General features: G+C 67.2%; 54 protein-coding genes (2 of these 54 running past the window's edge). 3 read left to right on the top strand and 51 right to left on the bottom strand.

The annotated features are described in order from the left end of the window. From K7W41_RS14510 to K7W41_RS14325, 39 genes are all read right to left on the bottom strand, one after another. On the bottom strand, nt 1-5 hold the beginning of the coding sequence (locus K7W41_RS14510; protein ID WP_224609918.1) for a hypothetical protein. Its footprint begins 274 nt before the window's first position; only the first 5 of its 279 coding nucleotides appear in the window; it begins with the start codon at nt 3-5; its stop codon lies off the left edge, out of view. After that, the gene (locus K7W41_RS14505; RefSeq protein ID WP_224609916.1) at nt 2-859 is read right to left on the bottom strand and encodes a PRTRC system ThiF family protein; all 858 of its coding nucleotides are present in this window, start codon (nt 857-859) and stop codon (nt 2-4) included. The genes K7W41_RS14510 and K7W41_RS14505 overlap by 4 nt, the downstream gene beginning before the upstream one ends. Further along, the gene (locus K7W41_RS14500; RefSeq protein WP_224609914.1) at nt 856-1,536 is read right to left on the bottom strand and encodes a hypothetical protein; all 681 of its coding nucleotides are present in this window, start codon (nt 1,534-1,536) and stop codon (nt 856-858) included. Before K7W41_RS14500 ends, K7W41_RS14505 begins: the two co-directional genes overlap by 4 nt. Before the next feature lie 105 nt (nt 1,537-1,641). Further along, nucleotides 1,642-2,319, bottom strand: coding sequence for a hypothetical protein (locus K7W41_RS14495; protein ID WP_224609912.1), 678 nt, complete (start codon nt 2,317-2,319; stop codon nt 1,642-1,644). A 263-nt stretch (nt 2,320-2,582) separates the two neighbouring features. Next, entirely contained in the window at nt 2,583-3,395 is an 813-nt protein-coding gene (locus K7W41_RS14490) for a hypothetical protein (protein ID WP_224609909.1), read from the bottom strand. Continuing rightward, complete coding sequence (locus K7W41_RS14485; RefSeq protein ID WP_224609907.1) at nt 3,395-4,153, bottom strand: hypothetical protein; 759 nt, start codon at nt 4,151-4,153, stop codon at nt 3,395-3,397. The genes K7W41_RS14490 and K7W41_RS14485 overlap by 1 nt, the downstream gene beginning before the upstream one ends. A gap of 156 nt (nt 4,154-4,309) precedes the next feature. Beyond that, a complete protein-coding gene (locus K7W41_RS14480) occupies nt 4,310-5,065 on the bottom strand; it encodes a hypothetical protein (RefSeq protein WP_224609905.1) in 756 nt (251 codons plus the stop codon). Further along, nucleotides 5,059-5,790 carry a hypothetical protein gene (locus K7W41_RS14475; RefSeq protein ID WP_224609903.1) on the bottom strand — a complete coding sequence of 244 codons (732 nt, stop codon included), beginning with the start codon at nt 5,788-5,790 and terminating at the stop codon, nt 5,059-5,061. The genes K7W41_RS14480 and K7W41_RS14475 overlap by 7 nt, the downstream gene beginning before the upstream one ends. A gap of 133 nt (nt 5,791-5,923) precedes the next feature. After that, nucleotides 5,924-6,706, bottom strand: coding sequence for a hypothetical protein (locus tag K7W41_RS14470; protein WP_224609901.1), 783 nt, complete (start codon nt 6,704-6,706; stop codon nt 5,924-5,926). Continuing rightward, complete coding sequence (locus K7W41_RS14465; protein WP_224609899.1) at nt 6,703-7,140, bottom strand: hypothetical protein; 438 nt, start codon at nt 7,138-7,140, stop codon at nt 6,703-6,705. The genes K7W41_RS14470 and K7W41_RS14465 overlap by 4 nt, the downstream gene beginning before the upstream one ends. 45 nt (nt 7,141-7,185) lie before the next feature. Continuing rightward, on the bottom strand, nt 7,186-7,446 hold the full coding sequence (locus K7W41_RS14460) for a hypothetical protein (protein ID WP_224609897.1): 261 nt from the start codon (nt 7,444-7,446) through the stop codon (nt 7,186-7,188). A gap of 5 nt (nt 7,447-7,451) precedes the next feature. Further along, on the bottom strand, nt 7,452-7,649 hold the full coding sequence (locus K7W41_RS14455) for a PRTRC system protein C (protein ID WP_224609895.1): 198 nt from the start codon (nt 7,647-7,649) through the stop codon (nt 7,452-7,454). Between the two features lie 46 nt (nt 7,650-7,695). Then, complete coding sequence (locus tag K7W41_RS14450) at nt 7,696-8,799, bottom strand: PRTRC system protein E (protein ID WP_224609893.1); 1,104 nt, start codon at nt 8,797-8,799, stop codon at nt 7,696-7,698. Nucleotides 8,800-8,865: 66 nt separating this feature from the next. Continuing rightward, nucleotides 8,866-9,177: a hypothetical protein gene (locus tag K7W41_RS14445; protein WP_224609891.1), complete on the bottom strand. Its 312-nt coding sequence runs from the start codon at nt 9,175-9,177 to the stop codon at nt 8,866-8,868. Between the two features lie 58 nt (nt 9,178-9,235). After that, on the bottom strand, nt 9,236-14,263 hold the full coding sequence (locus tag K7W41_RS14440; protein ID WP_224609889.1) for an N-6 DNA methylase: 5,028 nt from the start codon (nt 14,261-14,263) through the stop codon (nt 9,236-9,238). 58 nt (nt 14,264-14,321) lie between these two features. After that, complete coding sequence (locus K7W41_RS14435; protein WP_224609887.1) at nt 14,322-15,752, bottom strand: hypothetical protein; 1,431 nt, start codon at nt 15,750-15,752, stop codon at nt 14,322-14,324. 48 nt (nt 15,753-15,800) lie between these two features. Further along, the gene (locus tag K7W41_RS14430; protein WP_224609885.1) at nt 15,801-16,880 is read right to left on the bottom strand and encodes a hypothetical protein; all 1,080 of its coding nucleotides are present in this window, start codon (nt 16,878-16,880) and stop codon (nt 15,801-15,803) included. Nucleotides 16,881-16,951: 71 nt separating this feature from the next. After that, nucleotides 16,952-18,814 (bottom strand): vWA domain-containing protein, encoded by a 1,863-nt coding sequence (locus tag K7W41_RS14425; protein WP_224609884.1) that lies wholly within the window; start codon nt 18,812-18,814, stop codon nt 16,952-16,954. Then, entirely contained in the window at nt 18,811-20,385 is a 1,575-nt protein-coding gene (locus tag K7W41_RS14420) for an AAA family ATPase (protein WP_224609882.1), read from the bottom strand. The genes K7W41_RS14425 and K7W41_RS14420 overlap by 4 nt, the downstream gene beginning before the upstream one ends. Before the next feature lie 64 nt (nt 20,386-20,449). After that, on the bottom strand, nt 20,450-20,572 hold the full coding sequence (locus tag K7W41_RS23540; protein ID WP_263489853.1) for a hypothetical protein: 123 nt from the start codon (nt 20,570-20,572) through the stop codon (nt 20,450-20,452). After that, nucleotides 20,535-23,456, bottom strand: coding sequence for a hypothetical protein (locus K7W41_RS14415; RefSeq protein ID WP_224609880.1), 2,922 nt, complete (start codon nt 23,454-23,456; stop codon nt 20,535-20,537). The genes K7W41_RS23540 and K7W41_RS14415 overlap by 38 nt, the downstream gene beginning before the upstream one ends. A 63-nt stretch (nt 23,457-23,519) precedes the next feature. Next, on the bottom strand, nt 23,520-23,705 hold the full coding sequence (locus K7W41_RS14410; protein ID WP_224609877.1) for a hypothetical protein: 186 nt from the start codon (nt 23,703-23,705) through the stop codon (nt 23,520-23,522). A 32-nt stretch (nt 23,706-23,737) separates the two neighbouring features. After that, on the bottom strand, nt 23,738-24,967 hold the full coding sequence (locus K7W41_RS14405) for a DUF7007 domain-containing protein (RefSeq protein WP_224609875.1): 1,230 nt from the start codon (nt 24,965-24,967) through the stop codon (nt 23,738-23,740). Between the two features lie 281 nt (nt 24,968-25,248). Further along, a complete protein-coding gene (locus tag K7W41_RS14400; protein WP_224609873.1) occupies nt 25,249-25,692 on the bottom strand; it encodes a hypothetical protein in 444 nt (147 codons plus the stop codon). Beyond that, nucleotides 25,689-27,110, bottom strand: coding sequence for a S1 family peptidase (locus K7W41_RS14395; RefSeq protein ID WP_224609871.1), 1,422 nt, complete (start codon nt 27,108-27,110; stop codon nt 25,689-25,691). Before K7W41_RS14395 ends, K7W41_RS14400 begins: the two co-directional genes overlap by 4 nt. Nucleotides 27,111-27,478: 368 nt before the next feature. Next, the gene (locus K7W41_RS14390) at nt 27,479-27,886 is read right to left on the bottom strand and encodes a hypothetical protein (RefSeq protein ID WP_224609869.1); all 408 of its coding nucleotides are present in this window, start codon (nt 27,884-27,886) and stop codon (nt 27,479-27,481) included. Further along, complete coding sequence (locus K7W41_RS14385; protein ID WP_224609867.1) at nt 27,883-28,509, bottom strand: hypothetical protein; 627 nt, start codon at nt 28,507-28,509, stop codon at nt 27,883-27,885. The genes K7W41_RS14390 and K7W41_RS14385 overlap by 4 nt, the downstream gene beginning before the upstream one ends. Nucleotides 28,510-28,512: 3 nt before the next feature. Next, nucleotides 28,513-28,968 carry a hypothetical protein gene (locus K7W41_RS14380; RefSeq protein ID WP_224609865.1) on the bottom strand — a complete coding sequence of 152 codons (456 nt, stop codon included), beginning with the start codon at nt 28,966-28,968 and terminating at the stop codon, nt 28,513-28,515. Between the two features lie 274 nt (nt 28,969-29,242). Beyond that, nucleotides 29,243-29,494, bottom strand: coding sequence for a hypothetical protein (locus K7W41_RS14375; protein WP_224609863.1), 252 nt, complete (start codon nt 29,492-29,494; stop codon nt 29,243-29,245). Further along, nucleotides 29,491-29,979: a hypothetical protein gene (locus K7W41_RS14370; RefSeq protein ID WP_224609860.1), complete on the bottom strand. Its 489-nt coding sequence runs from the start codon at nt 29,977-29,979 to the stop codon at nt 29,491-29,493. Before K7W41_RS14370 ends, K7W41_RS14375 begins: the two co-directional genes overlap by 4 nt. Before the next feature lie 155 nt (nt 29,980-30,134). After that, a complete protein-coding gene (locus K7W41_RS14365; protein WP_224609858.1) occupies nt 30,135-30,824 on the bottom strand; it encodes a hypothetical protein in 690 nt (229 codons plus the stop codon). A 33-nt stretch (nt 30,825-30,857) separates the two neighbouring features. After that, on the bottom strand, nt 30,858-32,078 hold the full coding sequence (locus tag K7W41_RS14360; protein WP_224609856.1) for a ParB/RepB/Spo0J family partition protein: 1,221 nt from the start codon (nt 32,076-32,078) through the stop codon (nt 30,858-30,860). 368 nt (nt 32,079-32,446) lie between these two features. Then, entirely contained in the window at nt 32,447-33,628 is a 1,182-nt protein-coding gene (locus K7W41_RS14355; protein ID WP_224609854.1) for a hypothetical protein, read from the bottom strand. Between the two features lie 66 nt (nt 33,629-33,694). Next, complete coding sequence (locus tag K7W41_RS14350; protein WP_224609852.1) at nt 33,695-33,910, bottom strand: hypothetical protein; 216 nt, start codon at nt 33,908-33,910, stop codon at nt 33,695-33,697. Nucleotides 33,911-34,158: 248 nt separating this feature from the next. Then, complete coding sequence (locus K7W41_RS14345) at nt 34,159-34,458, bottom strand: hypothetical protein (protein ID WP_224609850.1); 300 nt, start codon at nt 34,456-34,458, stop codon at nt 34,159-34,161. Between the two features lie 33 nt (nt 34,459-34,491). Next, nucleotides 34,492-34,803, bottom strand: a complete 312-nt coding sequence (locus K7W41_RS14340; RefSeq protein ID WP_224609848.1) for a hypothetical protein — start codon at nt 34,801-34,803, stop codon at nt 34,492-34,494. 52 nt (nt 34,804-34,855) lie between these two features. After that, nucleotides 34,856-35,605: a hypothetical protein gene (locus K7W41_RS14335; RefSeq protein ID WP_224609846.1), complete on the bottom strand. Its 750-nt coding sequence runs from the start codon at nt 35,603-35,605 to the stop codon at nt 34,856-34,858. 84 nt (nt 35,606-35,689) lie between these two features. Then, nucleotides 35,690-36,556, bottom strand: coding sequence for a single-stranded DNA-binding protein (locus tag K7W41_RS14330; RefSeq protein WP_224609844.1), 867 nt, complete (start codon nt 36,554-36,556; stop codon nt 35,690-35,692). A gap of 90 nt (nt 36,557-36,646) precedes the next feature. Further along, complete coding sequence (locus tag K7W41_RS14325; RefSeq protein ID WP_224609842.1) at nt 36,647-36,889, bottom strand: hypothetical protein; 243 nt, start codon at nt 36,887-36,889, stop codon at nt 36,647-36,649. A gap of 1,518 nt (nt 36,890-38,407) precedes the next feature. Here K7W41_RS14325 and K7W41_RS14320 point away from each other — a divergent pair. Next, entirely contained in the window at nt 38,408-38,809 is a 402-nt protein-coding gene (locus K7W41_RS14320; protein ID WP_224609840.1) for a hypothetical protein, read from the top strand. A gap of 67 nt (nt 38,810-38,876) precedes the next feature. On the opposite strand, the gene K7W41_RS14315 is transcribed toward K7W41_RS14320, so the two are convergent. The 9 genes from K7W41_RS14315 to K7W41_RS14275 all read right to left on the bottom strand — a co-directional run bounded on the left by K7W41_RS14315 (nt 38,877) and on the right by K7W41_RS14275 (nt 50,896). Then, nucleotides 38,877-39,887, bottom strand: coding sequence for an AAA family ATPase (locus K7W41_RS14315; protein ID WP_224609838.1), 1,011 nt, complete (start codon nt 39,885-39,887; stop codon nt 38,877-38,879). Beyond that, the gene (locus K7W41_RS14310) at nt 39,884-40,096 is read right to left on the bottom strand and encodes a hypothetical protein (RefSeq protein ID WP_224609836.1); all 213 of its coding nucleotides are present in this window, start codon (nt 40,094-40,096) and stop codon (nt 39,884-39,886) included. The genes K7W41_RS14315 and K7W41_RS14310 overlap by 4 nt, the downstream gene beginning before the upstream one ends. A gap of 674 nt (nt 40,097-40,770) precedes the next feature. Beyond that, nucleotides 40,771-41,220: a phospholipase D-like domain-containing protein gene (locus K7W41_RS14305; protein ID WP_224609834.1), complete on the bottom strand. Its 450-nt coding sequence runs from the start codon at nt 41,218-41,220 to the stop codon at nt 40,771-40,773. Then, the gene (locus K7W41_RS14300) at nt 41,217-43,784 is read right to left on the bottom strand and encodes a type IV secretory system conjugative DNA transfer family protein (protein WP_224609833.1); all 2,568 of its coding nucleotides are present in this window, start codon (nt 43,782-43,784) and stop codon (nt 41,217-41,219) included. Before K7W41_RS14300 ends, K7W41_RS14305 begins: the two co-directional genes overlap by 4 nt. Next, the gene (locus K7W41_RS14295) at nt 43,781-46,147 is read right to left on the bottom strand and encodes a hypothetical protein (protein WP_224609832.1); all 2,367 of its coding nucleotides are present in this window, start codon (nt 46,145-46,147) and stop codon (nt 43,781-43,783) included. The genes K7W41_RS14300 and K7W41_RS14295 overlap by 4 nt, the downstream gene beginning before the upstream one ends. Further along, nucleotides 46,144-47,220, bottom strand: coding sequence for a hypothetical protein (locus K7W41_RS14290; RefSeq protein ID WP_224609830.1), 1,077 nt, complete (start codon nt 47,218-47,220; stop codon nt 46,144-46,146). The genes K7W41_RS14295 and K7W41_RS14290 overlap by 4 nt, the downstream gene beginning before the upstream one ends. Before the next feature lies 1 nt (nt 47,221). Next, complete coding sequence (locus K7W41_RS14285; RefSeq protein WP_224609828.1) at nt 47,222-49,915, bottom strand: VirB4 family type IV secretion system protein; 2,694 nt, start codon at nt 49,913-49,915, stop codon at nt 47,222-47,224. A gap of 265 nt (nt 49,916-50,180) precedes the next feature. Beyond that, a complete protein-coding gene (locus tag K7W41_RS14280) occupies nt 50,181-50,522 on the bottom strand; it encodes a hypothetical protein (RefSeq protein WP_224609826.1) in 342 nt (113 codons plus the stop codon). Continuing rightward, complete coding sequence (locus K7W41_RS14275; protein ID WP_224609824.1) at nt 50,522-50,896, bottom strand: hypothetical protein; 375 nt, start codon at nt 50,894-50,896, stop codon at nt 50,522-50,524. The genes K7W41_RS14280 and K7W41_RS14275 overlap by 1 nt, the downstream gene beginning before the upstream one ends. Before the next feature lie 115 nt (nt 50,897-51,011). Here K7W41_RS14275 and K7W41_RS14270 point away from each other — a divergent pair, with 115 nt between their 5' ends. Together K7W41_RS14270 and K7W41_RS14265 are read left to right on the top strand one after the other, a co-directional pair. After that, nucleotides 51,012-52,913: a hypothetical protein gene (locus K7W41_RS14270; RefSeq protein ID WP_224609822.1), complete on the top strand. Its 1,902-nt coding sequence runs from the start codon at nt 51,012-51,014 to the stop codon at nt 52,911-52,913. Further along, nucleotides 52,910-53,596 (top strand): hypothetical protein, encoded by a 687-nt coding sequence (locus K7W41_RS14265; RefSeq protein WP_224609821.1) that lies wholly within the window; start codon nt 52,910-52,912, stop codon nt 53,594-53,596. The genes K7W41_RS14270 and K7W41_RS14265 overlap by 4 nt, the downstream gene beginning before the upstream one ends. On the opposite strand, the gene K7W41_RS14260 is transcribed toward K7W41_RS14265, so the two are convergent. The 3 genes in view from K7W41_RS14260 to K7W41_RS14250 are tightly spaced (at most 47 nt apart) and all read right to left on the bottom strand, a layout consistent with a single transcriptional unit that may run on beyond the window. Continuing rightward, complete coding sequence (locus K7W41_RS14260; protein ID WP_224609819.1) at nt 53,552-54,121, bottom strand: hypothetical protein; 570 nt, start codon at nt 54,119-54,121, stop codon at nt 53,552-53,554. The genes K7W41_RS14265 and K7W41_RS14260 overlap by 45 nt on opposite strands. After that, nucleotides 54,118-55,830, bottom strand: coding sequence for a hypothetical protein (locus K7W41_RS14255; protein ID WP_224609817.1), 1,713 nt, complete (start codon nt 55,828-55,830; stop codon nt 54,118-54,120). Before K7W41_RS14255 ends, K7W41_RS14260 begins: the two co-directional genes overlap by 4 nt. A gap of 47 nt (nt 55,831-55,877) precedes the next feature. After that, a protein-coding gene (locus tag K7W41_RS14250; RefSeq protein ID WP_224609815.1) for a hypothetical protein crosses the window boundary here: on the bottom strand, nt 55,878-56,442 show its 3' portion. The gene runs 107 nt beyond the window's last position; 565 of the gene's 672 nt are visible here — the last part of the coding sequence; its start codon lies off the right edge, out of view; the stop codon is at nt 55,878-55,880.

The following is a 56,442-nucleotide window of genomic DNA, read 5'->3' as shown; positions in this document are numbered from 1 at the left end:
GTCACGCGGCGGCCCCTGGGGGCGTGGCCCGGCGCCGACTGGCGCGCCGCTTCGGCGCCGGAACAGGGGCAGGGGGCGGCACTTCGACTGGAATCAGGCCTACCGGGGGCGCGGCGTACGCCGGCACCATGCCCGCTTCGATAGGTTTGGGCAGCGTGATGCCGTCTTGCACGTTGACGATCAGGCCCCGGTGATTGACTGCGCCGTTTCGCAGTAGCCGCCACAGCAGGCCTGCAGCCTTGACTGCCACTTCGCGGTTGACCATCAGATCCTGACGCGTCAGGGCTTCCAAGGCGCTGCAGCTGGGGGCGTCCTGATCGTCGTCAGCCAGCAGCTCGCCATATTCTTTCAGTGGACTGGGCAGGTGGGGCTCTTTGCTGGTCGGTTCACTGAGCAGCACTTGCCCGGTGGTGCGGGTGTTGCCGGTGTCGATCCAGTACCCTTTGCCTGAGCGCCCAAAGGCCGCGCCAATTTGACGACGCGCCGCGTTCTGGTCGGTGCAGGTGAACAGGATGTGCGGCGTGGCGGCACTGTACTGCCCACGGACCACCAGCTCGCTGCCGGTGTAGATGCTGGGCCGGGCCAACCAGCCGGTGCCGCAGGCCAGATTGATCCGCGAGACCAGTGTCACGGCCTTGTTGCGGCCAATGTCCTGCCGGTGGTAGTTCTGGCGCAGCACGTTGGTCTCGCTGACCTCGTCCGGGTCAAAGACGGTCACCATCAGCCCTTGCCCGCCCAGCGCCTGAATGCACTTATGCAGTTCCGTGAGCAGAACCACCAGGTGAGAGCCGGTGCCGCCCGCCCCCACGACCGTGACATGTAACAACGTGAACGGATCGAATTTCAGGTGGTGATTCACCGGCGGCCTCCTTTGGCCAGCGCGCTGGCCAGGGTCTGAATGGTGGGTTCCGGCACCAGTTGGTCGGGGGGGAAATGCCCCTGTTCTGCCGCCGACTGCCAGAGCTGAGCGTGGGTCCCCGTGCGCCAGGTCAGGGTGTTGGCGCCGTTGAAGTGGCTCTCGAAAAAGCGCTGGGTATGGGCGTGGGGATCGGCGGGGTTGAACGTCGCCGGCAACGTCACGCTGCCCATACACAGCTGCCCCTCTCCGAACATGTTGAGATAGGGTGCCCGGAACAGGGGGGTGTCCAGGGTCGGGCGCACGTTCTCCATAAGTGCGAAGACCCACAGGATGTGTCGGCGCGCGATCATCAGCAGCGGCGGCTGGGGAAAGGTGCGGCCGCTCAGGGCGTTGAGTTCGGCATTGGCCTGACTGCGGAAAAAGAGCAGTTGGGGGCCAGCCGGGACCCACCAGACGCTCTGGGTGGCGGTGTGCTGAAGAACATGTTCATGCAGCAGGGCGTCGCTGTGCACGTCCAGGAGGCCGCGCAGCGTGTTCAGATCCTCAGCTGTGCCGGGGCGGGCGGCGCCGACTTCAAATTGACCCTGGCGGGTGGGCACGCAGTCGTGTTTGTACACGTGCGCCTGGCCCTGAGGATCGGTGTAGAAGCCCAGGAGTAGCCGGGGGGTAAGCGTCATCGTGAACTGTGCGAGGGCGTCCTGAGATGTGAGGGCTGAGCGGGTGGAAGCGGTCATGCCCCGACGTGGGCCGGGGGGCGCCCCGCGTCCCCCCGGCCACTCTGGTCAGGACGAAGACAGGAGAGGGACCAGTTCTGCAATCAGACTCTGGTGGTGCCGCCACACCCGCTGGTAGGCGCGGGCTTGGCCGTTGTGACGGGTCTCCAGAACAGCGAACGATCCGTCGTGGTAGCGCCAGGTTTGCGTCAGGTGTTCGGTGAGTTCATGGGCCAGGGTGGGGGTGTCCTCACCGTCGCCCGGCCAATAATGCAGGTACAACGCGGGATAAGGCGCCTGAACCGCGCTCACGCCTGTGGGCGGCCGGTCCGCGTGCGCTTCGTGAAGCAGGGCGGCGAGCTCGGGCCACTGATGGGCCAGGACGGCGCAGGGCGCCGTGTCCTGAACCGGCCAAGGCGAGGCGGTCAGCCAGCGCCCCCAACTGAGTCGGGGCGAGGCTGAGGTCACGTACCCTTCGCGGTGTATCGCCACCTCGGTGAAGCGCACGCGGGCGCGGCGGTGTTCCGGATGCCTGAGGCGGTAGAGATCCCGGCGGGCCCGTGGGCTTTGCCGGTAAAGCTCCGGAATCAGCGCGTCGGCCCACTGCGGCGTGGCGAGCAGACAGGTCCGGGCGAAAGCAGTGTGCAGGTCTTGCAGAACCCAGGCCGCCAGACCCGGCAAGAGCGCATGCAGGCGGCGAACGGTGCAGGTCAGGTTGAGTTCGGTGGGCTCGGTGGCGCGGGCCACCAGGACGCCGCCTTCTCGCTGGGCGTCAAGGGCCGTGTAGGGTGCGCGGCAGGTGCCTTCTGGCCAGCCACAGGCGCGCAGGGCGGCCGATGGACTGCGGGCCCCCGCGCGGGGGCGAAGGGCAGCGGGAAGAGGACCACTCAACATGACAGGAACTGGGCCGATCTTTGATCGGCCACTCGTGGATCCCGGGCATGGACTACCGGGTAGTCCAGCCCGGACCGGGCCGGTTTGGTCTGCAACAGCCAGCCTTTTGTCACCACTCAGGGCCGGGCTTGTGCGCTTGGATCATCCGCGTGTCCGGCGTCGGGCAGTCTCGCGGCTCCCAGGGGGACCAAGTCATGCAACGCGCGCCGGCACAGGGAAACGACGCGGGGCGTAATGCGCTCGGCATGCTGATAGAGGGCCCGCTCCTTGCGGTCAGACAGCAGATAGACCGCCAGCGGCTGTGGGTCTTCGCCAGTCAGCCACAGCATCTGCCCGTACTCCTCATGGAGGTCTTCAAAGGCCGCCTGGTCTTCAGGCGTCGCTGCTGGCGAAAGCACCGCAAAAGCCTGCAGGCACTCACTGTAGTCATCGTGGTAGTGCTCCCACCCTTGAAGAGGCACGTGGAGCGGGGCGGTCAGGGCTGCGATCTTGGCGATGCAGGCCTTCGCCTGCTGCTCCCGCTGGGTCAGGCGGTGAGGGAGGCGGGCACTCACGTCTTCTTCGTACAGCCGCCACAGGCGTTCGACATGGTCGTTGGCCTCGTCACCGGCTTCGTCCCGGACCTCAGACATCCAGAGAAGTTGATCGTGCAAGGTGCGCATCGTGGTGAGGTGCAGCACCGGGAGACAGGCCTGTTGAAGCGCAAAACTCAACGTCAGATACGCCTGTCGGCGCGCCTGAGGCAAATGCCCAGCATGGTAGACACGCTCCCGATGGGTGGGCGCGCGCACCACAGCCAAGTGCCGGCCCTCTTCTTCAAACTGATCGGTAAAGGAAGAGAGGGGAGCAAGACCCATGCGGACGGCCATCTTCAATTGCCGTGGCGAACAGGTTGCGAGCCAGTGGTGACCGAGCGTGGCCTGCAGCATCAGTCGCCAATCTCCGCGCCGGCCCACAGGAGCACTTCCGCAATGGCCAAGATGGCCAGCCTCAGGTCATCGGCCTGACCGACCAGTTGGACGGTGGCGTCCCGCCCCGCACTCGTGCGCAGGTCATAGGCCACCGTGATCCCAAACTCACCCGTCTCCATGGCCCGGTGATAGTCGTCATTCAGGGCGCCTGCAAGGGCTGCCCCCGTTCCAGACTCTGGCGAAAAGCAGCAGCTCAACAGGGGAGGCACCCAAAGCCCGGCATACGGATGATCTGCAGTGCAGACACGCTGACTCTTGAAGGCTTCTGTCCGCGCGGCCAGCGCCTGTGTCAGGGATAACGCGTGGGCCCAGGGACCACCGCGCCGAGTCACCTCGGCGGCGCTCAGCGCGCCGTCCACCTCCGCGACTTCCTGGGCCAGCAGCCAGGGATCCAGCCCGTCATAGCCCTGCTTCCGTGCCTGCTCAACCCGTTGCCGAGTGACCTTGACCGGTGCATCCAACTCCAGGAAGTAGGTCAGTTCATCTGCGGCCAGGGCCGCAGGCCAGCTAAAATCCAGTGGGGTCGCCACCCGGGCCACCGGAAGAGCCGCCTGCGCCAGGTCGAGAACGACACGCAGCGCGGCCTGCCGCTCTCGCCGGGGCAGGTGACCGAACGCCAGAGGAAACCGCTCCGGATCTTCGTCTGGGCGCACCACAGCCAGCAGAGTCCGCTCGGTGTCCCCCACTTCGGTCGTGACCAGAGGATGTAAGGCCATCTCCTCCTTTAGACGACCACACAGGAGGGCCCGGATACCGCGAACGTCCTGACGCGGCCGTGCAGTGCGCAGGGAAGGACACACAGAGGTCAACATGATGACGCTTGGGGGTGGGGCGGCGTTCCCCACCCCATTCAGGGCCGCTGGTGTCCACGCTCAGCTGGTCCATGCGCACCGCTGCTCCAGAGCGGTCAATTGGGTCCAGACGGCCTGGGCCCGTCGCGACTGCCGGACCAACTGCCGGGTTTCGTGGTGGGTAAGAGTGACTTCCCCGTAGCCCAGCAGCTCGCTGTGCAGTTCGGCCAGGCGGTCATGCGCCGTGACGAGGACGGCCGGGTAGAACATGCTGTGCACATCTGGACTGGCCGGAAACCCGGCCAGTCCCTGCCGCACCTGAAGTAAGTCGGCCCAAAGCCAGTCTGGGCACCCGGGCGGGGCCGTCTGGGGCCATTCGCTGCTCAGGGCCACAGCTTCATACATTCCGTCGGTCAAGACCGGCAGGTCCAATGCGAGCAGGGCCTGCTGGTAGGCCTCGGGCGAGAGGAGGGCCCGCTCAATGCCGTGGCTTTCCGCCACTTCGGCCAGAAGGTCTTCATGGTGGGCCTGATGGAGGCTCGGCCCGAGATCGGCCGTCAGGACCGCGTGGGTCCACGGCAGCGCGCGCAGGGCCGCCAACAGCGGCGTGAGCAGCCTCAGCGTCCTCAACCGCGCGGCGGCGCGGTGAAACGGCAGACAGGTGGCCTCAGCAATGGCGACCTGGACCCCGCCTTGGCCGGGTGACGTTTCCAGATGCGGCCAGGCGGCCCAGAGGGCCTCTGCCTCCACCGGCGACGGCTGCCAGTGGACCCGCCGCCCCAGGCACTGGGTCTGGGCCGTGGCGAGTTGCAGTGACGTTACGGGGCCGGTCAACATGCAGCGAGTCCCTGGAGGGCCTGCAAGATGGTTTCCGCCCGGCCCACCACGCGGTCGTGCCGCGCCGCCCAGAGGCGCGCCGCGATTCGGTCTGCCCGGTGGATCCCGAAACGCGCCAGTGGGTCATCCTCCTCGCCGGCCTGCATGTGACCGGCATACACGTCATTGATGGCCATGTAATACGTCTGGCGGTCCTCTTCGGTGACGGCCGGATCGAGAATGGCCCAGGGATCAACCCAACGGTCCCAGGACAGGCGATACGGCAGCGGCACGCGTGGTCGGGTGGGCTGCACGTAGTGTTCCAGGGCCCGCACCTCGCCCAGGAGCGCGCGCAACTCAGGGTGGCCTTGAGCAAGTGGGGCCTGCGCGCGGCGGCTCACGTCCGTCTGGAGCCGCCGTAAGACGCCGGGATCGGGCCCGGCGTAGTCGTGCCTGGCAGCCACTTCGTACAAACGCTCGCGAGGCATCTGCGGGTCCGGGTCCACCTCGTGCAGGTACTCTTGCAGCTGATCGTCGTAGAGCTCAATCAGGCCGCTGAGGTGGTGCGGCAGCAGCACCAGCAGGTGGCTGGCCAGAGCGTCCGACAGCGCAGCCACGACGGTTTCGGTCCAGCGTTGGGTGTTTGGATCTGGATGAGCGCTGCTGTACCAGATGGGCGACCAGAAACGCACCACATTGAGGCCACCGTCGCGGGCCGCCAGGGCCGGGTGGGTGGGAAAAGGCAACGCCTGTCGCCTGGCCTGGCGAAACGCCAGCGCCTCTGCTGAGAGGGTCCGCACAGCCGGGGAAGACCAGAGGAGCATACAGCGGCTTGGGCCGGGGTTTGGCCCCGGCCATTCCGGTGCAGGTGGGTCTGGACTACCCGGTAGTCCAGATCTCTGCCTGGTCTAGGGACAGATCGGGGCAGGCCAGGAGGTGGAGACCGGCGTGCACCAAGCGGACGGCAGGCGCCGCTCGGTGGACGTAGAGTCGCGCGGCGCGGCGCCCCGGCAGGGAACGCAGGTCTGTCATGAAGCAGGGCAGTGGCCCCCCATCCTGACAGTTCAGGTCGTAGAGCTGGCGCTGAAGATGAGGCATGAACCGGTCGCCTGGGAGGGTCAAGGCGTGATGGCAGGTGGAGACTTCACCGCACCAGGATTTCACGGAGAGCGTCGCCTTGGATTCGACCGGCAGCACCCGAAGGGCTTCGAGTGCTTCGGTAATCTCGGCCAGTCGGCGCAGCTGGCCTGGCGCTCGCCCCTGGCAAGGCTGCGGGCAGGGCTCAGCGAGTGGCCGGAGCCGCTGCGCTTGCGGCCAGAGGGCCTCAGACCACAAGAAGTGCAGTTTATGGTCGAAGGCAAGGGCCGGGGTCAACAGCGGGCACCAGGGTTCGGCCGCCTTCGCAAAGGCCCGAAGGGCCGCCGCCAGGGCACCTGGCGCGCGGCTCAGGAAGGGACGCAGCCGCCAGACCGTAAGTTCCGTGGTTCCAAAGACGGTCAGCAGCGGCGTGCCCTCGGTGGTCAGTTCGGCCTCCAGGTGGGCTCCCGAGAGATCAGGACAGGCGAACTGCGCCTCAACCTGCCGCCGCTTCTGCCAGAATTCGGATTGGGACAGCGCGAGGCGTGGCCTTTGCGCGATGAACCCCACCTCACCGCTGATCATGACAAGGACCCGCCGCGCAGGGCCCGGGCCAGTTCATAAGCGGCTGCGCGCCGGTCAGGCTGATTCGGCAGCACGAGGTGCGCGCGGGTTTCGGCGGCGTGAAGCAGCATCGAGCGCGCCTCGGTCCCCAGCGCCATCTGAGTGGCCAGGAGGTCAGCGAGCAGCCGCAGGCTCAGGTGCAACAGATAATGTTCGGTGCGGGCCTGGGTGTGCGGGGCCAGCAGGTCGCGCAGCTCGCCGAGGATCAGTTGGGCCTCGTGCCGTTGGGCGCTGGTCATGGGCACGGCTGGCGTGAGCTCCAGCCGGAGATCGATGAAGTCCCGCAGCTGCGCCGCGCCGTCCGTACCGATGATGAGGCTGGCCGCGCACTGCGGGCACAGCAGGCGGCCAGGCGGGGCGTCAACTGAGGCTTGGCAGACAGGGCAGCGGGTCATGCGCCCGACTGGGCCGATTCCTGAAAAGGGAATCGGCCATTCGGGTCAAATCAGTAGCGGCACGGCGGCGGCCGGTAGGGGAGACCAGGCCAGGCCCTGGCTCGTCAGCAGGACCGGCAAGGCTGGCCCCAGTGTGGCCAGTTCTGGACTGGCGGGGAGCGCGTGGTCGCGCAGCAGCTGGTCCAGGTCGGCGAAGAGCCGCTGGTTCGCAGCGGCCCTCTTGCGAAGGGTGCCCAGAAAGTCTGGCTCGGTCCCCATAGGCTCCAGCAGCAGGCAGACGGGGCGGCTCAGGCGGGGGCGGGGCACGCAGCCTACCCCTTGCTGCCGAACGACTTCTTGAATTCGATGACGCCGCCAGGTGTGGCTGGCAACACCTCGGCCTGGGCCAGATCAGGGAACTGGGTCATGTACAGGCGCAGCACGTCAGCAGGCGCGTATTCCGGGCCAGGATCAGGCAGGGTGCGGCCGTCGAAGAGAAAACTGCGGGAAACAGGGGTGAGATCAAGCATAAAAACTCCTGGAGGACTCAAGGGTGAAAGGGCGCTGAAACGCGGCTCAGAAGCCGAGGCCCGCGTTTTTCAGTTGGGCCTGAATGTGCTGTGTTTTGCCTGCCGTCACGGCGCAGTTGGAAAACGTTTCGGGCAGGTGGCCGTCCGCGTGCACGGTGACGGTGTAGGTGCCCGGCTTGGCCTGAAATTCCTTGTGCTCCGGGCCGACCGGGTGGCGATCTTTCTCGTTGAAGCCAGGCCCCTTGATGGTGGCGTACGCCGTGACATTGGCATTGATGCTGATGACGCCGGTCGCGGGGGCGCTGGACGCTGGCTTTGCCGCCGACTTGGCCTTGCCTTTGCCACTGCCCACGCTCTGCTTGACCTGCTGGCTGACGGAGACCAGCGCCTGGCGCGTGGATTGACGCAGCGCTGTGTAGGTCGTCAAAGCACTGGCCAAATCGCTGTCCAGCTCAGCGGGGGTGGCCTTGACCTGGACGGTGTCAATGGCTTTCCCCGCTTCACCCTTGGCCCCACTGGGCACCAACTTGAGATCCAGCAGATCGCCCTGGCGCTGCACGTACAGCACGATCATCTCGCCGTCGGCGGCCATGGCGTGCAGTTGACTGAAGAGCCCGTCCGGATTGGCAGCTGGTCCGCTGCCAACGGCCGAACCCTCGTCCGCTGGAGTTTCGTCCGGCTCACTCGCCTCCACGTCGCTGTCCTCTTCAGTCGGCACCGGGACGCTGGGCGTCGCCACCGTTGGCGGCGCCACCGTTGCAGGCTCAGGACTCGGTGACGGTGCAGGCGCAGGAACGGGGGCCTGCGCCACAGCAGGTGCCGGTGGTGTGGGGGCGGGCGCCGCTGTCGGCGCGACGGCCGTCGGCAGCGGGGCCGCAGGCGTGAACACCGCAAACGGATCGGGCTGCGGTGCGGGCATGGTCAGCACCATGCCTTCGTGGATGGCCCGGACGACCGCGTTTCCGGTGGCCGCGTCCTGGGTCCAGTTGGGATACCGGTGGATGATGACGGTAAATTCCGCCTTGCCTTCAGTCGACAGGCTCTCGTACAGGCCGACCAGATAGTCTCTGATCTCGGCATTGGTCTCAAAAGCAGCTGGTTGGGGGCGGCGGATGTGACCCTCGGGAATAGGCTGATGGGTGTGTGTCATAACTCCTCCTGCGGGGCATCGGGTGGGGGGGAGCGGGGTGGGCTCCCCCCCACCACTGGGGGTGAATTACAAGGCGAGGATGGCCCAGCCGCGGGCGTCCTCGCGGGCGAGCTGCTCGGCTTCGAGGGTGGCCGCCAGACACTTCAGCGGCTGATCGTCCTCGACCCCTCCGACGGTGCCGGTGCCGGTGGTGCCGTGGGCCTGAGCGGTCGCGGTCACCTGCACCAGATGCCAGGTCAGGCCGTGGGTCACCACGCGGGCACGCGCGTGGCCAACGTCCGTCACCCCAGGTGCCGGCACGAAGGTGCTGGCGACGAAGGTGCCGTAGCGCGCAGCCAGCACGTCGGCGCTGGCTGGATCGGGACTCAAGGAAATCATGACGCCAAGAGGTTCGGGTGGCGCTGGCCACCCGAACACTTCAGTCGGCCGCCCCGGCTCAGGCCGCCGAGTTGAGCAGGTTCATCAGCCGCTCCACAATCGGCAGCGGCTGGGTCAGCAGCGCGTCGCGCAGCGCCCCGGCGGTGCCCGGCGCCGCGACCAGTTCCACCTGGGTGTCACTCAGGCCAATCAGCATCACGCCTTCAGCGGGCGTGTGCGGCTCGACGGGGCTCAGCCCCCCTGGGGCAGGGGCATACACCTGCGGCAGCGTCGGGGTGACCACCACGCTCAGGCGCCGGGCCCCGATGAACAGGGTGAAGTTCCGCTCGGTGCTGACCGGCGTGAGGGTGAGCACCTCGTCACTGGCCTCGGGCAGGGGCCCAGCGGCCTCCTCGGGGGGCGCTATGAGCAGCGCCTCAATCTCTTCACGAAGGGCAGGGGGCAGGCCGTCCAGCGGCTGCGCGCCGTAGTGCCGCTCCTCTGGGCTGAGCGTGACATCAGTGGCCAGTTCCAGGTCGTCCAGATCGAGATTCACGCCTGCCTGGGTCGTGAGGTGGGTGGCCGTGACCGCCTTGACGACGTACTGGGCCGAGCCGTGGGTCAGGGTGACGCCGGGTCCAAACGGCAGATCGTCAATCCAGGTCAGCGGCTGACTGTAGCGGAGCGCCTGGCGGAAGGCCGGGGCCAGCCCGGCCAGCGTGCGGGCCGCGCCCCGCAAATCGGTGCTGAGGCGGGCCAAGGCGTGCTGATCCTGCGCCGTGGACCCATGTTTCCGGCCCTGCGCTTTGGCGTGGCGCGTGCGCAGCAAGGTGGCCGTATCCAGAAAGGTCTGAACCGCTGCCCAGTGCGCGCGGTGTTCCTGGCGGGCCAGCTCGGCCTGTTGGGCGGCCGCCTGCGCCGCAATAAACGCCTCGACATCGGCCGGATTGGCGGCCAGCAGGAGCGCCGTGTTCTCGGCCTGAAACGCGACGGGGTTGCGGCCGCTGTCATTTCCTGAGCGCAGGTGGTCAATCCAGCCTTTCTTGCCCATGACGTTTTGATATTGCAGCGCGTCGAAGGACCCCTTGGCCAGCAGAAGGTGGCTGTGAATTTCCTCGCTGGGATTGCCCTGGCGCCAGCCGCGACCGTCGCGCTGATTCAGGTCCTGGGGATCGTGCGGCAGATCCAGGTGAATCAGGTGCTTGGTCATGTGCTGGAGATTGAGGCCTTCACGGGTGACACTGGAGCCGATGATGTGCCGCTTGTGCCCCTGCCGGAAGCGTTTTTCCGCTTTCAGGCGGGACACGGCGTCCGGATGGGTTTCTGAGGTGATGACCTCGATGGCCTCCACTGGAATCCCGGCCTGCACGTAGGCCCTCAGGTATGCGGCAAAGGCGCTGCTGTCACCCCCGTCGCCGCCCCGGTCCATAAAGGCGATGCTCTTGTGCCCCGTCTGTTCCGCGTCCAGCGCCAACGCGGCGGCCTTTTCAGCGCGGGGATTGGCGCCGCCACACGTCGCTTCTGGATGCAGGATGTACTGCTGCATCCGGTTGAAGATGGAAAACAGGTGGTCCTTACCGGAGGTCTTCGGGTTGGCGGCGGCTGCCCGTTCCGGCCCGTAGGCGGCCAGCTGCTCGGGCGTGAGTTCCAGCGTGTGGATGTGCCGCTGGAGGGGCGGCAGTGGAAGGCCAATGCGGTGGTCCAGCCGGCAGGTCAGGGCGTCACGCTCAATGACATGCAGCCGCATGAGGTTGCGCAGCTCACGCAGATTCTTGAAGCCGATCACGGCCGGGCGCGTGCCGACGCCGCCGTCTGGCCGCGTGATCAGCGTCGGCTCGATCTGGCAGTACTGGAGCATAAACGCGGCCGGCGCGTGAAGCCCGAACGACAGCAGGGCGTCGGTCACCAGGGCCAGAGCGAAGCCCACTTCCAGGGGCGAATTCTTATAGGGGGTGGCCGTCAGCGAGTAGGTGCCGCGTCCACCCTGCTGCGCGCGCGTCCACCGGGCTTTCAGATACGCGTCGTAGGCGCGCTTCGAGGCCAAGCCCGCCCCCATGAACTTGGGTTTCTCGCCCAGGTAATCCGGCGCCTCGAACAGGTTCTTGAACTTGTGTGCCTCTTCGAAGACCAGGACGTCGGGCGCGAACAGTTCAAAGGGCAGGTCGGTGTCGGTGGCCGAGCGGCTGCGCCCCATCAGGTGGTCCAGGAAATCCTCTTCCTTTACCAGGGCCTTGCGCCCCCGGAACTCACCGGACTTGACGCTGAACTCCTCCTGCGCCGCACCCTGGGCCAGCAGCGCCGCGTCATTCTCGATCAGGTGCAGCCGGGTGCTGTCCAGCATCGGGATATCGGTAAAGGCCTCCATGCTGATCACCACCACGTCCGGCGGCTGGTGCAGCAGCTCGGCCAGCTTGGCCTTGCGCTGGGGCGTGGTGTCCGGCGTGTACTCGGGCAGGCCCTCGTCATCGAACGTGCCGGTGGGGTTCATGCCGATCACGGCGACCTGCCAGTCTGGCCGGGCTTTGTGGATGTTGATGACCCAGTTGCCGGTCAGCGACAGCGGCGTCACGATCCAGGGACGGTGCGCCTCGCCGCGCTGCTTGAGCAGGGACAGCAGGCCCAGCAGCGTAAAGGTCTTCCCAACCCCCACCTCGTAGGCCAGCAGGCCGTGGCCCCACGCGGCCAAGGTCCGGATATCGCCGCGCTGGTACAGGTGATGGCGCGGGCCCCGCCACAGTGGCAGGTCCAGCAGCGAGGTGTCTTCCGGCGCGAGCACGAACGCGTTACGGGTGCGGTTGTACAGGTCCTCGACCGGCCCTGCGTGGGGGCTGTGAATCAGCCAGCTGCGGAAGTGCAGCTCCAGACTGCGTTCGTAGCGCGCCGCCTTTTTCAGGGCGCGGGCACGCTGCGCCTCAATGGACTCCGCGCTGTGGCCCTCACGCTCGATGCGGTCGGTGGGCGTGTCGTAGTTCAGGTAATCCTGCAGGCGGCGGGTCAGGGTCTGGTCCACCCGGTAGACGTCGCCCGCCTGACCGTCGCGCATGACCAGCCGGGTCAGGCCCCGCTCCTTGATCACATGCAGCAGCGGCTCGCCCCCGGAGACGGTCCCGAGATACGTGTTGACCCAGTCGCGGAGCACCTCTTCAGGCACCAGCGGATCACGGGGGGTCAGCGGCGTGTCGGCGATGGACCGGGCCTGGGCCAGCGCCCGCTTTTCCAACTCGTCGGCCTGGCTCAGCAGGGCAAGTTGTTCCGGGGACTGGTGCGGCCACTGCCGGGCAGTCTCACGGGCCTGCGCCGCCTTCTCATAGGCGTGCCCGAAGTCGTATTCGGTGGGCGCCACCCACACCGAGCCGTTAAAGCGGTAATGCGCGCGCAGAAAGGTGCTCACCTGCTCGTCGGGCAGCCCCGAGTGCAGGGTCAGGGCCGGGCGGGTGAGTTGCCAGGTGGCGGCCAGCTGCGCGGCCACGTCGCCGAGGGCGCCAGGCAGAATCGTCATCCGGCGTTTCGCCGGCAGCGCGGGCGGACTGAGCACCAGATTCACGGTGGGATACTGGCGGGCCAGCCGCGCGATGCGCTGGCGCTGGGCCTCTTCATCGTCACCGGCCCAGCGGCGCAGATCGGCCCACAGCTGGGGCAGGTCCGGATGGGGTGCCCGGTTCAGGGTCTGCTGCTGCAGGGCGCGGGCCAGCGCCAGGACCGTCTGCGCCTCCGGGGTGGCCAGCAAGGTCGCAAAGTGCCACTGGCCCCGGCGGTATTGAAAGCGGCCACACGGGCTGGCGGTGCCGTCTGCCAGCGGGTGGCGGTCTGCCCGCCGCATGGCGCTCAGGGCGTGCTGGCGGTACACGCTGGCCAGACCAGGAATCGTTTCGGCCTCGCCCACCGGCTGCACGGTGTCGTCGGTCCAGGTCAGCAGGGCGCCTTCCAGCTTGGCGGCCGTCACCGCGAACGCCCGCAGGGGAGACGCTTCGGCCACCAGGGTATCGAGCCGCGCCTGCGTCAGCACCGGCTCACCCCGCACCAGCGGCTGGCCATACTGACCAAATTCCACCTTGGCCGTGGCCGCACAGAGATGCCCAGACACAAGGCGGTTGTTGTCAATGCAGCAGGTACCGGCCAGGAACGCCGTGTCCCGCTTGCTGTGGAAGCGGGCCTGCAAGGTGTCGGGCAGGGTGGCCAGCGCGGCGGGCACCCCCTGGTCGTGGGCCTTCATGATCAGCACGAAGGTGCTGAGGTTCGCGCCCGCCGCCTCAAACGCCCCCGACGGCACCAGGGCGGTCAGCAGCACTGTTCCCGCCCGGACCAGCTCGGCGCGGAAGGCCTGATGCCGGTCGCCCAGCAGACTCAGGGGCAACACAAAGGCCAGGAGGCCGCCCGGCATCAGGCGCCGCAGCGCGGTCGCCAGGAAATACTGCTCGGCGCGCCGAAACGGCTGCCCCGCAGGATCCTGCACCCGCGTTTCCCCACGGGTGCCGTAGGGTGGATTGCCGATGACCACGTCGGCGCGGGGGTCCGCGCTGGTGGTGTGGTAGGTCTCCAGCGGCGCGTGATGGATGTGGGCCTTGGGATGCAGCAGCGCGGCGATGCGGGCGGCGTCCTCGTCGTATTCCACGCCGGTCAGCCGCATGCCGGCCGGCGCGGTGGCGAGAAATGCCCCGGTGCCGCAGGCTGGTTCCAGCACCGTGCGGGCCTTGGGGTCCAGTTTTTCCACCAGGCGCCAGATCAGCGCGGCCAAGCGGGTGGGGGTGTAATACGCGTCGGTGCTCTCGCCCAGATTGCCCCCGCCGCTGTAGGCGCGCAGGACCTGCTTCTGGTCGTCGTCCAGTTTGGTTTTCGGTGGCAGGGTGGCCAGCAGGGCGCGGGCCTGCTCATTGGCCGCCTGCCGGGCCTGCTGCGGCGCGCCCGTCAACTCCACGCCGAAAGCCGGCAGGGGCAGGGCGTCCAGATCCAGGGTGGCCGCGCCGTCCAGCCCTGGATGCCAGCCCGGCTCGCTGCGCAGGCCATACGAGGGGGCCAGGGGCGTATCCAGCACCTTGCGACGCTTCTTTTTTTCGGTCGCCTGGGGGGCAGGGGTGGCCGGCGTTTCCGGGAACAGGGTCATGGTCATACCAGCCCGTGGGCCGGTGGCGGCGCCACCGGCCACTTTGGGTCTGGCTGGTCCGTGACTAGCTGGACTGGGCCACCAGTTGCCCCAGCCCTGTGGCTGGGGCCGGCGGCTGGCCCACGGGCAGCGGCAGCAGCCAGGCGCACTCGGGGGTGGCGCCCAGCACCACGGCGCCGGTCAGCCGCTCGAACATCTCGTGCGCGTCGCGCTGGGTGAGCGCGTGGCGGGCCGCCGCCAGCAGCGTGTCGCCGCCCTGGGCCGTCACGGTGTTCACGGCCGCCGAGGGGCGCCACACCCCGTCAGACGAAACGCTCAGTGCCGGCTGCCCGGCCACCGCGATGTCCAGGCCGCCGCCAGGACCGGCGGTACAGGTGATCCGGTGGGCCGTCCACTGGCCCAGGATCTGGTGCACCTTGGCCCAGGAGAAGCGGGTCAGCAGCGGCCGGACGGCGTCGGCCAGCAGGGCCGCCGTACCCAAGGTGCGGCCTTGCTGCGCCGCGCGCCGGCGTGCCTGTTCCAGTTGCTGGTGCAGCGTCAGGTCATCAAGGGTGCCTGTGTCCAGGACAGGTCCCAACCAGGCGCGGACATGCAGCGGCGCGCCACTGGCGTCCATCAGGCTGTCGCGGGCCGCAGAAGACAGCCGCATCGGGAGCGGCTCCACGATCACCAGCAGCGGCTGCACACCGGCCGCTTCCCCCTCGGCCGTCTCCAGCTCTGCTTGCAGGACCAACCGGTCCTCGCGCTCCAGCCGGATCAGCGGCAGGTCCGGCTCTGTCGGGGTGGTCAGGTGCCACTGGGTCCGGTCCGGGCTCAGCCGCAGGGCGTCAGGGCACCGGCGAGGCGTCAGTCTGGACACGGCGGCCCGGCGCTCCTCGTCGGTCAGTCCCTGGAACGATTCACGGACCGGGTCGGCGCCGGCAGCGGTCCACGATTGCCCCCCGTCCAGAGACACGACGTACAAGGAGCCCCCCTCCAGAGCGAAACGCAGCACCAGGGCGCCCTGCATCCGGATCAGTTCCTGGCAGCGGCCATTGACCTGCCCGAGCAGCGGGTGCGCGTCCGGGGTGAAGGTCAGCGGCGGCGCTGTTCGGCCAGGCAGGATGCGCACCGGGCCGGCACAGAGCGTCGGGGGCTCAGCGGCGGCAAGCGCCCGCCTCACCGGCGCGTCCAGCGGCACCGTGGCTTCCAGGACCTGCGCGAAGATGCCGTCCACCGTGAGGCGGGCCGTCAGGGCCGTCCAGTCGCAGTGCACCTTCACGGGCACCGTGGCCGGTCCGATCTGCAGGCTGGCGTCGGCCTGCCGGGGCCGCCCACGCAGGGGAATCAGCAACTCGCCGCCCAGCATCACCGCGCCCCGGGGCTTGGCCCGCAGGGTCAGTGGGCCCACGTCCAGCGCGATGGGCTGACCGGTCAGGGGCAAGAGGGCCAGCGGCGTGCCGGGCACGCAGCCCAGGTGGGCGATAAGGTCAGCAGCGGGGGTCAGGGTGTACATGGGGTCTCCTGGTGAGCAGGGGAGAGGGGGAAGGGCCAGCATCGGGCGCTACAGGGCGGCGTTTCGGGGGGGCATCAGCGGCCAGCTGGAGTAATCGGGCAGGAAGGCGCCCGCGTGAAGCGACGGCGCGGCTTGGGTCGACACCAGCAGCGCGGCCAGCGCCGCCGGACCCTGCTGCCCCAGCACGTCGCAGAAATCCTGTCCGTTCGGCAGGGCGCTCAGGCGCTCCACGTGGGTTGCGGCGCAGCCCAGGGCCAGTTCGGTCAGCCGCGCCTGCGCCTCCTGGTGCCCCTCGTCCTGATCGAGGTACAGCAGCACCTGGCGGTCCAGGCCGTCCAGATGCGGGTCGGTGTCCACGCCCGGCAGGCCCTGCACGTCGAGGTCCAGGCCCATGACGTGCGCGGCGTGGGCGGCGGCCGCCGCGTTCCACTCGCCTTCGACAATCAGCACGGTGGACGCGCGGCCGTAGCCCGGACTGCACCAGGGCGGAGACCCCCGGTCTTTGGTGCGCAGCACGAAGCGGGGCTCCACCCCTGCCGGCTGCCGCACTTTGACGGCGATCAGGTGCCCCTGCGGGCCGTGGATGCCGAAGGCCACGCCGCCGCGCTTGGCCCAGCCCTGGTCCCTGGTCATGGAGCCCACCTGCAGGACCGGCGAATGCAGCAGGCCGCGCCGGGCCAGGTCCTGGGCGCCGGCCGCGTCCAGGGGGCCGACGTGGGCCCAGGCGTCCACCGCCTCCGTGCGGGTCAGCGGCGTCCAGGCGGCGGCGAGTTCAATGGCCCGCTCCAGCGCCGTTTTCGCCGGGCGCAACCGGCGCTCAGGAAGCGCGCCGCCGCAGAGCCCCGCGCGGCTGATCAGGTACTCGGCCGCCTCGTCGTCGGTCCAGCCCAGGCTCAGCAGGAAATGCCAGGCCGTGCCCTGGCCCTCACCGGCGCCGCGCCGCTTGAAAAACCAGACCTGGCCGTGCCGGAACACGCTGAATGAGGCGTGGCCCTCTTCGTACCCCAGCCGGGGGTCGCGGATGGTGCCGCCGTTGCGGGGGCAGGCGCGGCCCGTGGTGTCTTCAATGATGTCGGGCAAATCGGCCGCGTCGATGGCGGCGGTCAACTCCGGTCGGCGGTCGTTCATACCCCGGCCTGGGTTGGGGGCGGGCCGCAGGCCCCCAACCCTTTTGGGGTGTGGCGTCTCCCGCCGTCGCCTCAGCGGCGCGGTCCCGGCACGGGCCGCGCGCGCCAGGGCCCCCGGCGCAGGCCCTGCAACACCGTGCGGGTCAGGTGGACCAGCTCGTGGGGGGTGCGCGCGACCTGGGCGCCTGGAAAGAGGCCGCGCCAGGCCGACAGACTCACCTCCGCACCGATCAGGAGCGGCAAAAAGGCCACCTGCCCCGGCGCGCCGCGCACCAGCTGCTGCACCCCTTCTTGGTCGGCGGTATTCAGTTCACCGTCACAGGCAATCACCACCAGGTGATGGGTGCCGTGAGGAACCGTGCGGGCCAGCGCCTGCTTCAGCGCGGGCGACAGGGACGTGCCGCCTGAAGAAACAAACGCCGTGCTGGCACTGATCATGGCCGGGGCATCCAGGCTGAGTGGCTGCTCGCCGAGCACCCGCTGCACCTGGTCATTGAAGAGGGTGACGTGGGTGGGGCTGCGGCTCAGCTGGCCGGCGCGCACAAAGACGTAGCAGGCGGCGTGCACCGCCTGAAGCCGCGTGGCTTCACCCCAGCGGTTGCCCATGCTGCTGCTGCGGTCCCCGACAAACGACACCTGGATCTGGGCCCAGCGGGTGGGGGCCGCCTTTGTGCGGAAGGTGCGCTGTGCACCCGAGACGAAGCGCTCATAGCTGAAACGGCCCCGTGACTGGCTGGACGTTTCGACGCCGGGGGCCGTGCGCGCCTGCAGCAGCGCCGCGACGCTGCGCGCCAGGCTTTCGGCGGTGACCGGGTCAATGGGACTGTGCGGCGTGCCGCCCAGCGGCTCCTGGCGCGGGGTGAGGGGCAGGGCGGGCGCCTGGGGTTCGGTGATGGCGCCTCCTGGCGGCCTCCCGGCACCGTCGGCGGGGCGCCCGGCCGGGTCTGTCCCCGTGGTCTGAGGCGGGCGGGCGCTGGGGACGGAGTGGCTGTCAGTCCCTTCAGGACCGCTGTCACCGCTCGAGCGCGCAGGCTCACCTGATTCATCCGCCCCACCAAAGGCGGCGGGCGGTTCGCCCGTCAATTGGGTCCCCCCGTCTGCCCCGCCGGGTGGCGTGTCTTCCGGGCCGTGGCCCGGCCCCTGGTCTGCAGCCTGGCCCTGGTCCTGTCCTGAGTCGCTGGCCTGTCGTTCTGGCCGGGCCGCGCGGTCAGCCGATTCCTCGCGGTCCTCTGAGCCGGCCCCGGACGCGCTGACCGGCAAGCCCAGCGGCTCGGTCAGGCCCAGCAGGTCCACCAAGGCCTGCGCGATGGCCACGACGGTTTCGCTGTCCGGGGCTGTCCAGGCCGCTTCGACCAGCGGCCGCGCCTCGGTCCAGCGGGGGTCGGCCGGCCGGACATTCAGCGTTGGATGGTCGTGGAGAAACCGCCAATACAGCACCCACCACGCCAGCGGCTGCTCGGCCGCGCGCTGCACCGCCGCGTGCGCGCTCACCAGCTGCTGGTCACCCAGGTGGTCAAAGGCGCGGGCCAGGTTCACCTGGGCGAAGCGGTGGGCCCGCGCCATCAGGCGCTCAATTCGTTCGTCTTCGAGCGCGTTCCACACCTCGCCGAGCACCCCGTCTGGGATGGCGCACGAGAAGCGGACGTGCCCGGACTCGTGGGCCACCAGGCCCCGCAGCGTGAGGTCCAGGGCGTCGCGGCGGCTCAGGCTGTGCCGGTGCCAGGCGTGGGGGTGAAGGGGCCCCATCAGCTGCGGGTGAAGGTAGAGCGTGCGGGCCGAGGGAACCATGCACGCCACGCCGTCAAACTCGCGGAACGCGGCATTCCAGCGGTGCTCGCCCGTCCGGTTGGTGTAATACGTGGTCAGCTGCAGCAGGAACAGGCGCCAGTGCGGGTGCGTGGCCCAGAGGGGCCAGGCGGCGGCGGCCGGCGTCACGCGCCCGCCATCGGCAGGGGCGCGAAGGCCGGGCCGGCGCCGCGACGCGGCTGGGCCGGGAGCGCGGTCGGCAGCACTGCCAGGCCTTCGGCGACTTCCCGGACCAAGTCCTGAAAGCGGGCCAGCGCACTGCCATCCTGGGCGCCGCTCAAGGTGCGCGGCACGCAGAACGGCACCGCCGTGACCTCGGCCGCCTCGACAAACGCGTCTGGCAGGCTCAGGCCCTGCCGCATGTGCAGGTCCAGGGCTTCCATGGCCAGGGCCGCGCTGACGGCCGGATTGAGCTCGCGGGCGAGCAGCCCTTCATGGCCCGGCCCGGCGCCCTGCACCTCCATCCGCGAGCGCAGCTCCAGATGGGCCGCCGCCGTGGCCAGCCCGGGATGCGAGCATTTCGAGCTGATCACGGCGGCGGTGCGAAGTTCGTCGGCGTACGGCACGTCCACGTGGCGGTCGAAGCGGCGCAGCAACGCGGCGTCGAGTTCCTGGGCCGCCTGGTAGTCCTGACCGATGTTCGTGGTGCCAATCACACTGAGGGTGTCCACCGGCGCCGAAATCAGTTCGCCGTTGGGCAGCCGCAGGGCGTAGTACCGCGCCGGCGCCGCCCTGGTCGGCGCGGCGCCCATCTGCCGCAGCGTCGCTTCATCGACGTCGTCGAGCGCGCCGATCATGGCGCCCAGGTACATGGGCTCGAAGCGGGTCAGCTCGTTCAGAATCAGCACGGTGCGCACCCCCCCGGCCGCTTTGGCGAAGGCTTCGGTCACGGGGCCGTCCACCCACACCGGCCCCTCCTTTGAGGGATAGATGCCCCCGAACAGGTCGCGGTCCTCCAGCCCCGGGCGGCCCCCCACCATCACGATGTAGGCCCCGGTTGCCGCCGCCGCCCGTGTCGCCGTGGTGGTTTTGAACGTGGCGGTGGGCCCCACCAGCAGCACGTTCAGGCCCTGCTCAATCCAGCGGGTGAGGCGGCCCTCCAGCGCCGGCTGCGCCGCCGCTGCCACACCGGGGCTCAGGTCCACCGTGGCCCCGGCGAAGACCGAGGTCAGCTTCTGGCGCGGCGCGCTCAGGGCGCCGGACCGTGTGGACACCTGAGGGTCCTGTTCGGCCTGACGGACCAGCTGCGCCAGATGGGCCGACAGGCGCTCAAGCGGCGCGGGGGGAAGGTCCGCTGGGGTGCCAGCAGGCTGAAATGCGCCTGCCAGCACGGCGCGCAGCGGGTGATCCCCAGGAGTGGTCAGGTCGGCCAGCAGCAAGGTGGCGGCCGCGCCGATCAGCTGGTCAACCTGCGGCATGCCCGGTTCCGCCGTGAACACGCGGTTCATCGCGGCGTCCTGCTGAAGGTGCAGCAGTCGCCCACTGACGACGGCGCACAGATGATCGCCACTGGGTGAGCCCACCGCCTCAATCCGGCCCGTCAACAGCATGGCGGCGGCGCCCAGCAGGGCCCCGTGAATATGGGTGAGCCCGGTCTCCTGGACCACGGCGGCGGCGTGCGGCTGAAGGGGTTTGAGCTTCGGGTGCTGAATCAGGGCGGTGTTCAGGGTCCGGGTGTGCAGTGCCGAGAGCGTGTCCATGCTGGTCCCTGGGCCTGGGGCCCTCAGCCCCAGGCCACTCGGGGGCGCGGCCACTCGGCGCAGGTCAGTCGCCGGCCGAAGGCAGCCCCCAGGTCTGATCGTGGGCGCTCAGCAGCTCCTCGTTCATGGCTTCGACCCGGCCCACCTGCTCACCAAGCTCGCCCATGTCGCGCCGGATGCCCGTCATCTCGTCCGCCTGACTGTTGATCGAGGCCCAGACCACTTCGCTGTGTTCCAACAGCTGGGTCACCTGGCGTTTCAGGCGCTGGGTCTCGCGCCACAGCATACCCGTGGTGGTCAGGCTCAGCAGGGTGACCACCCCCAAACCCATCGTGATCAGATCGGCTGTCATGGCCGCAGCGTCCAGGGGCGCTGGTGCGCCTGGCAAGTCCCTCGCCACTCCCGTCTTCAGGAGGCGCCTCGTCCGGCCCGTCCCGCCGCCCGGCTCTTTCCAGCCAGGCCGCCACCCCCGCCGTGAGGGTCTGGGCGGTCAGCGTGGTGCCGGGGTCGGTCTGGGCGTGCAGGGCCGCCTGGGCCAGCGTCTGAGCGGTGTGTCCCAGCGCGGCCTGGGCCAGCAAGCCAGGGCCGGCCGGGGTGCGCCGCAGGCCCCGGCCGGCCACCCCGCGCGCGACCACCTCGGCGTGCACCGGATGAAGCGCGACCCCCTGCGCCGCGTAGGCCCGGTGCAGGGCGCGGGCCAGGTCAGCCGGCTCCGGGTGCGGCGTGTCCAGCAGCCGGGTCACCGCCAGCAGGCCGTGGGTCATATCGGCGGCCTGGGCCACCCCACCCGTATGAAAGGTGCGCATGGTGAGCTGGGTGCCGGGTTCACCCAGGCTCTGCGCGGCCAGCAGCCCGGCCGGGTGGCCAGCGGGCGCGGCCCGCAGGTCCACGTGGCCCAGGTCCGCGCCGTAACACGCGGCGCAGGTGCCGGTCTCCAGGCGGCAGGTCAGGGGGGAGCGCACCCGGCCACCCGGCAGGCGTATCCGGCCAGGACTGGGCGGCTCTTCCGCCACCCCGGTGGTGTCGCCGCAGTCGCCAGGCGCCACACGCCAGTGCTGCAAGGTCAGCACCAATCTCCGCGTGAGATACCCCGCATGCGCGGTGCGCAGCGCGGTGTCGGCGGCCCCTTTCCTGGCCCCGTGGCTGCTCAGGAAATATTCGAGCGGCGAGAGCCCCCGCCGGAACGAGCTCAGCACCGGGTGCAGCACGGTGGTGCCGTCCGGACGCGCCATCAGGCCGCGCATGGCCGCCAGTTGCGTGAGCTGCGCGCTGCTGCCCCGGGCGCCACTGGTCAGCAGCACCGTCAGGGGATTGTGCGCCGAGGCCTCGAACCACGCCACGGTTTCGGCGCCCAGGGCCTCTTTGAGCTCCGTCCAGGTCTGGAGGGCCGCGCGGTCGCGCTCCGGACTGGTCAGCAGGCCTGCCGCGACCTGCGCGTCCAGCGCCTGAACCTGCGCCTGACCCAGCGCCAGCCACTCGCTTCGTTCGGGCAGTTCCAGCACGTCGCTGATCCCGATGCTGAGCCCCGCGACCGTCGCGTGGGTCAGCCCGACCGTTTTGAGGGCGTCCAGCAGTTGCGCGGCCGTGTCCGGGCCACAGCGCGCCAGGGCCTGACTGATCAAGGTGGTCACGGCCCCTTTGGTCAGCGGCTGCGGCCGGTACAGGCCAGCGTCACCGGTCAGGGCCGTTACGGTCTGCCACACCTGGGCCTGACCGGGCGTGGCCCGCACGCGCTCGCCCCCCAGCATGACCAGGCAGTCGTCGGTCCAGTCGGCGACGCCAGTGGCCACAGCCAGCGCCGCCTCGTCCGGACCGCAAAACGCAGGCAACGGCGTCCGGCTGGACGCGGCAGCCTGAGTCAACTGGTACAGCCCCAGGACCATATCCTTGCTGGGTTTCACCGCCAGCTGGCCCGTCGCGGGGCTGCGGAGGTTGGCCCGCAGCGTCAGGCGTTCGCGCGCCTCGCGCTGGGCCGCCGTGCCCAGGACCAGATGCACCGCCACGGTGTCGCCGTCAAAGTCCGCGTTCATGCCTTCACAGGCCAGGGGATGCAGGCCGAGGGTCAGACCGGGCGAGAGCACCGGGGTAAAGGCCAGCAGGCTGGGCCGGTGCAGCGTAGGAGCCCGGTTGACCAGCACTGTGGCGGCCGCCATCAGCGTCTCCAGGGTGGCCCGCGTGTCGGCGTCCAGCGGCCGTGGATCAGCGAGGACGGCGCGCGTCACCCGGAACGGCACCCCTTCCCGGCGCAGCGCGGCGATCAGGTGAGGGGCAAACAGGGTGCGGGCCATGGCTTCCGGCAGCGCCACCTGGTCCAGCGTCAGGGACGGATCCGGCGTAATGACGGCGCGCCCGCTGAAGTCCACCCGTTTGCCCAGGGCGGTGCGGCGCAGGCGCCCGGTCTTCCCCCCGAGCCCAGCGGCCAGGTGCAGGAGGGCGGCGTCCACCGCGCCCTGCACCTGAGCGCACGCCGCGCGCAGCACCAGATCGGGCAGCTCGCCGCCGCGCAGCTTCTCCAGGCGGTCGGCCGCGTGCAGCACGCGCCGGTACAGGTCCGTCAGGTCACTGGACGCCAGACGCCCCCGCCAGGCCACGATGGGCCGCAGTCCCGCCGGGTGGACGGGCAGTGCGCGCAGCATCAGGTCAGTGGGGCGCAGGCCCTGCGCAGCCAGGGCCGCCAGCACCTGTTGCCCCCGGCGAGAGCGCGGCGCCCGCACGGCGGCCAGGGCCGTCCAGACTGCCTCGCCTGTGGAGTGGGCAAGGGTCAGGGGCTGCGCTGGATCAGCGCTGGCCTGGCCCGCCAGCACCTGGCGCAGATGACGTTCGGTCCAGTCCAGCAGATGCGCGATGTCGCGCAAATACAGCGGATGCGCGCAGGGCAGCGGCAACTCGATGTGGGCGCTGGTCACGCGCGACGCACGCCCCTGGCCCATGAGGGCCGGGTCAAACAGACCGCCCGGATGCGGCTGCCCGGTGCGGTAACTCTGGGTCCGGGCCGACCGGACTACTCCGGAACTCCGCGCCAGAGTCCGGGCGTCACCCGCCAGGCGGAAGCGAAGTCGGAGGGGCTGCATGGGGCGCAGCCTGAAGGGGCGCTGGTGGAACCGGCAAGCCCCAGTAACCGGTGCGCCGGCGCGCTACCCCACGTCGCCGGTGCGCCGCGCCAGGCGAATGAGCGCGGCCACATCCCGGTAGGCCTGGGCCAGATCGTGGTGGGGCAGCAGCCGGGATTGCTGCAGCGCAAAGGTCCACACCGCGTCTGCCAGCGGCTGGGGCACATTGGGCAAGTAGGTCTGTTCGAGATGCAGGCGGTCCGTGGACATGGGGGCACCGTTCATGGGCGCAGGTCGGCGTGTCAACCTGCTTGGAGCACCTCACCCAGCATCAGTCGGGTGGCCACCGCGCCCTGAAGCGTCATTTCATGGTCCAGACCAGGGGCCGGCTGCGCCCAGCCCATCAGGAGGACAGGGCCGCCTGAGGTCAGCACACTGACCGATTCGTCCACGTCCGCCCTGACCCGCGCCCGCACCTGACCTGACCGGCTCAGAATGGTCGCGGTCTGGTCGTCGGACGCGGGCACCACCACGAGGTGAAACGGGACCAATGCGTCTGACAGCAGCTCCAGTGTCACCCGGCGGTTGAGCACATCCACATCCTCAGTGACCTCCACCCTGGGCTGAGGCCACCAGAACGACGCCAGCAGTCCGGCCGTCACCACCGCCAGCAGGGCACTGACCAGGGGCGGCGTCACGAGACACAGCGGCAGCACACTGGCAGCCAGCAGCAGGCGCAGGGCCCGTGGAAAGCGGGGTGCCGTGGCGGACAGCGCCAGCTGCGCGCGCCGCGTTAGTTGGCCCTCGAAGCGCTGGCGGGTGGCCAGTGGGAGATCTGGCCCGGCCAGGGTCCGGACGGCGGTGGAGGGACACACCCAGGCGTGCTCCGGCAAGGCCGTTCCCGGGGCCACACTCAGCCACTGGACGCCGCCGCCTGTCCCAGGCACCGCCACCAGACGGTGCTGTGCGGGCAGGGTCCGCGCCAGTTCGGCCAGGGTGGGCGGGGCGACCGTTTGCCCGTCATCCACGGGCTGGGTAAGCAGCTCCGGGTAATACCGCAGCAGGACCGCCTGAACATGCAGCGGGTCGGCGCCCGGGAGCGGCACCGCGTGGGCGCACACCGCACCCTCAATGTCGGCCTCATACCACCCGCTGCCCCGGCGAACGGGGGGCGGCATGCGCTGATTCACCAGCGGCATGAGGTGATAGCCCCCGTGCCGGGCGGTCTGCACGTAGGTCACGCCCGGCTGCACGGCCTGCGCCCGGAGCACCTCACCCCAGGGACTCACGCTGCCCACCGTGGGGGCCGGCGGCGCGCAGGCGGCCGGCGGATAGACGATGCAGTCGTCCACCTCAAGCCAGGCCTGCGCCGGCTGGCCCTGGCTCGCCGCCAGCGCATTGATCTGGTCGCACCGCTGCGCCAGTGCTGCGCTGTCCACCGACTGGGCCAGGATCTGGCCGCCCAGCGCCTGGGGCGCCGTGACGTGAAGGTTGATGACGACCCCCTCAGGGACTTCGAACCGTTGAGACATACCTTCTCCTCGCCGAGCCGGGAAAGCCGACCACCCTGCACAGCGCGGCGCACCAGTGGCCGTAGCTCAGCCATGTCCTGCACCCTGGGGGGGCGCTGGTCGGCACCGCAAGGGGGCGACGCAGCAGGTTGAGGCGCCCGTCCATTCCGGCAAGAGACCGCTCAACACCTGGGTGTCGAGCGGTCATGATGCGGGGGATTGAGAGATGCCCGCCGCGTGATTGTGCCGTTGGTCCCAGGGTGTGACGCCCTCAGGTCTTCAGCTAAGCGATACGGAAAAGTTTATTTGAGAACAGGAACGTTGAAAGAAAGGGTGCGTTCGCGCTGACCTGCCGGGGTCAAGCTGTAGTTCCCTGACACCATCAGCGTTGACAGTTGCGGTCCGCCTTTCTTCACGACCTGGATGCCCCGGCGCACCACCACCGCCGCGCGAGCAGGCACAGCGATGGTGTACAGCGCCGTGTTACAGATGCTGCCTGCGTCGTAGCGGTTCACCACCTGACGGTTAAAGGTCACCGCGTAGTGGAGAGGGCAGCCACTCACCGTGGCTTGGAGCGGCTGGGCAGTGTTATTGCGCAGGTACACATCAGCCAACTTCCATGAAGGGTCAGTCAGCGCGCTGGCCTTGATGATGATCTCGTATGGTCTGCTCGGTGCTGCGTCGGCGAGGCCACCCGCCAGCGCAGGAGTCAGAAGGGTCAACGTCGCCAGAAAGATCGTTCTCATCGCTTGTAGTTGATCCTACCAGCGCCGAAGTGGTTTTCAAGCATGGTGACCGGAGAGAAATACGCATACTGTCCACATGATTCTGTAGGACTGATTTGGGCAGCAGATTGAATGCCGAAGAAGCGCACCTGATTGGTCGTTCCCGGAATCTGCTGAAACCAGGGCGAGCCGCTGTCGCCGCGGCAAGAGGCGTTTGCAGGGCCGTCATTGTAGACCTCCACGGTTCGCAGCACCCACGACCTCACCGTCTGGCCGTTGAAGGTGAAATCAATTCGGATGTCCGCGAATTGGTTGGTCACCGCAGCGGAGCGGTAGCCGCTGGTCATGCCAATGTTCTGCACCGCCTCACTGAGTCCTGGGAGGCCCGGCGTACTGGTGACATCCCAATACTGATCTGAACCGTCTGCATTCTGAAGGGTGGTGTGGGTGCCCGGGGTCAAAGGGGTACGAATGATCCGCGCCCGGGTATAACCGATGCTTGATCTGAAGAAAGCGGCGTCTGCTTGACGCATCCGGCTGGTCGTTCCACATTCGGGAACCGTACAGGCCTGAAAGGCAGGATCGAGAAACTTCGTCCCAACGGTGTAGCTGTCCTGGCGGAGGCTTTCGCCATTGTTCACCGTGGCGTTCTGCACGCAGTGGCCAGCGGTGAGATACCCCTCTACTGTTCCGTCCAGTAACACCGGTAGACCCAGCGTGCAGAGGCCGCCATTCGCCATCTCCACTTTGACGCCGCCGACCACGGGACGATACTGGTCCACATCATTGCGTTTGGTGCCCTGAATATTGCCCGTGCGGAAGGTCACCTTTGCCTCGGGAATGCCCAGGCTCTTTAACCGCTCGCGGAGATGACCTTTCAACGCCTCATTCTTCGCCTGAACGATGACCGAATTTGAGGTCATATCGAAAGCGAGCAAGTTGGCCTCATGATTATTGGCATCGATGAACAAAGACGCCTTCCAATATAGGAGATCGTCCAACGAAGCGTCGGTCTGCTTAAATTTGATCTTCCACTTCTTCGGAGTGGCTTCAATCCCGTTCTCAGTAATGAGGGGAAGTTCGCTGGCTTCCATCAGATCGACGAAAGCCTTCCTCATCAGACCGATTTTCCGTCCTCGTTCTGCCTCGCCATCATTAAGAGCCTGCCCCCGGTAAGAGTTTGCTGTATAAAGGATAATTGCCTGTTCCTGACGATTCATTTCATAGCCGCCGAACACCGGGTACGTTGCGGCGATCTTACTGAGCCCCCCCAGCCAATCTTGGCCTTTTGAGAAAGAGAGGGACGTCAGTTCATGGTTTTCCCCTGTGGGCGTTTGTACCACTGTGGCTTCACTTTGAACAGGCGTATTTTCTGCGGTTCTGCCACAGCTGAGAAGAGCGGTTGTCAGGAGAAGTGCTGATGCATGCCATTTTACCATTAACTCTCATCCTCCAAATTGGCTTGGCTTGACGGGAAGCAGGCAGCCTGAGGTGAAGCAGAATTCCCATTCTGCTTCACTAGGACACAGGCGCCGTCAGCCAAGTTAATGGTATGGACAGTGATAATTGCCTTCAAGCAGATGTGACCGTGTGCGCCCCTGCGTTCTTCAGCAAGAAACCACCCTTTTCACATAGAGCGCAAATAATAAACGCGTCAGAAATCGCAAAAGAGCAATTTTGCAGATCGGATTTTTGATTCGCGTTGAAATTTGTTGATTGAGCCTAAGCCTGCCAAGCCACACTGTCCTTCCATATAACCGCAACAAAGAAGGAGGGGACAATCACGTCCCCTCCGGTGGATCTGACGTTAATCCACTCTCTTCCTGGTTCGGCCGATATGTACGGCCCGCTCCGCTTCACGCCTGGGGTATCCATTGCGCTCAAAATGCCGTGTGGCCGCCTCATCGGTGATGGTCATGCCCGCTGGAGTTGAGCGGACCACGCCCGACCGCTCCTGACGAAACCATCCAGCTGGTTGTTTGGCGATTTTCGCAGTGGGCGTCAGGGTGACTTTCACCGTCTCGGGGGGCGTGAGGGTCACCTGCTCGCCCTGGGCCTCTAATGTGCCCAAGTCTCCAAATTTGAGAGACCGGCCTTGAGCCAGGTCCAGCATAAAGCCGTCCACCGCCGTCTGAATGGCTGAGGGCGATACCCCATTTCTCTGGAGCGCCGAAGTTAAAAGCGACTTCGTTTGATCTTTGGTCAGGCGTTTCAAGGTTCACCTCCCGCCATGCTGAGCAGGTGCATCAGCGCTGCGTCCAGCGTAACAAAGTCATGGGGCGCCCATTGCTGGGGCGGATCACTTTGTGCCATGGCCGTCAGTTCATTCTGCAGGGGGACCGACGACGACCGGCAGGCGACACACTGCGCGAATGAGCGGGCGAACATTTCTGGAAACTCCAGCAGATACTCTGCAAAGCCGACTTCGGCCGTGAACGCCGGTGCGATCAGGTGGGCCCGTACCTGTGCGATGGCCGCCGAACCTAGGCAGGCCTCGTACCAGGCCTCCCACGCCGCGGTTCCCCGCACCTCACTGGCGTAGTGGCCGCCCCCCAGGAGCAGGTAGTCCACGGCGTGGCCAATTTCATGCAGGAGCGTGATGCCTGGATAGTCCGCGTCGTCCGCGACACGCACCCCGAAGTCCTGCTGCGCTGGATCGAAGAGGCCATTGGCCAGGCGCATCGGTTCTGTGCGGGCCCCCAGGGGCAGACAGGGGCGGGCAGCGGGCCAGGCCAGGGCCTCCAGCGCCGCGAAGGCGTCGCGCAGCACCGGCAGATGGGGGTGGCGGGGCGGAACGGCCAGGGGAAACAGCTCAGCAAGCAGGGGAGGGGACGTCACGCTTCAGACCGCTTTGACCTCAACGGTGAGGGTGTGGCTGTCGGCCGAGCGCGCCCCGAAGCGCACCAGGAAGCCTCCTTTGGCTTCACTGGTCAACTCGAACTTGAATTCCATTTTCGCCGTGACGTCGAAGGTGTTCTTCAGAGAGGCCAGGGCGGACAGCCCCTTTTTCAGGCTGGCCACGGCCTGGCGCAGCTGCTCAGGCAGCTGGTCAAAGCTGGGGTCTGGCGCCCGTCTCAACTGAAACTGAAGGCGCTGTGCGTCAGCCCGGGTCAGGTCTCCCCCCAGGGTGAGCAGGCCGATGCTGGGGATCCCCGCGCCCCCACTGCGGGTGGTGACGGCCAGCAGCTCGACAGAGGCGCTGACCACCTGCAGGCCAGTGCCCTGCTCAGCGAAGTAGATCATGTACCGCAGGTCGTCCAGCACGGTGGCGGCGTCGGGAAGAGAAGGCAGTGTCATCGTGACTCCTTGAGAGAAAGAAGAAGAGGTGAAGTCCGGACTTCAGCGTACAGGGTCTTCTGGACCTGCAGGCTGAGCGGCCAGCGGCACAGACTCCCTGGGCGGTGAGGGCGGTGCCTCTCGCCCTATCTTTGGTCTGGGGTCCGGCGCGCGGCTCGGAACGTGGCCACCTCCTTACCGCTCTTGCCGGCCGGCGAGGGAGAAGGTCATACGCCCTGCTGGGCCGGACAGTCCACTGTCCGGCCATGTCTGGGGGGATCACTCCCCGAGCGCCTCAGCAGCCTTGCCAGTTCACAGGAAAGAGGTCCTGCTCCGCAGCATCTTGCACCGCGTTTATCCAGGCCAGAAGGCCTTCAAGGCGTCCAGCTTCAGCTTTTCGGCATGCCGCGTCTTCGAGATGGTGAAGCGGCCCTTTCAACAGTTCGATGTCACCGCGCAGCCGCTCCAGTTGTTCAACCAGTTCGGTTTTCTGTTCCCGTAGCGTCAGCCAGTCGGTGCGGGCCAGGACCGCATGGACGGCACTCACCTGCAGGCTGCAGAAGCTGAGACGTCTGGGGTTTGCCGCTGGTGGATCCACTGGTGGATCGTGTCGGCCTCAATCACATGGTCGCACTCCTGATTCAGACCCCCCAGGACGTCGCGCTTGAATTCCTGATGAAGTTGCCAAGCCTGGCGACTGACATACTGTCCATCAAACAGGCGGATAGGCAACTGTTCACAGTGTTCGGCGTAGCGGCGGTCCAGGTCTTCGGTCTGCTCGTCACTGAGGTCGGCGAGTGCCTGCTCCCGCTGCTCATCATCACTGGGCAGCCCCAGGTGAAGCAGCACCTCTTCCGGCGTGCGTGGTCCGGTCTTCGGCACAGGCAGAAACTGAGCGAGAATGCGCAGGGCGGTGTCGGCTGGGCCTGACCCCAGGTACCCCCAGCCGGCGGCGCCGCTTGGGGCATGATGGCGCAGCAGCGGCACGTTGACGTCGGCAGTCGGGCTCAGGGTCAGTCGGATGTCGTGCATAGAAGGTCTCCTGTGAAAAGGGGCGGCCGCGCTGGCCACCGTCAAACCGTCAAGGGGCGCTGGTCAGCGCGACAAGGGGTGGCCTGAGCCCCCTCGCACCGCCGCGCCCCCCCACAGCGCTCGCGGCCCCCCTGGTCCCGGAAGGCCGCACTGGGTCAGGCGTCTGCCAGGACCACGGGGATGCGGGCGTGCCGCAGCCGCTCCAGCTGGCGCTGGTTGACGGCGGGATCGGGGTGCCGCACCAGCACCAGGTGCGACACGGGCACGGTCAGGAAATTCGCCATGGTGTACTGCGGCGTGACGCCCGGCGCTTCCGACCGCAGGGGATAACGGCCTGACGGGGTCGTTCGGGTGCCGTCCTCGTCTCTTGGAGTGGCATGGTGCAAGGTGTGAAAACAGGCCTCGCCGGCCTGATGGCCCACTGGACACGAAAAGTCCGGACATACTGAGAAGTGCGCGTGGTTGGTCACCAGGGCGCGGGCATGAATCAGCCGCACCGTGCTCTGCGGGGTCAGCTCGTCGAAGGCAAAGTCCCCCGGAATTTTTCGGGAGATGCCCAGCCGCAGCGCTTCGGTCAGGAAGTCCAGGGTTTCGGGATACGCGTCTTGCCCCACGACGTCCACCAGATGGGTGACGCCGTCCAGGTCTGGAAAGGTGCGCACCCCGATGCTGGGCACCCCCCACAGCCGCTGGTCAAACGGGATGGGGGGGTCCACCAGGCAGGCCATCAGGGCCGCTGGGTCCAGCAGGTGCAGGGCGAATTCGAGGTAGATGTCACCTTGCGTTCGGGCGCTGCCGCAGCCCCGGGGGGCCACGCGCGCGCGGGTCACAGCGGTCGCGGGCATACAACTCCTTTTCGGCACAGGGAAACGGGCATGTCAGCGCCGACCTGGCCGGGTGCGGCCAGAAGACCCACCCGCCGCACCCGGAATGAAGGGGGCGACCGGCGCCTGGGCCTCGACGGGTGTGTTCAGTGCGGGGGCAGCGAACAGCGTGTCCAGATCGAGACCCGAGCTGAGCACGACTGGACTGGCCGGCGTGGGTGCCGGCTCGGCCGCTGGGGGCAAGGGGGCCTCGGGCACGGCCCAGGGCTGCACGGCTGTGTCAAACGCTGGTTGAGGAGGTGCCGGCTCTTCGGTGATCGGGGCCGGCGCGGGCACAGGGAGATCCCAGGGTGCCGCCCCGTCGGTGAGCCAGCTGGGCGGGGTGATGGCAGCGGCCTCAGGCCCCGGGGCAGAGGGCGTGGGAGCGTGCCCGAAGAGCGCGCCAAACGGGTCGGGCGCGGGCACCTGATCGCCCTGCTGCAACTCACGGATGAGGTCGGCCAGGGAAATGTTGCGCTCACTGGCCAAGATCCGCACGTCACTGGCCAGGGCCTGCAAGGGGGTCAAGGTCAGCAGACTGGGCAGGGTCACGGCGCCGAGATGTTGGCCCATCAAGGTGCTGCGGGCCTGCTGCACCTCCTTCAGATCCTGGCCGGTGAATTGTTCATCCTGCGCGGCCTTGGCCCGGATGGCCTGCACCGCCTGATCGCGGTGGTCCCCTTGCAGGTTCGCCACCCCGCTCGCCACCCCTTCGGACACAGACGTGCCGATCAGGGCCAGCACGTCGGCCGGCAGGTTGGCCAGTTTCAGGACACGCCGAATGTGGCCCTTCGAGAGACCCGACAGCACCTTGAGCTGATCTGCCGTGTCCGGGTGGTCCAGGGGCAGGGCGTGGGCACGCGCCAGGTCCAGCAGGGTGCGCGCCTCGTCGGCCCGGTTGGGGCCCCGGAGGTGCAGGCTGATTTTGAGATGCGCACGCTGCTCAGCGGTCAGGGGCGGATAGAGGTCGGCCGCCACTGTCTCCATGCCCAGCAGCCGGGCGTTCTGAACGCGGCGCTTGCCGTCCAGCACCACATGCGGCTGCCCCGGATTGACTTCGAGTGTCACCGCCTGCGTCATCCCGATGTGCTGGATGGAGCTGCGCGTCAGGTTCACGGCGCCGCTGGTGTCGGCCTCTTCAATATCCATAAGAGGGACGGCAATGCGGGTCGGCGCGGGCAAGGGCAGGAGGGGCAGGAGGGGGCTGGCGCCCTCGGCGGGCAGTGGCGTGGACATAGCAGGGCTCCTTGAGTGCGGGGCAGTGGAAAGGGGCGCCGTCACCTGTGACCCCTTCAGGTAGGGCCTGGTGCGTTGGCGTGTCAGGGCTTCGCGCAGGATTCGGCGGGCCACCAACCACCGTTCCACGGGGGTATCGGCCACCGGCTGACCGAGGGCCATCTCACACAACAGCGGCAGGGGTACGTCGGGGAGAAGGTGTTGCCAGGACACCCTGTGATCGGTGGCCGCGTCAAACGGCAGGTGAATGTCGGGGTGACTCCAGACTGCGAAGGGCGGGTGGCCCTGAGGGACCTCGCACTGCGGCGCCTCCTCCGAACTCGCTGGGCCCCCCTGATCCAAGGACGTGAGGGGTGCAGTGGGCGCATTCACGGCCGCCCGACGGCGTCCCATGTCACCTCCGGCAGCGGCTGTCCGGACGCCACCACAGCCTCCCAGGGTGCGCGGCCATCCAGGGGCACCATGGGCGGCGGCACCTGCATCTGCACCTCGGCCGCGCGGGTCATCAAGGCCAGAAAGGGACCCGCAGTGAGCATCAATGTGGTGCGGCCAGGCACGGCCGTCAGCGCCAACTCGCCGTCAGCCAGCAGCGCCAGATGCAACATGCGGGTGCGGGTGGTCACCTCGAAGGGCGCGTGCACCCGGGCGCCACTCACCGGCACCGAGGCCCGCGCGGTTGGCGTTGCGGCGTGCAGCGACAGCCCCAGTGGCGTGGCGCGCATCGACACCATGTCGTCGGCCGACAGAATGGTACTGACGGACCGGAGCGCAGCGCGAAAGGCGTCCGCATCCACATGCAGGTTGGGGCGGTGACCTGAGGGAATCACGGTGCGGAAATCCGGGTAGGCGCGCTCGTCCATCAGCTGCACGCGGGCCTGCACGGCCCCGTCAAGCAGCAGTGACTGTTCGCTGACCTGAAGCGTGGTGACCTCGCCGGGCACCAGACTCAGGGCGCTCATCAAGGTCCACAGGTCGCTCAGCCGCACCAACAGGCGCATGGCGTCTCCCTGCCACGCGACCGCGCGGATGGCCAGCTGGTGCCCGTCGGTGGCCGTCACCTGTAAGACGGACCCGCGCGCTTCGAGCAGCACCCCACGGTAGGCCGCCTGGCCCTGACCCGCCCGGGCAGCGGCGGCGTGACGCACACTGCTGAGCGCCGACAGCAGCGCCTGAGGCCCGACTGTTCCAGTGGCGGTGACGGGGGGCCGGGAGATTGGCTGGGCGTCAGGTGTGCAGTTGAACTGCGCCGTCACGCCCGCGCAGGTGACCCGAACCTGCTGGGCCGTGATGGCCACGTCGACATCCGTGCCGGTGCTGCGCCGCAGGAAGTCAAGCAGTGGGACCGGGTTCAGTTGCACGGCGGCGGGCGCGCTGAACAGGCCAGTGGCCATGACGGGGATATCAATGGCCACCGCGTCACCCGCCACGCTCACCCGCAGGTCGCCCCCCTCTGCGCGCAGCCCGGCCGCCGCGTGGTCGTGCTTATCCCGGCGTGCCAGCTTGACCGCCGTTCCGAGGGCTGTCAGGAATTGTCTTTTGTGAACGTGCATGCCAGAGAACCTCCGGCATGACGCGGGCCGGGGAGCTGCTGCATCCCCGGCCACTTGGGTCCGTCGTTATGCCAGTGCGGCGGGCGCTGTGGGCTCCGGCTGAGGCGCGCGGCGAAAGGCCAGGGGACTCAAACCGAGCAGGAGCGCGGCGCTAAAGCTCAGGCCACCTTGCACCACGCAGGCGGCGGCGGCGGCCGTGTCGTGCAGGCCATGACGGGCAGTCATCACACCGAAGAGGGCAGCCGTGGGCGCCACGAGGCAGGCCGTGATCAGTCGTTTCATAAGGGCCTCCACTGCCGTTATGACGGGTTCACGCCCGGAGTTGCATGAGGAATGGGGCAAGGCGCGCGCCGCAGTTGGGGGGCAAGGACCTTGATTCAGGAGCGTCCCTGCGTGCAGGGACGCTGGGTGGGGAGGGGTGCGGGGAGGGGGCCTCTGGGGGCCTCCCCGCGTCACGCGCAGCGTGACCTGGTGTGGGTGACGTTCCCGTTCGGGCCGCCACCCACCGCGCACTTCCTTGCGCCTGGGCCTCAGCCGTTCGCCTGCGCCGCACGGGCCGCCGCCGTCAACCGGCACACGGGCGCCTGCACAAAGCCGGCCGCCAGATGCCGGTGCGGCTGCTCCACCACGCCCGCAGCAAGCAGGTCAGAGAGCATGCCCTCGTTTTCGGAATAGTCCTTGATGGCCACCTCGTCCGGCGCCAGCCCGGGCAGGGACATGGAGGCAACGGCCCACGGCTCGCCCTGTGCTTCGAGAAGAATGGCCAGATCACCGCTGGCGTAGCGCTTAATCTTGATGTCCAGGTGTTGGTCGTCACGGTGCAGTTGCATGGGGTCTCCTTCCACTCGGTGGAGCGGTGAAGGTCAGTGTTGTGTGGGCGCTGGTGCGGCGGTACTCGGGTGGGCTGACCAGGCCGGGAGGCCACGGAAGCCCAGGGCCAGGGTGTACGCCAGGGCCAGCACCGCCAGGAAATGAGGGGCTTCAGATCCGGCCGCCAAGGGGCTGAGGCTCAGCAGTGCGGCCGCACCCGCCGCCGTGAGCAGGACCGCCAGGCGGCGGACCAGACAGCCGGCCGCCGCCATGGCCACCACCGCCACCCAGAGCTGTTCAGGGCTGAGCATGGACAGGAGCAGGAAGCACAGGCTGATCATGAACGTTGGCCAGAAGAGGGTCATACCCCGGTGTGGGCGGGGGGCAGTGCTGTGCTGCCCCCCCGCCATTCAGGCTTCAGTCGGCTGCTTCTGCCAGCCACTCACCGCCCACACCGCCAGTGGTCAGGCGCGGGGCCAGCTTCGGACGCGGCATCCGGACCGGCGCATCGGCCGGCGTGAGCGCTGGTGCCGGCATGGGCGCCGGCCGCTCCTCCAGCACCGGCTGCGCCTCCGCTCTGTGCACCCGACTCATGCACAGATGCACGTGCCGGGCTTCCACCAGGTCGGTCCAGTGGCGCTCCAGCTTGACCTTCCGAGCGGTGACGTTCAGGTGCATGATCATGCCCGGCTGGGCGGTGCGGGCGGCCCCCGCCCGGCTGCCTGTGAACGTGACCGAGTAAAAGTGGCGCTCGCCCTGGTCGTCTTTGGTCCACACCCGCACGCGGCAGTGGTCCGCCTGGTCATGCTCAAGGCGCACCACATACGCCACCAGATCGTAGTGACAGACCGCGCCTTGCAGGGCCAGATAACCGTGGGTGCTGATGACGCTGCCCCCCGAGAGCAGGTAGCAGGTCAGGCCGACAGCAGTGTTTTCGGAGCGCGCTTCATTTTGTCCGGTGCGCCACTGCCGATACACCAACTGGGCGTCGCAGATCACCGCGTCGCCCGTTGCAACGTCCGCCACCTGCTGCGCGCTCCGGCCTGGAAAGCGCACCGAGGTGATGTGCGGCGCGCGTCCCGCTTCGTGTTCGCCGACGAGGGTGAGCACCGTGACCTGGTCCAGCCGCTCTACTTTGGCCACTCGGCCGCTGACTTTTCCGCGCATCTTCCGCTCCTAACCCTCTTTGCGGTGAGGTGAAAAAAAGGGGCCACCCGGCGCGGCACCTGAGCGCCGCGCCGGGTCAGGGCCTTAGAAAGGTGATGGGGCCTCGGTGCCCACGCCCGTGGCCTGTGCCGGAATCTGTGCCCCCTCCGCGCCGCCCTGGTCCAGACGGTTGGCGTCAACGTTGCTCTTCTCGCTGCGGCGCTCACGGCGCACACCCAGGAAGGCCAGGCTCGCTTCCACATAGGGAAAGCGGGTGACATTGCCTTCAGCGTCACGGTCCCGGTTGACCAACATCTTGCCCGTCACGATGGTGAACGGCTGACCCTTCTTCCCGTCCATCACCATCGCCACGGCGTCACGCCAGAGTTTCACGTCAATGAAATCAGTCTGCGTGGTCCATTGACCACCCTTGAAGACCCGGTCGTCCACCGCGATGCGGCCATACGCGAAGGCGCCGCCGTTCGTGTCCTTGACCTTGATGTCGTCCGTCAGGCGCCCGCTCATCGCCACCTGGTTGACGCCGTACAGGCCCCGGATGGCGCCATTGGTTTCGGCGACGGTCTCCGCATCGATGAACGCCCGGTCTACCGTTTCGGTGCGCAGGCGCATGGCGCGGCGCTGCTGGGTGTGGGTGGGCGCCGCGCGCGTGGGGGCGGCGCCAGGGCGCGGCGCGGCCACAGGGGCCGCCGCATTGGCGCGGTCATGCCAGACATTCATCTCGGGTTTGCCGACAGCCGTGAGCCAGGTCCCGGGCTCCAGGTCCGCGACGAACAGCGCGTCTGCCCCCCAGGTTTCGCACTCCTGAAAGAACGGCACGGCCACTTCTTCACCCGCCGCGTTCAGTTCAGTCAGGGTGCCCGCGATGGTGTAGCGGGCCACGGACGTGTTGCCCACGGCCTCCAGTTTGGCGGCGGCGGCGAGGGTTCCGATGATCGTGGCAAATTTACGCATGGTGGTGTCCTCCTGTGGACGGGTGCAGGGGCGGCAGTGCGGGGCGGCGGATGCAGGCGGTGAGGTGGCTCAACTTTTTCTTGCCTCTCCTCAGTGGATGGAGATGCTGGGGTGCGGGCGGTGAACCGGCGCCGTGTCCGGTTCACCGCCACTCGGGGCTTCGTACGCTTCACCGTCCACCACCACGGCGACTGTCCAGTCGCCCACTTCAATGGGACCCAGGATCCCCTGGAGCTCAGGCATCAGGCGCACGCCCGCTTCGTCAGTGGGCACGGCCTGAGCCGTGGACAGGGCCAGGAGCAAGAGGCAAAGCGCGGTTTGGAAAGTGGTCATGCCCTCCTCTGGGCCGGGTCACGGCGCGGTTCCGTGACCCGGCCACTCGGGTGCTCGGTCTGCTTTGGTGGCGCCGCTCTGCCGCCCCTGCGACTGGCATTTCGCACGGCGTCCCTTGGTTCAGCCATGCGTGTGGCCGGGCCCACCGGGCCGTGGTGGACTGATCGTCAGGGGCCCCGTGGGCCTGAACGAAGGACCACCAGCGGGCCCGCCACGCGAGAGGAATCCGGCTGCATAGACTGAATGCGCCCAAGATCGTAACTTGAGAAAATCAAGCGATGTGAGTTGTCATGCAGCTTTTTCGGAGTATGTCGGCGCTGGGGCCCGGCTGGGCGCGGCGGCAGGGGCGCTTGCCTCCGGCGGGGCGAAAAGGGTATGTGCGGTTTATGTTGCTACCTTGGCTTACATTTCAGTTCGGTTCAACCAGCCGCTTCGGCTGCATAATGCACGTCTCCCCTGTGCATAGGCCCAAGAGCGCGCGCCTAGAGGTCACCAGACGCCTCGCGTCAATTTTCCCAAGTGGTCTAGGCATCTATACAACTTAAAGGGGCAAAGTGGGAGCTGTTTCAGCTCCGCTTGCCTGTCGCACCAGCGCCCCTCGACGGTGATCCCATGCCGCCCACTTCTGATCCAACCGCTCTTGCGCATGCCCTGGCCGACCTGGGATTAACCCACCCCACGGCAGACCAGCTCGCCTATCTCCGGGTCCTGACAGACCGCAGTGGCTTTCGGCTCACCCCGCTTCAAGCGCTTAACGTCACGCTGTTTTTCCAACAGGTGCTGAGGCCTGGCACACTTCCCGAGCTTCCAGACCAAACGCCAGCTGACCTTTTGGCGGCTTGCCGAACCCCGCTTCTGGCGTCATCTGCCGCCTCTGGTCCGCCACCGAAACGGAAAAACACACCCAAGGAATGGCGGGGGAGAGGTGGTCAGACGGGGCCAACTCCACCTCAAAGCGCCGGGACGGTGGTCACGACCCCTATGTTCGTGCCGAGTGATCACGCTCCTGTCCCTTCGTCGGAAGCCCCTCCTTCCACACTGTGGCCCGGTGTCGCTGCAGCGCCGAGCAACAACAAACCGTTGGAGGAACCGACCATTCCAGTGCCGGCACTGGTCCCTGGCACGGCTGACCACCTCACGGCGGTCCCAACTTTGACGCCATCCCCGCAGACCGCCGCCCAGGTGTCACCTGCCTCGGACTCGGCGGCGCAGCCCGAGCTTGCACGGCTGAACCAGGCGCAGCCGCCGTCTCCCCCCCCGCCTCTTCCAGCTGACCTGACTTTTGGGTCGCCTATTTCTGACACTTTGTCAGCGCACCAGCCTGTGTTCAATCCGCCTGGCCCCAACCCTCGACCCCTTGATTCGGAGGCCGCGTTGCCACCGCCTTTCTACCCAGCGCCGCCCTTGTCGGCGTCTGCGGCTGCCCCACAGGCACCTGTCTTCCGTGCAGTTGCGCAGGCTGCCACCACAGCTGTAGACCCCGCCGTCTTCCAGGATTTTCCCGTGGAGGAAGCGGACATGCTTGCGGCCGCCGGGCCTCATGTCGGGCCCACATCACTGCCCGATCCGCCGCCTGCAGAGGCACCGATGAATCTTTTTCCCGCCGCGACGCCACATGATCAAGCCACGTCGTTCCCGCCCATCGACAAGGACCTTGCCATCGGTGACATTGCCAACCTGCTGTATACCTACGACGGCGAGGCGATTGTCCAGTGGGCCATGAGCGCACTTGAACCAAAATTTGAGTGGGTCATCCACCATCAAGGGGTGTTCCCCGACCAGGATGTGGAGCTCGTGGAACAGCTGCAGGAGGTCCTGCTGCTGCTGTGTGCCAAGATCTACCCGCTGCCGCCAGCGGTTTCTGCGCCCTTTATGAAGCGGCTTGAAGAGGTGGACCAGCGCTTAAGCTCGTCCGCCTGAGCCGTCCAAAGTCCGTGGCGCCCGTCTTCCAGAAGACGGGCGCCACTTGTGGTTGTGCCTGCAGCTGCTAGCGCTCGGGGACATACGCGACATCTTCAAACTGCGGCCGCTGCCCTTCCAAGATGTCCTGAATACTCTGGCTCACGTTGTGATAGATCCGGAGCTGGCCCTGTCCACGAACCTCAATCGCCATGTTGAAAACAACTTGGCTGGTGGCGTCGACGGTGCCGTCCGCTTGCAGTCTCAGCAGTGGCCTCAGCGCCTTCGTGTTGATGATGTCCTGAAGGGTATGGCCGTGGACACTGCCGACCGTCATCAGGCCGCGGCCCGCAGCGAAGGCCACCAGGTCGACATCGTCACGGTAGCCGATCTCGTCAAAGAGGAGACAATCAGCGCCGCCGTTCATGATGGCGAGGTCAATCACCGCCTTTTGCCGGGTCGGATGGCCGACCATCAGGCGCTGGGCCATGTTCAGAAAGTGATGCGGCGTGTCCCCTTCGCCGCACAATTCCAGTGAGGTGTCAATGACCAGGAGGGCGCCTCCAAACCGCTCCTGCAAGATTCGGATGATGTCTCTGAGGAGGGTCGTCTTGCCGACACCGGGAGGACCGATCAAGAGAATGCCGTTCAGCGCCCTCTTCAATGCGTCTCTTAACGGTTCGGCAATGCCGAGAAGCACGCGACCCAGCCGGATGATAAAGAAGTTGGACTTGCCCCCCTGTGCGCTCTCCACATCGCCACTGACATCGGTGTACCGGGCGATTCGGTGTAGGGCGCCGTCCACCCCACGCCGTCCATCCTTGCGAAACGCCCCCCCGCCGTCCAACATCAGAATGTCGCGCACTTCAATGATTCTCGGGTAGGTCACTCGCAACTTCCCCTGGTAGACCACTTCCAGTCTTTGCCCCAGAGGCAGCCGGATCTCGACGACGTCCCGAATGCGGGGCTCGACCATTGCCCGAATGTCAGGTGGCAGCTGGACGAGTAGCCTCTCGTATTCATCGTTGTGACTCACGTCGAGCAGCAGGACGCTCTCCTGGCGAACGCCGTTGCTGCCCCAGGGATCTGCAGGTCTCACGGCGCCTGGCCAACACCCGTGAGGCCCTGGATCACACGGCCGTTGCGGTGAATGAGGTAGGCCGTCAGGCTCAGGTTGAAATTGATGCCGCCCAGGATCAGGCCAGTGCCCAGCGCGGCACCTGTGGCATACAGCATGATGAGCAGGCCCAGCACTGCGTTCGCCAACAGCACCCATTTGATTGCTTTCTCCCGTCGTTCTGCAGTCATGCCTCCACCCTCCAGGGGCGCTGGTGCGACAGGCAAGCCTGCGTGGACACCGAACAGGCAGCCGTTCTTAGGCACTGAACTGGGGACCGGTGGGAACCCGCCGCAGCCCGCAGCGGCGTTCACGCAGGCCCATGCTCTCCTTCGTGTCCCTGAACTTCACCCTCACTCTGACCATGACCGTGCGCAGTCCTCTTCACCTGCGGGCTGTGGGGACAGGAAGTGCCAGACCGAGACCGAGGTTCCGGCGGCACGTTGCTGGGCATCATCTGGGGCGCGCCACGGTCGAGGCGGTTTGCCCTGGCTCCACTGTGCTGGCCTCCTCGGAACGCTCAACTTCTTGCGGTCACTGTGCACACATGGCGGCCGCACTCCACCATGTGTGGACTGGGTCTTCTGCAGGAAGCCGTGGCAACGCATGTCCAGGAGGAGGTGTCCAACGAGGTTCGGGGACCTGGGCCGGGCACGGCGGTGGCGATCTGGCCAGTAGGCAGCAGGCTACTGATGGTGAAATTGACCGGGCTTTTGATGCTGCTGGCCGCGCGATGACCGTGGACCATCCACCCTCACCCTGACGTGTGGTGCAGGCACGCGGCCAGCAGCACGGTGCCAGGTCAAACGCGAGACAGGGACATAAAAAAGAAGTGGCCCCAGGGCCACTTCTGATTCTCGCTCTTCTACGGGGCTTTGAGATACCGCAATTTCACCAGGTCGACGGGCGCCGTGGGCCTGCGCTGCATGATCTGTGCGGCCCACTGATTCAGCAGCTCGGGACGCACGCTGCGTGTGGTGGCCCCCTGCTGGGCCAGTCCTGGGCCGGACAGGGCCGCCCGGCCGTCGACCACCACGAACGGCGCACCGGTGGTCTTGACCAGATGCGTGACGACACCTGGCACATGCGCCAGCCGCAACAGATAGCTTTTCGGGTCCTGCACCGCCTGCACCGTTGTGATCAGTGTGACCCGGCGGCCCCGAAGCGCCACCTGCCGCAGCGCCTCACTGACGTCGTAGCTCTGCACCTGGGGCAAAAAGGCCACCACCTGCACCTGCGCCGCCTGAATCAGGTCTGCCGGCGCACTGGCACCTGCATGCCCAGAAAGCAGGACGAAGAGAGCCAGCCGCTTCACGAGCCAGCCGCCGGGAAGAGGGGCGCCTCGGACGGAGGGGCGGGCTGGAGCGCTGGCTCATTGCCCTGCACCACTGCGCGCAGGGCTGCCGCGTCGCGGTACGGAATCACGCTGTAGTGCTTGGTGCCCACACGCTCTTTCGGGAAAGACGGGCGCCGTTTGGGCCACATGACGTTCAGCTGGGTGCTCTGGACCAGCAGCAGGCCCTGGCTTTCTCGCAAGATGCCGACGGGATCTTCCCTGGCTGCCTCCGGCACGGCGTCTCTGGCCGGGTGCCCCTCGATGAACGCGCCACGGGTGCGCAGGTAGCGCTGTACGGGCGTCAGGTCCGCCGCTTCATGCAGCTGATCAATCACTTCAGGGGCGAGCTGGCCCCGCGCTTCCCGCGTCAATTGGAGACCCCGGCTGGCATCAACACGCCGCAGCAGCCCGGCGGCCTCATAGAATGGCGCCCCCTGCGCCAGCTCACGGTGCTCTTCCAGGCTGTCCAGACCGATTTGAATAATGGGTTCGGGCCGCACGCCGTTGTGCACCAGGGCGATATCCACCTGTTCGGCCATGCAGTGGCCCAGCCAGGAGCTGAATTGCTGCTGAACTGCGGCGGCGCCGGCGCCGCGCGTCAGTCCCGGCGCCAGCTCTTCCCCCTTCATCTGCAGGTGAGGGGGCAGGCGGTGAAAGGTGCCACGGGCAATCAGCTGGTCGGTATAGCCGCTCAGGCTCACGCCCTCGGGGAGCCGCGCGGCCATGTCTTTGTAGAACACCTCATGCAGCCAGTTGGGTGTCCCGGGCTTCACGCGAGGATGCTTGACCTCTGCGTAGGCGATGGGGGTGAAGATGGAGCGAATCGGGGGGTGTTGCGAGCTGATAATCACGGCTTCTCCGATCTTGAAGGTGCTGAATTCTTCCGGGGCCAGCAGCGGCTGCCGCTCCAGGCGGGAACCGGCCGAGTACCGGTCATCCTCGCCGTTGCGGCCCTCACTCACATTGATGCTCAGGCCAAGGTTGGTGGTCATGCCGAGGCGCGCGCTGATGTCCTTGGCATCCTCGCCGGTCAGGCCACGCGGAAAGGCGATGCGCCGGGTAATGACGTTTTCACTGATGGCCGCCCAGTAGTCGGCCCCATACACCAGCTTGCCTTGCGCCGAGCTCTGCAGGCCGAACATGATGGCCATGTTGTACGAGCGCATGGTGGCTGAAATCCGCATCAGGTAATTCAGCCGGCCGTAACTGGGCTGCTCATCCATGGCAAACGTGGTGGGGTGCGGGAGTTTGCCGGTCGGTGTGCTGCGGGCCACCCGGAAGATCGCTTCAATGACGCGGCGCATGAACAGGCGCAGCAGGATAGTGCCGCTACCGTCCAGCATGTCTTCCTGGTTCAGCGCCACGTAGATCAGCGTGGGCCGCCGGAAACAGGCCTCCAGATCAATCGTCTCGTGGGGCTGTCCAGGCGTGGTGGCGCGGGCCACGTGTTCATTGAAAAACACCCGCAGAGCGGTGATGATCCCGGTCATGCTGTCCGCAAAATCCTTCTCGCCACGGCTCGTGGCGCTGTTGATGATCTTGTTCAGCATGGGATCTTGCAGGCTGGCAATCCAGTCGGTGATCTCGCGGGGCGGGTCCATGGCCCGGTTGAGCAGGTCGCCCTGGGTGCCGCCGGTCCGGCTGTTCGCCTGTCCCAGCGCGGCCAGCACCCGGCGTTCCAGTTGCTTGTAATGCTGCCCAGGTTCATCGCGGAATTCAGGGGGCGGCATGACGGTGTCGCTGTAGCGCAGCGCCGCGTCAAACGTCGCCAGATCACCTGTCACGTCCAGCTTGACGCTGTTGGGTTCAAACGGCGCGAACAGCACCACATCCCGGCCCATCGCGTGCCAGTACCCGATCAGTTCCCGCAGCCCGCTGTCACGCTGAGGCCACTTCGTATCCACCGCAATGACGGTGTGCCCCAGGTGCGCCGCCGACATGCCGTAGTTCTGAAAGACACTCGTCGTCTTGCCGGAGCCGACGCCCCCTTGCACGAGCACGTTCTGGCACCACTCGTCGAGCGGGCACAGGAGCGGAAACAGTTGGGCGTAGGGCTTGGCCGGGTCGTCCTGCACCAGATTGCCGAGATAACCGGCGTGGGGGTTGCCGCTGGCTGCCTGGTCGGCTTCAGGTGCCAATTGCGGCACGTCGTTCATCGTGGCCCACCGGGCGCTGCCGGGGGGCCGGTGGGCGTATTTGTCTGCTTTGGGCCGGAACGCCATCAGGACGGCCGGCAGCGGGATCAGCAGCAGAATCAGGAGCTGCCACGGCGAGAACAGCTGAAAGAAGGCCCCTTTCAACCAGGCTTGACACGGCGCGTCGCTCCAACACCTCATCGCTGCGGTGCCCACCAAGGTGGCGTCCAGGCCAAACCGCTCCGCGAAGTGAATGTGCCGGAGGTATTGCAGCAGCTGCGCGGCGGCCTCGGCAGCCCGGTAGGCCACGTAGCCTCCGAAGATGATCGCGCCGATCAGCAGCATGCTGAGGGTATCGCCGTTGCGGCGGGGCATGACGGGCTTGAGGGCTTCTGTCGGCTGGGTCACGTCGTCTCTTCCTGGGGCAACTCGGCTGTTGTGGCTTCACTGCGGGCCGCGTCCACCGTCATGGGCTGCGCGCTCTTACCCGGCGCTTCCGACGGCTGCGCCGGCTTCAGGTTGGCGGACACGCCAGACTTGAAGTCCTTCAGACCGCTGGGCCGGGGCTCCTGGCCGACCTGAACCGCCTGGCGGAACTGGCCGCTTCGCACGGTCGGCGTGGTGGAGGTCGAGCGCGACGTGGGACCGGACGAATAGCTGCGGTTCAGGGTTGGGGCCGGGGCGGCGGGGGTCGGCGTGGGCGGGGGCACACTGGCCCCCTTGCCGCTGGGCACAGGTCCAGTGGCGGCTCCCGCAGCAGCGCTCGGTGCCTGTGGCACGGCCCCTGGAGCAGTGGGCGCCACATGGGCCGCAGCGGCGGCGAACGTCTGCCCAGCGGCTGTCGGTTGCTTGGCCGCCGCTGCCAGTCGCTGAGTCCTGGCCTGCAGGCCCAGCTGCACGTTGGTGGCTGGGGCACTGCTCATCACGGCATTGCTCACCGCTTGGGGGAGGCCCTGGGTTTGGGCATTCTGCACAAGATCGCGCGCCGCACTGGCCGAATGGCCGAGACCGGTACGCGCCGCCGTCATGGCCGCTTGGGTGTTGGCCGCGCCGGCACTGGCCATCCCACCCACGCGGTCAAGCAGGGCGCGGTCACCCGTGACGTTGGCCACGGTTTGCGCCGCGCGGCCCGTGGCGCGGCCAGCGGCGGCGGTGAGGTGCTGGGCAGCAGCGAGGCGGCCTGCTGGCGTACTGGCCAACGTGCTCGCAATCCGCGCGCTGGTCGTCGGTTGACTCGGGCCCTGGCCCTGCGTGTGCGACCGTCCGTACGCCGCCCCCTCTGCCTCGGGTGGGCGGGCAGGACCACCGGCAGCGGCGGCTGGTCCTGCAGCTGCGCCTGAGCCCCCAGCGGACGACTTGGGGTCGCCTGGAGCTGTGGGGGAGCCAGGCGCCCCAGCTGATTTGCCACCCGGTTGGCCCTGGCTTCCAGATGATTTGCCCAGGCCCAGGCGGTCAGCCGCCGAGGACACGGCCCGTGCCTGCACGGTTTTGGCCAGGGCCGTGACGCCCGCCGCTTCGGCCAGACCCCGCATCGGGTTTGTGCCTGTACCGGAGGATTCCCCACCACCGCTTACGCCGATGGCGCCGCTGATCAGTGCGGGCACGCGCCGCAACTGGTTCATGGCGATCCCCACTGACACACTGGCCGCGAGGAGCGTCATGCCCAGGGTCACCACGACGCTGCGGGCTTCTTCCCACGCCACACCCATCTCCAGGCGAAGGTTGTTGATGTTGCAGCCCCCTTCCCAGAATTCGCACTGCTTCCATTCGGTGGCGTACTTCACCAGGGACTGTTCGATCTGCTGATTGCTCTGCTGGAGCATGACGGTCATCTGTGTGGCGGAATTGCCGACAGCGATTCTCATGACGCCAACCGTCATGACACTCACCAGTGCCGTCACAAGCAGCGCGGAGAGAAACGTGATCATGGCTTTGGTGAAATAGCCCCACTGCATCACAGCAATAAATGCCATGGAAATGGGCAACATCACGGCTGTTAAGATGAGTCCGAGCGCGGTCGAATAGATGAGGGCCGCAAAGACTGCGAAGAGCCCCATGACCATGAAAGACCCGATGGTCGTCCAGAGGCTGAGTTGCTTCATTTCGGTGTCGGCCTTGGCCTGGTCCGCCGCCATAATCTCTCTGACCCGGGCGCGAATGGCGGCCTGATCACCCCCAAAATTTCCAGCCGCCAGCTCCGTGTTCATCTGGGTGCGGACCCGCTCGAACACGGACGTGTTGTAGGTCATTTTGGCCATCTCTTCGGCCAAATCCTTGACGTAGGTCCCCAGACTGTTTGGTCCATTGCCAGCCAGCATCTTTTGCCCATACGCCGCACTGGTGCTGTAAATCTCAGGCCAGCCATTGAGCATCATGACCCGGACGTAGCCAGTCAGACTTTGCGACCCTGCGCCCGAGGTCAGCACGCTGTACACCGCGATGGTGGCGATGGTGACGGGAATAGCCCGCGCCCGAGCTTGTTTATCCATGTAGGCAGAGACCGCGAAGATTCCGAACAGGATGACGACCAGGTACCTGGCCACGCTCAGGGTCATCTCGAAGGCACCGCTGTCGGCCAGCAGGTTGATAGTGGTGACATACCAGCACCCCGCGTCCGGAATGAACGAGGTCATGTTGATGCTGTGGCCGGTGTCAGGAATATCCAGGGCGCTGCACGCTGGTGCGGCGGTCGTCCCCGGCGCGGCAACGGCCACCCCCGAAAGAGTGGCCAGGGCGCACAGCACAAGAAAAAGGCGCCGAAGAACGTTCATCTGAACAGCACGTCCGCAGCGTCAAACGATTTGACCGATGAGGCGTCCAGGTTCTGATCAATGACGGCCTTGGCCACGTCCGCGTCATTCATCCCCCGGCTGTAGTTGCTCTGAATCTGGCGCTGCTCTTCCTGATCAGCAATGGCGGCCGCCGCCGCCTCAGCGGCGCTGCTGGCCACCTGGCCCTGCACCATCTGGTCCAGGCTGTCATTGGTGGCCACCTGCAGGCCGGCCATCTCCGTGAACTGCTGGCTCAGGTTCGCCAGGCTGTTGGTCACGGCGCTGGTCTGCTCCGTGACGGCGGCGACCGTGAGTTTTCCTGTGGCTGTGGCGCTGGTCGCGCCGGCAGCGGCCGACATCATGCCTGCACTGACCTGCGCCTGCTGGCCGGGGATGCCCATGCTGCGGGTACTGACCTTCTGGTTGTTCTGCATGGCCCGGATGCCGTTGGTCGTGTGGTTGGCACTGCGGCGGTTGGCCACCAGCATGTTCAGGCGCTGGCGAATCGCGGCGCGCAGGGCCTGATCCGTGGTGCGCTCATAGGCGGCCTGGGTCTTGCGGATTTCGGCGTCCAGCTCCCGCATGGTCTGGTCGGTCACGGCGCTCAGATTCGACTTCAACGTGCTGCCCGTGATGGGGGGCATGGTTGAACCGGCCAGCTGCGTGAAGTTATTCAGCAGGGCCGCAGCGTCGTTCAGGTCACGTGCCGAGAGCAGGCTGTCAATGGTCTTTTTGCCTTCTGCCGTCATTCTCACGTACTGGGCAATGTTCTTGCTGGTCTGCATGATGGGACCGAACGAGATCTGGATGTCGTTGATCAGGTTCATCACGCTGTTGAGGCCGCTGACGAGCGTGCCGAGGCCCGGAATCATGCTCAGGAATGACGAAGCGCTGTTCAGCAGGGCCAGGCTGCCACTGAGGGCGGGGAAAAAGGACATGGGGCCGCCCGACCCGAACTGCTCCAGGTTGTCGGCAATCTCGTCCAGGGTGACGGCCTGGGCGGGGGGGGCCCCGATGAGGAGGGCGGTGCTCAGCAGGGCTGCGGGGGCGGGCCGAAAGCGAAGTGCAGTCACGTTAAGCTCCTTTGTCCAGCATGGCGAGGCTGGCCTCCAGGTGAGAACCGTTGCCGAGTTGGCGGCGCATCTGGTCACGCCGCGCCTTGTCGTCTTTGTGTGAGCTGAACAGCATCATTTCGAGTTCAGAGGTGTAGAGGGCGCCCCGAATCGCGTCAATCTGGGAGTTTTCCCCGGCATTGACAGCAACGAACTCGCGGTAGACGCCCAATTTGCCGCCCAGATTGCGAATCTGCTCGGCGACTGCAGGGGTAAGGTTGAACGCGCGAACTGTTTTCTCAATTTCATCTGCGCTGAGTTCACCGAACAAAAAGGTGCTCGCGCCGTTGCTCAGGCCAGAGAGGGCCTCAATGTCAGCTGGCTCCTGCGTCACCGCAATCGGCACCAGGCCGAATTCTCGGCCCAGCTTGTACTGACGGCGCACCTGGTCCCTGCCGCCTTCCATCATGCACAGCGCGCCCACTTCCTCGTTGTTCACATAGGTCCAGCGGCCGTCCGGATTGTTCCGGGCCGTGTTCCAGATCAACTCGTTGATCAACAGGAGACCGATGCTTTTGATGATGGGGTCGCTGTCCATCCGGCCGGCCCGGATGTAGGTGTGATCTGCCGTCAACGTGGCGTTGGTCTGACCATCCAAAAAGCGGCCGATGTCTGTGGTCAGGCCCCCTGGCGCATTGAGATAGGGCTCCAATTCCATGGCCATCGCCAGTTGCTCCTGCTTGACCTCCGGCCGAATGCCTTCCGTTTTGAGCTGGTTCATGTTGCGCAGGATGCGGTGGAAGTCGCTCAAGGTGCCTTCGTTGGTGTAGCGGGTGGTTGGTGCCTCGCGCAGTTCAGGCATGTGAAGCTCCGCCAGCAGCTGGCGCTCGTCTTCGTAGGCCTTGAGGTAATCCTCCTGAAGCGCCACCGGAATCGGCTCGCTGTAAAACGAGTAAAACTGCTCTACCGCGTTTCGGGCCAATGTCTCACGGGTCGGATTGGTCACAATCTTCAGGAGGCGAAGAACCTGCAGGATGGTCGCAAACTTGTCTGGCTGAGGCTGGGCGTGTTCAGGGGGCAGATCAAACAGGTTGACGCACAAAGGCCGGCCGTCTGACGTCGTCGCGCCAGGGCCAAATTCCAAGATGGTGCTGGCTTTTCCATCCGAGCCGCCCAGCAGCTCATACAGCGGAATGTACCCATCCTTCATGTCAATGGTGATGGTGCGGGCATTGTCAACGGCGGCGGCCGCGCTCAGCACGGTGTGCACCAGGTGCGTTTTACCTGCTCCTGGCCCGGCCACCACAATGACCCCATATTTGCTGACCCCTTCGGTTGGATTGATGCCAGTGAGGCCACCAAACGCGTTGCGGAGGGTCAGCAGTGGACGCATCTTGCCGCTCCAGGACCCCACCAGCGGAATAAAGTCAATCGCGTTGCTGCCGTACGCCTTGGAGTGATAGGGATGCTGGGCGCCGTTAAACGGGGCGCAGTCGAGAAAGATATCCAGGTTCTGGGCGTCCCCCACGATGGGGGTGATGCCTTCGAGCTGCCGGTAAACCCCGACCGCATCCAGCTTGAGGCGGTGCAGCGCCTTCGGATCTTCCGCCGAAAGAATCAGCGCGCTGGCCCAGCGTCCCGTCACCTCACCGGATTCCAGCTGGCTGAGCACATCCTGACCCGACGCGATGCGCTGGGTGGTTTCGCGCCCGGCGCCCAGGGCCTCGGCTTCGTAGGTCATGGTGTCCAGCTGCTCATTGATCTTGGCCCGTTGATCGGCGGGGTCTTCGATCAGGAATTCGTTCATCAGCACGTAATCCCGGCCAGCCAGGGCCGTGAGCACCTTTTCCGTGATCCCTGGATCTGTGCCCTCACCGGCCTTCCACATACTGACCGTGGTGATAAACCGGTTATCCATGACGAGGTACCCGTCGTTGCTGTGGTCCAGTGACGTGCACGCCACCTGTTCCCGAATCGAGTTGCTAAAAAGGGTGTGGTCGTCCAGGTCCTCCAAGCGGCGCTGGTCCAACACACTGCTGTAGGTGGGCATGCCCGCAGGAGCGATACTCTTGTTGAAGTAGCCGTATATCTCGCGGAAGACGCCCGCCGTTTGCAGCTCAATGTTGTAGATGCCGGCGCTGTAAATCTGATGGCTGAGGTCCTGGCGCAGATCCAGGATGTCAGGAATAAGGTCTTTCATGACACTGTCGAGGTACGGCGCGTTCTTCACTTTGGGGAGGCCAGGAATAGAGACGGTCAAGAAGGTGCGGACGTCACTGAGCATGTCCCGGCGCTGCAACGTCTCAATGCGCTCGTCGCGGCTGAGGCACAGTTGCCGCAGGAGCACGTTCTCTGTGTGTCCACCATGCGTTAAAAAGCGCTGGACGCTGTCTGGGCCAGCTTGTGAACTGACGGTGTAGGTGCGAATGCGGCTGCCGGTGGGCAGCGTGCCGATGATGGCCCGGTGCAGCCTTTGCCGGTAGCCCACCCGGTCATCGAACGCCACGCGGCCGGGCGACAGGGGAAACAGGCGCACGCCAAATTCGACCGAGCCATCCCGGTTGAAGCAGATGCCTTTGCGCAGCCCCAGATAGGTCAGCTCCCTTGTGAGGTTGGCACCTTTGGCACTAAATGCGCGGGCCGCGCTGACACTGGACCGCGGCTCAGGTCCGTGTCGTTCGGATTTGGGAGAACGTGATTTGACCAAATTGAACATGGAGACCTCCTTGGGCAAGGGAGAGGAGCGAGACCACGCTCAGCGCTGCTGAGCGTGGGGAAGGAACACTGTCAGGCCAAATTCAACCGAGCCGTCAGCCATCACGCACATGTCGCAGTGGGCTGGCTCAACGCGCGGGGCAACTGCTTTGTTGGCTGTGTCTGACGTTTTCGGGTTGCTGGCCGGCTTGGGGGTTCTCGACAGGGTTGGCACGGTGGGCTCCTGACCAGTGCGCCCCCGGCAATCGCCGAGGGGCACGGAGGGGTTAGGGATTTTGGTCTCGGACCGAAAGCGGCAAGGGCTGAGGGTCAGGCCGGGGGTGAAGGATGGGGGCCAGAATCACCCGGGAGCGCAACCAGTGCATGGGGTATTTCGGTGGATACCGCTTGCGATAGGCGCGGACCAGATCGACGATGACGAACTTCCACACCAGACCAGCGATGGCCATTGCGATGAGGGGCGCCAAGGGATGAGGAATCAGGGACTTGAGGAGAAAATACAGCGCGCCCGCAACGACCAGGGTGGTCATGAAATCTTCGCGGCTGTCCAGGCCCATCTTGGCGATCGAGCCTTTGAATTTCGGAACGGGTAGGAAGTTGGACGACATCAGCAGGTGATGCCGAAGACCGCCAGAGCCTGCCAGACCGAGCCCAGGACCGCCGCAGCCACGATGACCCAGCCCAGGTTGGTCCAGCCGTCACGCTGCTTGCGGTAGATGTTGGCAATCGCGATCGCCGCACCGATCAGGAGAAAGACCGCCAACCAGCGGGAACTGGTCAGACTTTTCACTTCTGAACAGACCGTTCCCGCCTGTGGATCCAGCACGCTGTTCAGAAAGCCGCCCTTGGGCGGTGCGCCGCCGGGTGCGCCGCTGGCCAGCGCGTCGCTGCCCAGCATCAGGAGCAGAACACCTGCGAACAGGATCAGCCAGGGGAGATAAGGCGTGAGTTTGTGCCGTGCCAGGATCAGGGTGTGAATCATTGAAGTTCCTCCGACCTGAGGGTGGGGGGGCGCTGGTCGGCAATTCCAAATGTGAAGGGTGGGGGGGTGCGGGGGGGGCAGCGCGGCGCACCAGCGCCCCTGAACACTCAGGCGTATGACTGCGACCACACCTACAGCCGTCGACGCACCGCCCCGCAGCGGCCGCATTTTCGACACGGGCCGTCTGGAGGCCCTGGAACCCGAATTACAGAAGTACAACGTGGAGGTGCCGTCCAGTCCCGACGACCCGGCGTTCGAGACGGTTCTGGCGCAGCTGGGCGCGTCCCACCCAGACCTGGCCCGGCAGTTGGCCGCCGCCGTGACCGACGAACTGGGAGATCAGGCGCGGGCCAAATTTCAACAGGCGGCGACTCGCGGGGACCGCAAGAACCTGCTGGCACGAAAAGCGAGCAGCGCGGTCAAAACGACCAACCATAAGGGGCGGCCTCAATTCAATCCTCTGGCCTTCAAAATCATTGGGGGCGTGGTGTTCCTGGGCGTGATCGCCGGGATTCTGCTCGCGCCCGTGCCTGAAACCGACACGGCCAAGGAGGCCACCACAGCGAACCTGGGTGAACCGCCTCTTCCCCCAGACGGAACGGAAACCGGAAATCAGCCCGGGAATGCGGAGGGCGGTACCTCGCCCACCACACCAGGGAACGGGGGCACGCCCACACCGGCGGAGAGCATCACCCCTGCTCCTTCACCGCCCGGTTCGACAGGCCTGGCGGTCGACGCCAATGGGCGGCCCCTGTCCAGCGGCGCGTCTTCGGGAGCGCCCACCTCGCCGACGTCCTTGAACACCACGGAAACCCCCCTCCCCCCTGTGCCCACGGATGCCGATCTGAGCCCGGAGCCGACCAGCGCCCCAGAGGCGTTTATTGCGGCGCCCACGCCCCTGCCCGTCTCCGCGCGGCCTGTCCAGGTGGACCGCACGCCGCAGCCCACGGCAGCCGACCTGGCCGTCTTACAGGCGCTGACAGGGCAGCCGGCCACGGGCCAGCGCGCGCCGACAGCCACTGAGGGGCAACCCGTGCGCGTCGAACCCAGGACGCCGCCCACCCTGCTGACGGTGGCCACCCCAGCCCCGGCGGCGGCCCCCCCGGCCCCAGCAGCTGGTGCTGCAGGCGGACTCAAGGCGGTTTCTACCCCGGCCCCGGCGCCAGCGGCAAGGGCGGCCCCCACCCTCGTCAGTCAAGCGGCGCCCGCTCAGGCGGCGGCACCGGCCCCGACCAGAGGCACCCTGGTGCAGGTTGCCGGTGCCGCACCTCCCCCCGCTGCGCCGCGCAGCGCGGCGGCGCTGGCCGTGGTGTCTGGTGGCGCGCCCGCGTCCACACGCGGCGGGAGTGGCCTGGGTCACGTGACGGCCCCACCCGCTCCCGAAAGCGCGGCGGCCACCTCCAGCGGGGTCAGAGGCATGTCGGCCGCAGCGGGCGTGACGGCCCAGGCTGCAGCGACCACGCCCGCACCGTCTGCGCCCGCATCGCCTTACCGCATGGGAGACGTCGTGAGCGGCACCCTCATGACTGGCCTGGCCTTGACACCACAAAGCGGAAGTGGCAACGGCGCAGGCCAGATCGTCTACGTCCAGGGCGAAGACGGCAGCCGTTGGCGCGGCACGGCGACCCTGCTGGCGCCCGGCCGGGTGGCGATCACCTTTGACCGGGTGCTGAAGGGTGACGTGGTCTATCCCGTGCAGGGCGACGCGGTCGGCACCGACGCCGCGCGCCTGCCAGGGCTGCCAGCGAATACACGCCGGGAGAGTCCTGCGGCCGCAGCCCAGCTGCTGCAGGCGGTGGCAGCCGGCCTCAAAACGTTCGCGGAACAGTCGGCGCGCGGATCCACCACGGTCACGGCCGGCACCGTGGTCACCAGCTCACCCAAGCCCAATTTCTGGGTCACCGTGGGCGGCGCGGTGGCTGGGGCGCTGACCCCCGCCGCCCCCACGGTCACGACCATCGAAATCACCGTCGTGGATGCTGGCGCCCCCGTGGCCATTGCGGTGCGCGGGCAGTGACCGCCTCTGCGCCTGCGCTCAGCCGACCGGCCCAGCACTGGCGCGGGGTGGCGGCCCTGACCACCGACCAGGTGCTGTGCAGCGGTCAGCTGGAGCGGCTGGGCGTCAGTGCGGACCTGTTTCCCGGTTTACGCGAAACCGTTCGGGTGACCGACAGCTTTCGCAGCGAGCGCACCGTGACCTTCCACGCGCTGCGCCCCACCACACTGCACCTGCTCAGCGGCACGCAGCTGATGCACCTGGCCGGACTGGCCGAATTGCGCCTGGCACTCGGCGTCGAACCTGGGCCGCACTGGCAGTCGGTGGCCCACGCGGTGCACGTGGGCGGCACGCCCGACGGCGAGTGGAACGGGGCCCGGCTGGAATTTGATTCGGGCCACTACGATGTGGCCCGGATGCACGCCAAGCTGCAGGCCTTCACTGCCGACGGCGCGCAGGTGTACTGGGGGATGACCAGTGCGCTGCGCGTCAGCCGCTGGGCGGCCCGGTATCCAAACGTCACTTTTCTCTATGTGCCGTGGTGGCACGACGTGCAGGAGCGGGCACAGGCCGCCGCCGGGCAGGTACGGGGACGCGCGGCCGCGCGAGAAGCGCGGGCGATCAGCCGCAACACCGCCCGCGCCCGGCAGCTCGCAGGGTCAGTTCCAGTCGGGCTGAAACGGCCAGATGGTCACGGCGGGTGACCGCACCCGGGTATACCTGACCTGAGCCTCAGGGAGACACACCACAATCAGCCCCCCTCGGTGCCGCGCCGCGTTCAGCGCGGCCAGTTTTGTTTTGAGGGTGGCCGGGGTTGGTCCGCCTGAACTGGCGTTGGTCAGCAGCCACCACACGCGCTCGCCGTCTGTGACCTCACTCCAGAGTGCGGAGTGGGTGACGGTGACAGTCCAGTGCCGCGCGGCCGCCAGCTGCAGCGCCGCCCGGTGATAGACCAGGTTGGTGGCCACGCTGGTGCTCGTGCGCCGGTGCTCGGATTGCCCCACCAACACGTAGCCAGTGGGCGACAGGGTCACCACCTGGCCCACGCGGGTGTCCCGGCAGTGCAGGGCGCCCAGGGCCAGCAGTGAGCGGACAGACGCAAGATCCGTCAGGTGCCCGGCGTACACCGCCCGGGCGACGTGCACGGCGGCAAGAACCGCCGCCTCGGCGGGCGTGACAGCGCGTGTCACGGGCCGGGCGGCGGAGAGCGTGGTCAGGGGGAGGGTCATTCCAGGGCGTTCTTGACCCTGAAACTTACGTCCTCGTGATCATTGCGGCTGCCCTGGCCCAGGCCCCAGGCGGCCGGCGGCAACCAGGACTTGGCCACCATCGGTGTGCGTGTCAGGGTATGCACGGCGGCGGTCTTGGCCAGTTCCCACTGCGGGGTGGCGGTCTTGGACACGCTGATCATGCTCTTGAGCATGGCCTGATCGCCCGTCGACGTTTGAAACGCGGCCCAGGCGACAGTGACCGCGCTGTACGACTTCAGCCGCGCGTCACTCAGCTGGACAGTGCCGTAGACCGTCTGGCCCGGGGCGATGGTCAAAATGCGCGAGCCATCGCTCTGTACGCGCACGTTGGTGATGGTGACGTGGAGCTGCTCTTCAGACAGCGTGTAGGGCGCCGCGCTGTTGTTGGTGACGCGGTAATACAGCACGAAGGCCTGACCGTCGAATTGGGTCACGAACTGCGCACTCAGGGCCTTGGCCGCCACTGGCGTGGGCGCAGCTGAGAACAGGGGGGTGGTCAGGGTCGGCGCTGGGGTGGCCATCAGTACAGGTGCAGGGCTGGGCGCCGCGTGCCGACCCAGTGAAGCGGGCACAGCGTCTGGAAGTGTGGCCGGCGGCTGAGCCACCGGCGCCGAGACGGGCGCTGACGACGTGGCGACAGGTGCAGGGGCCACAGGCGGCGCCGCGCGCTCCGTGACGGGCTGGGGCACGGGGGCCGGCTGAGGGGGCGGCGCGGCCACAGGGGTAGAGGGGGTGGCCTGAGCCTGAGTGGGCGCTTTGGGCGAGGGGGCCGCTTTCAGGGCCAGCAGCGGTGCCGGCGCCTGGGTCTGCCGGGCTGCTGGCGCCGGCGCGGAAACGGGCGGCGTGGCGACCGGCATGGGCGCTGGCCGGGGCGTGGCGGCGGCTGGGCGCGGAGCCTCTACACGGGGGGCAACAGGGGCCGCTGGCGCAGGCACTGCCGCCACGGCAGCGGGGGCAGCCACAGCAGGGGCAGGTGTCGCAGCCGCCGGTGCGGGCTCGGTCACGACGGGCGCACTGGCGGTAAGGGGCGGCGCGGCAACCGGCTCGGCGGCCAGGGCTACCATGGGGGCGTCGGCCCGTGGCGCAGCCGCGACCTGAGCTTCAACCGGCGTCGTCAGCGGCGGCTGAGCGGCCAGCACTGCGGGTTCAGGTGCCGGCGCCTCTTGCACAGCCAGGCGGCGCTCCACGAGGGGGCTGACCGCCAGAGGTGGACGGGGTTCGGGCGGGGTGACGCCCTCAGGCGCCGCTGGCGCGACCGACGTCGGGCTCGCCAGGTCCACCGGGCGTTCCGGTTCTTCTTCGCTGGTGGGCGCAGCCTTGGCCGGCAGATCGCGGTCAATAATCCGGATGAGCTTGACTGTGGGGGCATCGGCCTTGAAGGTCGCCTTGAAAAACTGCTTGCGCCCACCTTCGAGCATGACGGCAATAGGCAGCGTGCCAGTTTTGGCCAGCGCGGCAATGACGACGGTGTTGCCCACGATCTTCGCGCTGATCATGTCGTCCCGGGTGTAGTAGATGTCGGTCACGGCACTGGGGAATTCCAGTGTCCACAGGCTGTCCTGGGTCATGTCCAGGGCCCCGTATTTGGTCATCAGGTCCTGGCTGTAGTACTGCCGGGTGATGTTGGGGCCAATGTAGGCGGGTGTCGAGCTGGGGGCCGGGGTGGGTTGGGTGGCGGCCTGTGCCATGGCACTTCCTCCAAGTGAAATCAGGGCGAGCGCAGTGCGGGAAGGGTTCATGCTTTCTCCTGGGGCCGCACGACGGTAACCGTCAGTGCGAGGTGGTGGTCGACGTCGCCGTCACTGACCTCGACAGAAAGGGCGTAGGTTCCAGGCGTGGTGCTCAGCGTGGGCCGGAGGTGGACAGAGTTTCCTTGGACCGACGCGTTGAGCGCCTCGCCACCAGACACCCGCATGACTTGTGGCGTGCGTTGATACCCGCTCTGACGCGTGATGATCACCGAAACCACCAGGTCACTGCCCTGCACGATGGTGGCGGCCGTCTGGGTCAGGGCCGCCGAATAGGTGGGGGTGGGGTTGGGCAGCACCCGCACCGGCAAGACGCTGCTGCCACCACCATTGGGCACCGTGACGTTGACGGCCACCGGGTAGAGCCCAGCCGGGGTCTCCCGCGTACTGGTGACGGTCAGCACCGGACCGTTGCCCGCCACACTCAGGCCCTTGGGCGCGGCGGTCGAGACGTCAAAGGAGGTCATGGTGGCGTCGCCGTCGCTGGCCGACACGGTGACCGTCTTGGCCTCACCCGCCACCAACTCCAGGGTGGCCGGGGTGGCAGTGACT

The sequence above is a fragment of the Deinococcus multiflagellatus genome (assembly GCF_020166415.1).
GTDB classification, from domain to species: domain Bacteria; phylum Deinococcota; class Deinococci; order Deinococcales; family Deinococcaceae; genus Deinococcus; species Deinococcus multiflagellatus.
This window is presented reverse-complemented; position numbering and strand designations above follow the sequence as displayed.

What these genes read in the sequence shown, in the direction of transcription:
- K7W41_RS14325 (WP_224609842.1), bottom strand. Translation starts at nt 36,889, where the DNA reads ATGACCACTTTCCAAACCGCGCTTTGCCTCTTGCTCCTGGCCCTGTCC.
- K7W41_RS14270 (WP_224609822.1), top strand. Translation starts at nt 51,012, where the DNA reads ATGACTGCGACCACACCTACAGCCGTCGACGCACCGCCCCGCAGCGGC.
- K7W41_RS14440 (WP_224609889.1), bottom strand. Translation starts at nt 14,263, where the DNA reads ATGACCATGACCCTGTTCCCGGAAACGCCGGCCACCCCTGCCCCCCAG.
- K7W41_RS14340 (WP_224609848.1), bottom strand. Translation starts at nt 34,803, where the DNA reads ATGACCCTCTTCTGGCCAACGTTCATGATCAGCCTGTGCTTCCTGCTC.
- K7W41_RS14410 (WP_224609877.1), bottom strand. Translation starts at nt 23,705, where the DNA reads ATGTCCACGGACCGCCTGCATCTCGAACAGACCTACTTGCCCAATGTG.
- K7W41_RS14395 (WP_224609871.1), bottom strand. Translation starts at nt 27,110, where the DNA reads ATGGTAAAATGGCATGCATCAGCACTTCTCCTGACAACCGCTCTTCTC.
- K7W41_RS14370 (WP_224609860.1), bottom strand. Translation starts at nt 29,979, where the DNA reads ATGCACGACATCCGACTGACCCTGAGCCCGACTGCCGACGTCAACGTG.
- K7W41_RS14380 (WP_224609865.1), bottom strand. Translation starts at nt 28,968, where the DNA reads ATGACACTGCCTTCTCTTCCCGACGCCGCCACCGTGCTGGACGACCTG.
- K7W41_RS14435 (WP_224609887.1), bottom strand. Translation starts at nt 15,752, where the DNA reads ATGTACACCCTGACCCCCGCTGCTGACCTTATCGCCCACCTGGGCTGC.
- K7W41_RS14355 (WP_224609854.1), bottom strand. Translation starts at nt 33,628, where the DNA reads ATGCACGTTCACAAAAGACAATTCCTGACAGCCCTCGGAACGGCGGTC.
- K7W41_RS14350 (WP_224609852.1), bottom strand. Translation starts at nt 33,910, where the DNA reads ATGAAACGACTGATCACGGCCTGCCTCGTGGCGCCCACGGCTGCCCTC.
- K7W41_RS14480 (WP_224609905.1), bottom strand. Translation starts at nt 5,065, where the DNA reads ATGTTGACCGGCCCCGTAACGTCACTGCAACTCGCCACGGCCCAGACC.
- K7W41_RS14285 (WP_224609828.1), bottom strand. Translation starts at nt 49,915, where the DNA reads ATGTTCAATTTGGTCAAATCACGTTCTCCCAAATCCGAACGACACGGA.
- K7W41_RS14500 (WP_224609914.1), bottom strand. Translation starts at nt 1,536, where the DNA reads ATGACGCTTACCCCCCGGCTACTCCTGGGCTTCTACACCGATCCTCAG.
- K7W41_RS14455 (WP_224609895.1), bottom strand. Translation starts at nt 7,649, where the DNA reads ATGCTTGATCTCACCCCTGTTTCCCGCAGTTTTCTCTTCGACGGCCGC.
- K7W41_RS14345 (WP_224609850.1), bottom strand. Translation starts at nt 34,458, where the DNA reads ATGCAACTGCACCGTGACGACCAACACCTGGACATCAAGATTAAGCGC.
- K7W41_RS14450 (WP_224609893.1), bottom strand. Translation starts at nt 8,799, where the DNA reads ATGACACACACCCATCAGCCTATTCCCGAGGGTCACATCCGCCGCCCC.
- K7W41_RS14415 (WP_224609880.1), bottom strand. Translation starts at nt 23,456, where the DNA reads ATGCAGCCCCTCCGACTTCGCTTCCGCCTGGCGGGTGACGCCCGGACT.
- K7W41_RS14465 (WP_224609899.1), bottom strand. Translation starts at nt 7,140, where the DNA reads ATGACCCGCTGCCCTGTCTGCCAAGCCTCAGTTGACGCCCCGCCTGGC.
- K7W41_RS14335 (WP_224609846.1), bottom strand. Translation starts at nt 35,605, where the DNA reads ATGCGCGGAAAAGTCAGCGGCCGAGTGGCCAAAGTAGAGCGGCTGGAC.
- K7W41_RS14470 (WP_224609901.1), bottom strand. Translation starts at nt 6,706, where the DNA reads ATGATCAGCGGTGAGGTGGGGTTCATCGCGCAAAGGCCACGCCTCGCG.
- K7W41_RS14485 (WP_224609907.1), bottom strand. Translation starts at nt 4,153, where the DNA reads ATGGCCTTACATCCTCTGGTCACGACCGAAGTGGGGGACACCGAGCGG.
- K7W41_RS14490 (WP_224609909.1), bottom strand. Translation starts at nt 3,395, where the DNA reads ATGCTGCAGGCCACGCTCGGTCACCACTGGCTCGCAACCTGTTCGCCA.
- K7W41_RS14275 (WP_224609824.1), bottom strand. Translation starts at nt 50,896, where the DNA reads ATGATTCACACCCTGATCCTGGCACGGCACAAACTCACGCCTTATCTC.
- K7W41_RS14255 (WP_224609817.1), bottom strand. Translation starts at nt 55,830, where the DNA reads ATGGCACAGGCCGCCACCCAACCCACCCCGGCCCCCAGCTCGACACCC.
- K7W41_RS14420 (WP_224609882.1), bottom strand. Translation starts at nt 20,385, where the DNA reads ATGGACACGCTCTCGGCACTGCACACCCGGACCCTGAACACCGCCCTG.
- K7W41_RS23540 (WP_263489853.1), bottom strand. Translation starts at nt 20,572, where the DNA reads ATGACGGGCATCCGGCGCGACATGGGCGAGCTTGGTGAGCAGGTGGGC.
- K7W41_RS14365 (WP_224609858.1), bottom strand. Translation starts at nt 30,824, where the DNA reads ATGCCCGCGACCGCTGTGACCCGCGCGCGCGTGGCCCCCCGGGGCTGC.
- K7W41_RS14320 (WP_224609840.1), top strand. Translation starts at nt 38,408, where the DNA reads ATGCTTGCGGCCGCCGGGCCTCATGTCGGGCCCACATCACTGCCCGAT.
- K7W41_RS14295 (WP_224609832.1), bottom strand. Translation starts at nt 46,147, where the DNA reads ATGAACGTTCTTCGGCGCCTTTTTCTTGTGCTGTGCGCCCTGGCCACT.
- K7W41_RS14445 (WP_224609891.1), bottom strand. Translation starts at nt 9,177, where the DNA reads ATGATTTCCTTGAGTCCCGATCCAGCCAGCGCCGACGTGCTGGCTGCG.
- K7W41_RS14260 (WP_224609819.1), bottom strand. Translation starts at nt 54,121, where the DNA reads ATGACCCTCCCCCTGACCACGCTCTCCGCCGCCCGGCCCGTGACACGC.
- K7W41_RS14430 (WP_224609885.1), bottom strand. Translation starts at nt 16,880, where the DNA reads ATGAACGACCGCCGACCGGAGTTGACCGCCGCCATCGACGCGGCCGAT.
- K7W41_RS14330 (WP_224609844.1), bottom strand. Translation starts at nt 36,556, where the DNA reads ATGCGTAAATTTGCCACGATCATCGGAACCCTCGCCGCCGCCGCCAAA.
- K7W41_RS14360 (WP_224609856.1), bottom strand. Translation starts at nt 32,078, where the DNA reads ATGTCCACGCCACTGCCCGCCGAGGGCGCCAGCCCCCTCCTGCCCCTC.
- K7W41_RS14280 (WP_224609826.1), bottom strand. Translation starts at nt 50,522, where the DNA reads ATGTCGTCCAACTTCCTACCCGTTCCGAAATTCAAAGGCTCGATCGCC.
- K7W41_RS14310 (WP_224609836.1), bottom strand. Translation starts at nt 40,096, where the DNA reads ATGACTGCAGAACGACGGGAGAAAGCAATCAAATGGGTGCTGTTGGCG.
- K7W41_RS14405 (WP_224609875.1), bottom strand. Translation starts at nt 24,967, where the DNA reads ATGTCTCAACGGTTCGAAGTCCCTGAGGGGGTCGTCATCAACCTTCAC.
- K7W41_RS14400 (WP_224609873.1), bottom strand. Translation starts at nt 25,692, where the DNA reads ATGAGAACGATCTTTCTGGCGACGTTGACCCTTCTGACTCCTGCGCTG.